The sequence below is a fragment of the Allobosea lathyri genome (genome assembly GCF_900108245.1).
GTDB classification, from domain to species: domain Bacteria; phylum Pseudomonadota; class Alphaproteobacteria; order Rhizobiales; family Beijerinckiaceae; genus Allobosea; species Allobosea lathyri.
On the sequence record NZ_FNUY01000002.1, the window covers coordinates 397,133 to 453,655 of the forward strand.

The 56,523-nt window shown below is 65.8% G+C and carries 54 protein-coding genes (2 of these 54 only partly in view); 38 read left to right on the forward strand and 16 right to left on the reverse strand.

Annotated features, from left to right (window positions below; genetic code table 11):
• Nucleotides 1-624: the 3' portion of a LysR family transcriptional regulator gene (locus tag C4S73_RS06220; RefSeq protein WP_103871601.1), read on the forward strand. The gene continues 360 nt to the left of window position 1, outside the view; the window shows 624 of its 984 coding nt (coding positions 361-984); its start codon lies beyond the left edge, outside the window; the stop codon is at nt 622-624.
• 115 nt (nt 625-739) lie between these two features.
• On the opposite strand, the gene C4S73_RS06225 is transcribed toward C4S73_RS06220, so the two are convergent.
• Nucleotides 740-1,984, reverse strand: coding sequence for a Zn-dependent hydrolase (locus C4S73_RS06225; RefSeq protein ID WP_103871602.1), 1,245 nt, complete (start codon nt 1,982-1,984; stop codon nt 740-742).
• Nucleotides 1,985-2,179: 195 nt separating this feature from the next.
• Nucleotides 2,180-3,508: an NAD(P)/FAD-dependent oxidoreductase gene (locus C4S73_RS06230; RefSeq protein ID WP_103871858.1), complete on the reverse strand. Its 1,329-nt coding sequence runs from the start codon at nt 3,506-3,508 to the stop codon at nt 2,180-2,182.
• A gap of 354 nt (nt 3,509-3,862) precedes the next feature.
• Between C4S73_RS06230 and C4S73_RS06235 the strand changes: the two genes are divergently transcribed.
• The 19 genes from C4S73_RS06235 to rimO all read left to right on the forward strand — a co-directional run bounded on the left by C4S73_RS06235 (nt 3,863) and on the right by rimO (nt 23,142).
• Nucleotides 3,863-4,714, forward strand: coding sequence for a VOC family protein (locus tag C4S73_RS06235; protein WP_103871603.1), 852 nt, complete (start codon nt 3,863-3,865; stop codon nt 4,712-4,714).
• Nucleotides 4,715-4,812: 98 nt separating this feature from the next.
• Nucleotides 4,813-6,417, forward strand: coding sequence for an ABC transporter substrate-binding protein (locus tag C4S73_RS06240; protein ID WP_103871604.1), 1,605 nt, complete (start codon nt 4,813-4,815; stop codon nt 6,415-6,417).
• Between the two features lie 152 nt (nt 6,418-6,569).
• A complete protein-coding gene (locus C4S73_RS06245) occupies nt 6,570-7,547 on the forward strand; it encodes an ABC transporter permease (RefSeq protein ID WP_103871605.1) in 978 nt (325 codons plus the stop codon).
• Between the two features lie 202 nt (nt 7,548-7,749).
• Nucleotides 7,750-8,580, forward strand: coding sequence for an ABC transporter permease (locus tag C4S73_RS06250; protein ID WP_103871606.1), 831 nt, complete (start codon nt 7,750-7,752; stop codon nt 8,578-8,580).
• A complete protein-coding gene (locus C4S73_RS06255) occupies nt 8,577-10,199 on the forward strand; it encodes an ABC transporter ATP-binding protein (protein WP_103871607.1) in 1,623 nt (540 codons plus the stop codon). Before C4S73_RS06250 ends, C4S73_RS06255 begins: the two co-directional genes overlap by 4 nt.
• Before the next feature lie 174 nt (nt 10,200-10,373).
• Entirely contained in the window at nt 10,374-11,348 is a 975-nt protein-coding gene (locus C4S73_RS06260) for a Gfo/Idh/MocA family protein (protein WP_103871859.1), read from the forward strand.
• Between the two features lie 200 nt (nt 11,349-11,548).
• Entirely contained in the window at nt 11,549-11,863 is a 315-nt protein-coding gene (locus C4S73_RS06265; protein ID WP_103871608.1) for a 2Fe-2S iron-sulfur cluster-binding protein, read from the forward strand.
• Nucleotides 11,863-12,219, forward strand: a complete 357-nt coding sequence (locus C4S73_RS06270) for a DUF2849 domain-containing protein (protein WP_103871609.1) — start codon at nt 11,863-11,865, stop codon at nt 12,217-12,219. Before C4S73_RS06265 ends, C4S73_RS06270 begins: the two co-directional genes overlap by 1 nt.
• 2 nt (nt 12,220-12,221) lie before the next feature.
• Nucleotides 12,222-13,892, forward strand: coding sequence for a nitrite/sulfite reductase (locus C4S73_RS06275; RefSeq protein WP_103871610.1), 1,671 nt, complete (start codon nt 12,222-12,224; stop codon nt 13,890-13,892).
• On the forward strand, nt 13,879-14,457 hold the full coding sequence (locus C4S73_RS06280; RefSeq protein ID WP_103871611.1) for a DUF934 domain-containing protein: 579 nt from the start codon (nt 13,879-13,881) through the stop codon (nt 14,455-14,457). Before C4S73_RS06275 ends, C4S73_RS06280 begins: the two co-directional genes overlap by 14 nt.
• A gap of 76 nt (nt 14,458-14,533) precedes the next feature.
• A complete protein-coding gene (locus tag C4S73_RS28145) occupies nt 14,534-14,701 on the forward strand; it encodes a hypothetical protein (protein ID WP_160115681.1) in 168 nt (55 codons plus the stop codon).
• Nucleotides 14,698-16,158 (forward strand): siroheme synthase CysG, encoded by a 1,461-nt coding sequence (gene cysG, locus C4S73_RS06290; protein ID WP_103871613.1) that lies wholly within the window; start codon nt 14,698-14,700, stop codon nt 16,156-16,158. Before C4S73_RS28145 ends, cysG begins: the two co-directional genes overlap by 4 nt.
• A 242-nt stretch (nt 16,159-16,400) precedes the next feature.
• Nucleotides 16,401-17,438 (forward strand): sulfate ABC transporter substrate-binding protein, encoded by a 1,038-nt coding sequence (locus tag C4S73_RS06295; protein WP_103871614.1) that lies wholly within the window; start codon nt 16,401-16,403, stop codon nt 17,436-17,438.
• Between the two features lie 4 nt (nt 17,439-17,442).
• Nucleotides 17,443-18,291 (forward strand): sulfate ABC transporter permease subunit CysT, encoded by an 849-nt coding sequence (cysT, locus tag C4S73_RS06300; RefSeq protein WP_103871615.1) that lies wholly within the window; start codon nt 17,443-17,445, stop codon nt 18,289-18,291.
• The gene (gene cysW / locus C4S73_RS06305; RefSeq protein WP_103871616.1) at nt 18,284-19,177 is read left to right on the forward strand and encodes a sulfate ABC transporter permease subunit CysW; all 894 of its coding nucleotides are present in this window, start codon (nt 18,284-18,286) and stop codon (nt 19,175-19,177) included. Before cysT ends, cysW begins: the two co-directional genes overlap by 8 nt.
• Before the next feature lie 23 nt (nt 19,178-19,200).
• A complete protein-coding gene (locus C4S73_RS06310; protein WP_103871860.1) occupies nt 19,201-20,247 on the forward strand; it encodes a sulfate/molybdate ABC transporter ATP-binding protein in 1,047 nt (348 codons plus the stop codon).
• Nucleotides 20,248-20,418: 171 nt separating this feature from the next.
• Entirely contained in the window at nt 20,419-20,856 is a 438-nt protein-coding gene (locus C4S73_RS06315; RefSeq protein WP_103871617.1) for an OsmC family protein, read from the forward strand.
• On the forward strand, nt 20,853-21,722 hold the full coding sequence (locus tag C4S73_RS06320; RefSeq protein ID WP_103871618.1) for a sulfurtransferase: 870 nt from the start codon (nt 20,853-20,855) through the stop codon (nt 21,720-21,722). The genes C4S73_RS06315 and C4S73_RS06320 overlap by 4 nt, the downstream gene beginning before the upstream one ends.
• A 100-nt stretch (nt 21,723-21,822) precedes the next feature.
• Complete coding sequence (gene rimO / locus C4S73_RS06325; protein WP_103871619.1) at nt 21,823-23,142, forward strand: 30S ribosomal protein S12 methylthiotransferase RimO; 1,320 nt, start codon at nt 21,823-21,825, stop codon at nt 23,140-23,142.
• On the opposite strand, the gene C4S73_RS06330 is transcribed toward rimO, so the two are convergent.
• The 3 genes from C4S73_RS06330 to C4S73_RS06340 form a co-directional block, all read right to left on the reverse strand.
• Nucleotides 23,143-23,505, reverse strand: coding sequence for a hypothetical protein (locus C4S73_RS06330; RefSeq protein WP_103871620.1), 363 nt, complete (start codon nt 23,503-23,505; stop codon nt 23,143-23,145).
• A gap of 93 nt (nt 23,506-23,598) precedes the next feature.
• Nucleotides 23,599-24,660: a hypothetical protein gene (locus C4S73_RS06335; RefSeq protein WP_103871621.1), complete on the reverse strand. Its 1,062-nt coding sequence runs from the start codon at nt 24,658-24,660 to the stop codon at nt 23,599-23,601.
• 130 nt (nt 24,661-24,790) lie between these two features.
• Complete coding sequence (locus C4S73_RS06340; RefSeq protein ID WP_103871622.1) at nt 24,791-25,765, reverse strand: quinone oxidoreductase family protein; 975 nt, start codon at nt 25,763-25,765, stop codon at nt 24,791-24,793.
• Nucleotides 25,766-25,948: 183 nt separating this feature from the next.
• Here C4S73_RS06340 and C4S73_RS06345 point away from each other — a divergent pair, with 183 nt between their 5' ends.
• Nucleotides 25,949-27,124: a UbiH/UbiF family hydroxylase gene (locus C4S73_RS06345; protein WP_103871623.1), complete on the forward strand. Its 1,176-nt coding sequence runs from the start codon at nt 25,949-25,951 to the stop codon at nt 27,122-27,124.
• A 12-nt stretch (nt 27,125-27,136) separates the two neighbouring features.
• On the opposite strand, the gene C4S73_RS06350 is transcribed toward C4S73_RS06345, so the two are convergent.
• Complete coding sequence (locus C4S73_RS06350) at nt 27,137-28,270, reverse strand: CaiB/BaiF CoA transferase family protein (RefSeq protein ID WP_103871624.1); 1,134 nt, start codon at nt 28,268-28,270, stop codon at nt 27,137-27,139.
• An 8-nt stretch (nt 28,271-28,278) separates the two neighbouring features.
• Entirely contained in the window at nt 28,279-29,250 is a 972-nt protein-coding gene (locus C4S73_RS06355) for an AEC family transporter (RefSeq protein ID WP_103871861.1), read from the reverse strand.
• Between the two features lie 284 nt (nt 29,251-29,534).
• Here C4S73_RS06355 and C4S73_RS06360 point away from each other — a divergent pair, with 284 nt between their 5' ends.
• Entirely contained in the window at nt 29,535-30,584 is a 1,050-nt protein-coding gene (locus C4S73_RS06360; RefSeq protein ID WP_103871862.1) for an HpcH/HpaI aldolase/citrate lyase family protein, read from the forward strand.
• A gap of 118 nt (nt 30,585-30,702) precedes the next feature.
• Nucleotides 30,703-31,032, forward strand: a complete 330-nt coding sequence (gene hspQ, locus C4S73_RS06365) for a heat shock protein HspQ (RefSeq protein WP_103871625.1) — start codon at nt 30,703-30,705, stop codon at nt 31,030-31,032.
• Between the two features lie 142 nt (nt 31,033-31,174).
• On the opposite strand, the gene C4S73_RS06370 is transcribed toward hspQ, so the two are convergent.
• The gene (locus C4S73_RS06370; protein ID WP_103871863.1) at nt 31,175-31,969 is read right to left on the reverse strand and encodes an invasion associated locus B family protein; all 795 of its coding nucleotides are present in this window, start codon (nt 31,967-31,969) and stop codon (nt 31,175-31,177) included.
• 303 nt (nt 31,970-32,272) lie between these two features.
• On the opposite strand from C4S73_RS06370, the gene C4S73_RS06375 reads away from it, so the two are divergent.
• From C4S73_RS06375 to C4S73_RS06385, 3 genes are all read left to right on the forward strand, one after another.
• A complete protein-coding gene (locus C4S73_RS06375) occupies nt 32,273-34,063 on the forward strand; it encodes an extracellular solute-binding protein (protein WP_103871626.1) in 1,791 nt (596 codons plus the stop codon).
• A 10-nt stretch (nt 34,064-34,073) separates the two neighbouring features.
• Nucleotides 34,074-35,090, forward strand: a complete 1,017-nt coding sequence (locus C4S73_RS06380) for an AMP-binding protein (protein ID WP_103871627.1) — start codon at nt 34,074-34,076, stop codon at nt 35,088-35,090.
• Nucleotides 35,091-35,190: 100 nt separating this feature from the next.
• The gene (locus tag C4S73_RS06385; protein WP_103871628.1) at nt 35,191-35,493 is read left to right on the forward strand and encodes a hypothetical protein; all 303 of its coding nucleotides are present in this window, start codon (nt 35,191-35,193) and stop codon (nt 35,491-35,493) included.
• A 21-nt stretch (nt 35,494-35,514) separates the two neighbouring features.
• On the opposite strand, the gene C4S73_RS06390 is transcribed toward C4S73_RS06385, so the two are convergent.
• Complete coding sequence (locus tag C4S73_RS06390) at nt 35,515-36,195, reverse strand: ceramidase domain-containing protein (RefSeq protein WP_103871629.1); 681 nt, start codon at nt 36,193-36,195, stop codon at nt 35,515-35,517.
• A gap of 132 nt (nt 36,196-36,327) precedes the next feature.
• On the opposite strand from C4S73_RS06390, the gene C4S73_RS06395 reads away from it, so the two are divergent.
• The 9 genes from C4S73_RS06395 (at nt 36,328) to lexA (ending at nt 44,437) form a co-directional block, all read left to right on the forward strand.
• Entirely contained in the window at nt 36,328-36,612 is a 285-nt protein-coding gene (locus tag C4S73_RS06395) for a YARHG domain-containing protein (protein WP_103871630.1), read from the forward strand.
• A gap of 118 nt (nt 36,613-36,730) precedes the next feature.
• The gene (locus tag C4S73_RS06400) at nt 36,731-38,245 is read left to right on the forward strand and encodes a helicase HerA domain-containing protein (protein ID WP_103871631.1); all 1,515 of its coding nucleotides are present in this window, start codon (nt 36,731-36,733) and stop codon (nt 38,243-38,245) included.
• A gap of 120 nt (nt 38,246-38,365) precedes the next feature.
• Nucleotides 38,366-39,400, forward strand: a complete 1,035-nt coding sequence (locus C4S73_RS06405; RefSeq protein WP_103871864.1) for an aldo/keto reductase — start codon at nt 38,366-38,368, stop codon at nt 39,398-39,400.
• Between the two features lie 78 nt (nt 39,401-39,478).
• Entirely contained in the window at nt 39,479-40,096 is a 618-nt protein-coding gene (locus tag C4S73_RS06410; RefSeq protein WP_103871632.1) for an anthranilate synthase component II, read from the forward strand.
• A gap of 29 nt (nt 40,097-40,125) precedes the next feature.
• The gene (gene trpD, locus C4S73_RS06415) at nt 40,126-41,139 is read left to right on the forward strand and encodes an anthranilate phosphoribosyltransferase (protein ID WP_103871633.1); all 1,014 of its coding nucleotides are present in this window, start codon (nt 40,126-40,128) and stop codon (nt 41,137-41,139) included.
• A 7-nt stretch (nt 41,140-41,146) separates the two neighbouring features.
• Nucleotides 41,147-41,959, forward strand: coding sequence for an indole-3-glycerol phosphate synthase TrpC (gene trpC / locus C4S73_RS06420; protein ID WP_103871634.1), 813 nt, complete (start codon nt 41,147-41,149; stop codon nt 41,957-41,959).
• On the forward strand, nt 41,956-42,447 hold the full coding sequence (gene moaC, locus C4S73_RS06425; RefSeq protein WP_103871635.1) for a cyclic pyranopterin monophosphate synthase MoaC: 492 nt from the start codon (nt 41,956-41,958) through the stop codon (nt 42,445-42,447). Before trpC ends, moaC begins: the two co-directional genes overlap by 4 nt.
• The gene (locus tag C4S73_RS06430) at nt 42,438-43,649 is read left to right on the forward strand and encodes a molybdopterin molybdotransferase MoeA (protein WP_103871636.1); all 1,212 of its coding nucleotides are present in this window, start codon (nt 42,438-42,440) and stop codon (nt 43,647-43,649) included. Before moaC ends, C4S73_RS06430 begins: the two co-directional genes overlap by 10 nt.
• A gap of 83 nt (nt 43,650-43,732) precedes the next feature.
• Nucleotides 43,733-44,437: a transcriptional repressor LexA gene (gene lexA, locus C4S73_RS06435; RefSeq protein ID WP_103871637.1), complete on the forward strand. Its 705-nt coding sequence runs from the start codon at nt 43,733-43,735 to the stop codon at nt 44,435-44,437.
• On the opposite strand, the gene C4S73_RS06440 is transcribed toward lexA, so the two are convergent.
• Nucleotides 44,431-46,704 (reverse strand): ComEC/Rec2 family competence protein, encoded by a 2,274-nt coding sequence (locus tag C4S73_RS06440; RefSeq protein WP_244595464.1) that lies wholly within the window; start codon nt 46,702-46,704, stop codon nt 44,431-44,433. The genes lexA and C4S73_RS06440 overlap by 7 nt on opposite strands.
• Nucleotides 46,705-46,858: 154 nt before the next feature.
• On the opposite strand from C4S73_RS06440, the gene gltX reads away from it, so the two are divergent.
• The 3 genes from gltX (at nt 46,859) to C4S73_RS06455 (ending at nt 50,991) form a co-directional block, all read left to right on the forward strand.
• Nucleotides 46,859-48,277 carry a glutamate--tRNA ligase gene (gene gltX, locus C4S73_RS06445; RefSeq protein ID WP_103871866.1) on the forward strand — a complete coding sequence of 473 codons (1,419 nt, stop codon included), beginning with the start codon at nt 46,859-46,861 and terminating at the stop codon, nt 48,275-48,277.
• 286 nt (nt 48,278-48,563) lie between these two features.
• Nucleotides 48,564-49,853, forward strand: coding sequence for a citrate synthase (gltA, locus tag C4S73_RS06450; RefSeq protein ID WP_103871638.1), 1,290 nt, complete (start codon nt 48,564-48,566; stop codon nt 49,851-49,853).
• Nucleotides 49,854-50,001: 148 nt separating this feature from the next.
• Nucleotides 50,002-50,991, forward strand: a complete 990-nt coding sequence (locus C4S73_RS06455; RefSeq protein ID WP_103871639.1) for a Bug family tripartite tricarboxylate transporter substrate binding protein — start codon at nt 50,002-50,004, stop codon at nt 50,989-50,991.
• 16 nt (nt 50,992-51,007) lie between these two features.
• Here the strand turns inward: C4S73_RS06455 and lpxB are convergent, their stop codons facing one another.
• The 6 genes from lpxB to bamA form a co-directional block, all read right to left on the reverse strand.
• On the reverse strand, nt 51,008-52,180 hold the full coding sequence (gene lpxB, locus C4S73_RS06460) for a lipid-A-disaccharide synthase (RefSeq protein WP_103871640.1): 1,173 nt from the start codon (nt 52,178-52,180) through the stop codon (nt 51,008-51,010).
• Nucleotides 52,177-53,010 (reverse strand): LpxI family protein, encoded by an 834-nt coding sequence (locus tag C4S73_RS06465; RefSeq protein WP_103871641.1) that lies wholly within the window; start codon nt 53,008-53,010, stop codon nt 52,177-52,179. Before C4S73_RS06465 ends, lpxB begins: the two co-directional genes overlap by 4 nt.
• 26 nt (nt 53,011-53,036) lie before the next feature.
• Nucleotides 53,037-53,846, reverse strand: a complete 810-nt coding sequence (gene lpxA, locus C4S73_RS06470) for an acyl-ACP--UDP-N-acetylglucosamine O-acyltransferase (protein WP_103871642.1) — start codon at nt 53,844-53,846, stop codon at nt 53,037-53,039.
• Between the two features lie 37 nt (nt 53,847-53,883).
• Complete coding sequence (gene fabZ, locus C4S73_RS06475; RefSeq protein ID WP_103871643.1) at nt 53,884-54,342, reverse strand: 3-hydroxyacyl-ACP dehydratase FabZ; 459 nt, start codon at nt 54,340-54,342, stop codon at nt 53,884-53,886.
• 213 nt (nt 54,343-54,555) lie between these two features.
• Nucleotides 54,556-55,617: a UDP-3-O-(3-hydroxymyristoyl)glucosamine N-acyltransferase gene (gene lpxD / locus C4S73_RS06480; RefSeq protein WP_103871644.1), complete on the reverse strand. Its 1,062-nt coding sequence runs from the start codon at nt 55,615-55,617 to the stop codon at nt 54,556-54,558.
• Between the two features lie 38 nt (nt 55,618-55,655).
• Nucleotides 55,656-56,523 carry the end of an outer membrane protein assembly factor BamA gene (gene bamA, locus C4S73_RS06485; RefSeq protein WP_103871645.1) on the reverse strand. Its footprint extends 1,622 nt past the window's final position, so the window shows 868 of its 2,490 coding nt (coding positions 1,623-2,490); its start codon lies off the right edge, out of view — the gene reads right to left on this strand; its stop codon occupies nt 55,656-55,658.

The following is a 56,523-nucleotide window of genomic DNA, read 5'->3' on the forward strand; positions in this document are numbered from 1 at the left end:
ACGCTGCTCAACCGCAAGCACCCATCTGTGACCGTGCGCATCGATGTGGCGACCAGCCAGGACATTGTCCGCGCCGTGTCGCAGAAGCTCAGCCCCTTCGGCATCTGCCTGCTGCCCAACCCGCTTGCCGGCCTGAACTGCCGGCGTCTGCTGCGCGAGGAGTTCGGCATCCTCTGCGGGCGCGACCATGCGCTTCACGGTCGCCGGGACGTGCCCCTGCAAGATCTGACCGACGAGCCGTTCATCGCACTGGCCTGCGGCCAGGACGGGGCGCTGGAGCCGATGGTTTCGCTGCGCGAAGGCGCTGGGCTGGGCAGCCGCACCGTCGGCGCGAGCCCCAATCTCGAGGAGGTCGCGCGGATGATCGCGGCGGGCATGGGCATCGGCATACTGCCGTTGGCCTCGGTGCAGGACGCCGTCGATTCCGGCGTTTTGTGGAACCTGTCCTCCGCGAGCGACGATCTCGGCGCCGATCTCTATCTGATCAGCAGCCCGGCCATGGACATGAGCGCCGCCGAAATCGCCTTCCAGGGCTTGTTGGAAGCGCAGCTGGAGGCAGAAGATCAGCAACCCCCTGCCCTTCAGAGCGGGTTCCCGGCCGAGATTCCGCATCTGCCGCTATAGCGCGCGACGCTTTTGACCGTGGCTTGGAGACCGTTTGAGAATTCGAGCCCTCATCCTGAGGAGCCGCGAAGCGGCGTCTCGAAGGATGCTCAGGATGAGGGCTGGGGACGCGCTTTTAACGGTCAGCGCGGGCCAGCACCGTCTGCAGGAGCACGTTGAGGCCGGGCTCCAGGTCCTCGCGCGTGCAGAGTTCGGCATTATTGTGGGTGATGCCGCCCTTGCAGGGTGCGAAGATCATCGTCGTCGGCGCGTGGCGGGCGACGAAATAGGCGTCGTGCCCGGCCTGGCTCAGGATGTCCTGGGTCCGATAGCCCAGCGCGAGCGAGGTCATGCGGACCTGATCGATCAGCTCCTGCGCGAAGATGCGTCCACCCCATTTCCAGACATCGAGCACCTCGGCGGTGCAATCGGTGCGCGCTGCCGCCTCCCCCACTGCGCGGCGCATGCGCTCGGCCATCACCTCGGAAGTTTCAGGGTCGGGATGGCGGACATCGCCGACGGCCTGCGCCCAGTCGGAGAGGATGCCCGGCTTGTTGGGCCAGGCGACGAGGCGCGCAGCCGTGGCCTTGCCGCCGCTGCCGGCATGATCCCAGCCGAGATCATCCACCGCCACAAGGAAGCGCGCGCCTGCCAGCAACGCATTCTTGCGCCGCTCCATCGGCCAGGGGCCGGTATGGGCGGTTTCACCGCGGAACTCGACCAGCATGCCGGTGGACGGGAAACCGCCGGTGACGACACCGACCTGCATGCCGTCCCGATCGAGGATCGGGCCCTGCTCGATGTGGAACTCGAAATAAGCGTCGAACTCATGCGGGCTCGCCTCCATCTCGCCGAGATAGCCGATGCGCGCCAGTTCCTCGCCGATCGACTTGCCGTCATCGTCGCGCCGGCCTTGTGCCCAATCAAGCGTGTAGGCGCCGGTAAAGCAACCGGAGCCGACCATGGGTGGCGAGAAGCGCGCGCCCTCCTCATTGGTCCAGTTGACGACTTCCAGCGGCCGCCGGGTACGATGGCCCAGCGCATCGAGCGTGCGGCAAACTTCCAGCCCGGCCAACACGCCCGCGATGCCGTCGAAGCGCCCGCCATTGATCTGCGTATCGAGATGGCTGCCCATCACCACGGGCGGCAGGCTGTCATCCGTTCCGGCCCGCCGGGCAAAGATATTGCCGATGCCGTCGACGCGGATGCTCAGGCCCGCCTGGCGACACCAGCCGACGAACTCGTCGCGGATCTCCTTGTCGGAATCGGACACGGCAAGCCGCGAGAGGCCGCCCGGCCGGCCGGGGCCGATTTCGGCCGAGCGCTCGATCGTGGCCCAGAAGCGTTCGATATCGACGCGGGCATTTGCAGGCAGGGGCATGGCGATCTCTTGTCTTGATGCTTGGCCCCGCACTGCCTGGGCACGAGCGGGCTCGATCAACGATCCGCTTGGACATTCACGGGAGCGCGCAGCGCTGACAAATAGATATTGGCTATGCCTGACATCCGCGCGCCGCGATGCCGCCGCCGCTGTTTCGACGGCAACAAGCACGAGCCTGCGACGGCTGCGCTTTGCTCAGATCTCGGCGGCGTCGAGCCTGCGATAGAGCGGCAGCGCGAACGGGGCGATCTTGCGGACGATGCTGCGGAAGGGCTGCGCCTTCGGCTCGGAGAGCGGCAGGCCCAGCGTCTCGATGGCAGTCCCTTGCGTCGCCTTGGCGAGCTCGCGGCCAAGCGAGATCGAGAGCGCCACCGCCCGGCCGTTGCAACCGGTCCAGCCATAGCCCTCGGGGCCGAGCCGGTGGATGCGGGGATAGCCCGGCACCTGCGGCTTCAGCAGATCGTCGGGCGTCATGCCGATATAGCCTGACCAGACATAGTCGAACGTGACCTCCCCGAGCTGCGGCCAGAGCCGCTTCAGCCGCTCGGCGATCGGAGGGCGCAGATTGGCCCCGCCCGATCCGGGGAACACGGCCGCACCGCCCGTCACCAGCCGGTCGCGCGCATCCCAGCGCGCGAAATAGAGCTCGCGATGCGTGTCCGACATCGCCTGCCTGCCGGGAATGATTGTCTTGGCGATATTGTCGCTGATCGGCGTCGTCGCCATCTGCCAGGACAGCACCGGAATGACCTCGCCCGCCACTTCGGGGGCCAGTCCGGACTCGAATTCATCGGTATAGGCATTGGTCGCCAGCACCAGCGCACGGGCCGTCACCGAGCCCTTTGCCGTGTTGACGACCCAGCGCCCGTTCTGATGCGCCATCGCGGTCGCCGGCGAGCGCGCATGGATGGTGGCGCCGAGCTTGAGCGCGACCTCCGCGAGGCCACGCGCCAGAGCGAGCGGATTGATATGTCCGCCCGTACGGTTCCAGAAGCCGCCGAACCAGGCCTCGGAACCGAGCATGGCGGTTGTCGCCGCCCGATCGAGCAGTTCGACCGGCGCGCCAATCGCCGACCATTCCTTCACCCGCTTCTCAGCAAGCTTGAAGCGGCCGGGCGAATGGACCGGCTGAACCCAGCCGGCCTGCTCGGCTTCGGCGGGAATGTCGTATTTCCGGACGAGATCGAAGAGATATTGGGCGCTGTCGCGCAGCACGGCGTTGAAGCGTTCACCGGCCTCGCCATGACGCTTCACCATCGCCGACGGGTCATGCCCGGCAAGCGTTGGAATCACCTGCCCGTTGTTGCGGCCCGAAGCGCCCCAGCCCGGCTCCGCCGCCTCCAGCACCGCCACCTCATGCCCCATCTCGCGCAGATGGATCGCGGTCGACAGGCCGGTGAAGCCCGCTCCGATCACCACCACGTCTGCCGAGATGTCGCCCTCGAGCGTGGCAAGGACCGGACCGGGCTGGGCGGTTGCCGCCCAAAGCGAAGGCGGCCAGACGAAAGAGGGGGAGGCTGTCATCGGATCGGTCTCTCGTTGCGCTGATCGACCGGGCAGTATCATGCCGGCCCACGCCTGCTGCGCGCCTTGCGGCAGCGACATGGATATCCTTGCCGCCCGACGAAGCTAATCGCAAGCAGGCTTGTTTTCGTCGGATTGTGCAACGGGGAATTATGTTCTCTTTCTCGGTCATCGCTCGATAAGGATTCACTCTTTTTCTGTCATTTCGGCCCGGCCGTTGAAAGTTTTACCTGCGAGACGCTATGTGTGCAGCGCAGCAGGGCTTGCCGGAATCGCCATGGCGGATCGGTTGCGCGGAGCTGCCCGTTCGGATGAACTCAGGCCCAATTGGGTTCTGGCTAAAAGGGGGGCGCCATGTCGCTCAAGCATATTCTCGGCCTCGATCACGTCGTCGTCACGGTGCGCGATCTCGATGCCTCCGCCCGGCACTGGGAGCGGTTGGGCTTCACCGTCTCGCCGCGCGGAACGCATTCGCCGATCCTGGGCACTGGCAACTACACGATCATGTTCGGAGAGGATTACCTGGAATTGCTGGGTATTCTGACCGAAACCGAACAGAACAAGCCGACCCGCGATTATCTCGCCAAGCGCGAAGGTCTGGAGCGCGCGGCCTTCACCACCGATGACGCCGCCGCTGGTGCGGCCGAGTTGAAGAGCCGTGGCCTGGAGGCGCTCGGGCCGGTCCATTTCGGCCGTCCCGTCGATCTGCCCAATGGCAGCACCGGCGAGGCACGGTTCAATGTTTTCCGCTGGCCACTCGATCAGAACCCCGGTGGCCTGCGCATCTTCGCCTGCCAGCATCTGACGCGCGAGACAGTCTGGATCCCGGAGCTTCAGAGCCATGCCAATGGCGCGACCCGCATCGACAGGGTCGAGGTGCTGGCCGCCGACCCCAAGGCCGCAGCCGAACATCTGAGCCGGCTGATCGACGAGCCTGCGACGGCCGTCGGCGACGCCTGGAAGGTGCCGTCCGGCGGCAAGCGCGCGGATTTCCTGTTCTATGACGCGGCGAGCTTCGCCAAGCGCTATCCGGAAGCGGTGCGGGCTGGCGCGGCCGATGGCGGCGCGACCGCCATCGTGCTGGCGACCTCCGATCTCGACCGCGCCGCCAAGGCGCTGGGCGCCCTCGCCGTCACCCATGACAAAGCCGTCAGCGCACCGGCCAACGCCGGCAGCGGTGTCATCGTCAGCTTCGTATCCCAGTAAACCGGACCGTTTCCCGCCGTTGGCGGTCCGTCATTTGACGGGCCGCCAAGACGTCCGGCATCGTTGCCAATATCGAACGCCCGACCCAGGAGATTTCCATGGACATGACCCGCCGCGCCGCGCTGCTGACCAGCGCCGCCATCGCCTCCAGCGTCATGTTTCCCATGCGCTCCTTCGCCCAGACGACGCCGCGCAAGGGCGGCGTCTTCACGGTCCATTACGGCGCCGAGCAGCGCCAGCTGAACCCGAGCCTGCAGGCCTCGACCGGTGTCTACATCATCGGGGGCAAGATCCAGGAGCAGCTGGTCGACCTCGACGCCAAGGGCGACCCCGTCGGCGTGCTCGCCGAGAGCTGGGAAGCCACGCCCGATGGCAAGACCATCACCTTCAAGCTGCGGCCCGGCGTCACCTGGCATGACGGCAAGCCCTTCACCTCGGCGGACGTGCAGTTCACCGCCATGGAGATGTGGAAGAAGATCCTGAACTACGGCACGACGCTGCAGCTCTTCCTGACGGCAGTCGACACGCCCGACCCGCTGACCGCCGTGTTCCGCTATGAGCGGCCGATGCCGCTGCAGCTGCTGCTGCGGGCGCTGCCCGATCTGGGCTACATCTCGCCGCGCCATCTCTATGAGGGCAAGGGCGACATCCGCCAGAACCCGGTCAATCTCGCGCCTGTCGGCACCGGCCCGTTCAAGTTCGTCGCTTACGAGCGCGGTCAGCACGTCATCGCCGACCGCAACCCGAACTACTGGCGTCCGAACGCGCCCTATCTCGATCGCATCGTCTGGCGCGTCGTCACCGACCGTTCCGCTGCCGCCGCCCAGATGGAAGCGGGGCAGATCCATTACAGCCCGTTCTCCGGCCTGACGATCTCGGATTCGGCCCGCCTCGCCAAGGATCCGCGCTTCATCGTTTCCACCAAGGGCAATGAGGGCAACGCCCGCACCAACACGGTGGAGTTCAATTTCCGCCGCAAGGAGCTTGCCGACATCCGCGTGCGCCGCGCCATCGCGCATGCGCTGGACATCCCCTTCTTCATCGAGAACTTCCTCGGCGACTTCGCCAAGCGCGGCACCGGCCCCGTGCCCTCGGTCTCGACCGACTTCTACCCCGCCGATAACGGCCCGCAATATCCGTTCGACAAGGCTCTCGCCGCCAAGCTGCTCGACGAGGCCGGTTTCAAGGCCGGCGCGGGCGGCACGCGCTTCTCGCTGCGGCTGCTGCCGGCGCCCTGGGGCGAGGACATCACGCTTTTTGCCACCTTCATCCAGCAGTCGCTGGCCAATGTCGGCATCAAGGTCGAGATCGTGCGCACCGATGGCGGCGGCTTCCTGAAGCAGGTCTATAACGACTGGGATTTCGATCTCGCCACCGGCTGGCACCAGTATCGCAACGACCCTGCCGTTTCGACGACGGTGTGGTACCGCTCGGGCCAGCCCAAGGGCGCGCCCTGGACCAATCAGTGGGACTGGACCGACCCGACGATCGACAAGATCATCGACGATGCTGCGACCGAGGTGGATACTGGCAAGCGCAAGGCGCTCTATGGCGATTTCGTGCGGCGCGCCAATACGGAGATTCCGATCTGGACGCCGATCGAGCAGATCTTCCTGACGGCGATCACCGCCAAGGCGCGCAACCACTCCAATACGCCGCGCTGGGGCTCCAGCTCGTGGCATGATTTGTGGTTGGCCGAGTGATGCGTTTGCTTTTCTTCTCCTTCCCCCCGCTTGCGGTGGGGAAGGTCGGGATGGGGGGCCGGAAAGCCGGAGCGCCGTCCGTCGTCGTTGCATCAAGCGGAACTGCCCCCCACCCAACCCTCCCCACCGCAAGCGGGGGGAGGGCTTAGGCCATGCGCGTTCTAGCTCTCGCGGGGCGACGTCTGGCCGCTTCGATCCCGACCCTGTTCCTGATCCTGATCGGGGTGTTCCTCCTGCTGCAATTCGCGCCGGGCGACACTGTCGATGCGATGATGGCGCAGATGGGCGGCGGCGATGCCACCACCGCAAGGCAGCTGCGCGAATTCTATGGCCTGGACCTGTCGCTTGGCGCCCAGCTCGCCAACTATCTCTGGCGGCTGGTCAGGCTCGATCTTGGATTCTCGGCGATCTACGGCAAGCCGGTGGCGACCGTCATCGCCGAGCGGCTGCCGGCGACGCTGCTGCTGATGACGGCCGCTCTGTCGCTTGCCTTCTTCTTCGGGTTGATCCTGGGCGTCGTCGCGGCGCGCGGCGTCAATAAATGGCAGGACACGCTGATCTCGACGCTCGGCCTCGTCTTCTACGCGATGCCGACCTTCTGGTTCGGTCTGATGGCGATCATCGTCTTTGCGATCTATCTGCAATGGTTGCCGGCGGGCGGTTTCGAGGACATCACGGTCGGGCTCACCGGCCTGGCCCGCACGCTCGATATCATCCGGCACCTCGTGCTGCCGACGCTGACGCTGGGCCTGTTCTACATGGCCATCTACCTGCGCATCATGCGCGGCTCGATGCTGGAGGTGCTGAACCTCGATTTCGTCCGCACCGCCCGCGCCAAGGGCATGGACGAGACGCGGGTCGTGGTGCGCCATGTCCTGCGCAACGCCTTGCTGCCGATGGTGACGCTGATCGGCCTGCAGGCCGGCACAATGCTCGGCGGTTCCGTCGTCGTTGAGAGCGTGTTCTCGCTGCCGGGCCTAGGGCGCCTCGCCTATGAATCGGTCATCCAGCGCGATCTCAACACATTGCTGGGGATCGTCTTCGTCTCGGCGTTGCTGGTGATCGCGGTGAACTTCATCGTCGATCTGCTCTATGCCCGGCTCGACCCGCGCATCACGGCGGGACGCTGAGCCATGGCGTTCAAGGGAAACACGCCGTCATTCCGGGGCTTCGCGCAGCGAAGAGCCCGGACCCCAGAACCGCTACGGATTCAGGAAAGGGTGACGGACAGACGAGCTTCTGCGAAAAGGCGCATCGATTCTGGGTTCCGGGCTCAGGCCTGCGGCCTGCCCCGGAATGACGGCCTTCGCGCAGGCAACGGGGTCTAGAGCCATGTCCCTCCTGAAACTCTATTTCCGCAGTCCCTCGGCCATTATCGGCCTGTTGCTGCTGCTGCTCGTACTGGCGATGGCGGCAACGGCCGACTGGTTCTACCCGCGCGATCCGCTGGCGCTGGCGGGGCGGCCGCTGCTTTGGCCGTTCACCAATCCGCGCTTCCTGCTCGGCACCGATAATTCCGGCCGCGACATCGCCGCACAGATCTTTCACGGCGCCCGCATCTCGCTGCTGATCGGCGTGGTCGCGACGGTGATCTCGATCATGATCGGCATCACCATCGGCGCCTTCGCGGGCTATTATGGCGGCTGGGTCGACACCGCGCTGATGCGTGTCACCGAAGCGTTCCAGACGCTGCCGAACTTCATCCTGCTGCTGGTGCTGGTCGCGGTCTTCGGCTCGACCATCACCACGGTCACCGTCGCCATAGGCATCGTCTCCTGGCCGGCCTCGGCGCGGCTGACGCGCGCCGAGTTCCTGTCGCTGCGCAGCCGTGAGTTCGTCCAGGCGGGACGCACGCTCGGCCTCAAGGATGCGAAGCTGATCTTCGGCGAGATCCTGCCCAACGCCCTGCCCCCGGTCATCGTCTATGCGAGCGTCGTGATGGCAGTCGCGATCCTGCTCGAAAGCGCGCTCGCCTTCCTGAAGCTCTCGGACCCGAACGTCGCCTCCTGGGGCAATCTTATCGGCGCCGGCCGCGACGTGTTGCGCGTGCAATGGTATGTTTCGGCTATTCCCGGCGTCGCCATCCTGATCACAGTGCTTGCCGTCTCGCTGGTCGGCCAGGGGCTCAACGATGCCCTCAACCCAAGGCTGAAGGGCCGATGACACCGATCCTCGTCCTCGACACCGTCAGCGTAAAGCTGCCTGAAGGCGCCGACCGCTCGCACGCCATGAGCGATGTGACGCTCTCGGTCGCCGCCAATGAGATTCTCTGCGTCGTCGGCGAATCCGGTTCCGGCAAGTCGATGACCGCCAATGCGATCATGCGGCTGCTGCCGGGCGGCGTCGCGATCGATGGCGGGCGCATCCTGTTCGAGGGGCGCGACCTCGCCGGGGTCAGCGAAGCCGAGATGCGCAAGGTGCGCGGCGCCGGCATCGCGATGATCTTCCAGGAGCCGATGACGGCGCTGAACCCGCTGCGCACCATCGGCGACCAGATCGCCGAGATGTTCGAGATTCACACCGATCTGTCGAAGCGCGAGATCGCGACCCGCGTGCTTGCTCTGCTCGAAGAGGTCCGCATTCCCGATCCGGCGCTCGCGATCAAGGCCTATCCGCACGAACTCTCCGGCGGCCAGCGCCAGCGCGCCATGATCGCCATGGCGCTCGCGCTCGACCCCAGGGTTCTGATCGCCGACGAGCCGACGACGGCGCTCGATGTGACGACGCAGGCGCAGATTCTCGAACTCATCCGCGACCTGCAGAAGCGCAAGGGCACGGCGGTCCTGTTCATCACCCATGATTTCGGCGTGGTCGCCGAGATCGCCGACCGGGTCGCGGTGATGAGCCAGGGCCGCGTCGTCGAGCAGGGCGTCGCCAGTGCCGTGCTGGAAAACCCGCAGCATGCCTATACGCGCCAGTTGATCGCAGCCGTGCCGCCACTGAAGGCGCCGCCGCCACGCCCGCTCGGCACCGAGCCTATCCTGACCATCGACCATGTCTCGAAGACCTATCGCACCGGCGGCTTTCTGGGACGCGGGCAGCGCGTCACCCATGCGGTCAAGGATGTGTCGCTTGTCCTGCCCAAGGGCGGCACGCTCGGCATCGTCGGTGAGTCCGGCTCCGGCAAGTCGACGCTGGCGCGCTGCCTCGTGCGTCTGATCGACCCGGAAAGTGGCGAGATCCGGCTGAACGGTCGCGATCTGGCCTGCCTGACCCGGGAGGAAATGCGCGCGGAGACGCGTCATATCCAGATGGTGTTCCAGGACCCCTTCGCCTCGCTCAATCCGCGCCGCAAGGCCGGGGAACTGGTGGCACAGGGGCTGATCGTGCACGGCACTGCGCGCAGCGAGGCACTTGCACGCGCCAAGGAGCTGTTTGCGCTGGTTGGGCTCGATCCGGCGGCGACCGACCGCTACCCGCATGAATTCTCCGGCGGGCAGCGCCAGCGCATCGGCCTTGCCCGGGCGCTGGCGCTCGAGCCCGATGTGCTGGTAGCCGATGAACCGGTCTCGGCTCTCGACGTCTCCGTCCAGGCGCAGGTTTTGAAGCTGCTGGCCGAACTGCGCCAGCGCCTTGGCCTGTCGATCGTCTTCATCACCCATGATCTGCGCGTCGCCGCTCAGGTCTGCGACCTGGTCGCGGTGATGAAGAGCGGCGAGATGGTGGAAGCAGGCCCGATCGGAGAGGTTTTCGGCAATCCGCAGCACGCCTATACCCAGGCGCTTCTCGCCTCCATTCCCGGCCGCGATTTCGGCTTGAGGCGCCAGGCGGAAGTGGCGTGAGGCGCAGATAGCGGCGCGGGTCATTTCAGCTCGCGGCGCGCTGTTCATTGAAGCTCGCGGCGCGATTCATTGCAGCTCGCGGCGCGTGCTCCTGTTCTTGAAGCCAGCAGGCTAGCGGTCTACTGCTTCGCGGTCGTCTTCCTCTCCCCATAGACAATGAATGGTTTTGCCGTGATGCCGGACAGCAGGATATCGATCGGAATCATCGGGGCGGGAATCATGGGAGAGCGGCTTCTGCGCGCTATCCTCGAGCAAGCGCCCGACAGCCTGCGAGTCAGCGGCATCTGGGACCCGGCTCCGGCAGCCATGGACCGCATGGCTGCAACCTTCCCTGATATTCCGCGCCTGAACGACGCGGCCGCGATCATCGCGGCGAGCGACTGCGTCTACATCGCCTCCCCGCCCGCATCGCATCTCGACCACGCCCGCGCTGCCTTGGCGGCGGGCAAGACCTTCTTTGGCGAGAAGCCGCTAGCGGTCGACGTCGCTGATGCACGGGCCTTCGTCGCCGGCGCAGGCGACCAGGGCGCCGTCAATTTCCCCTTCGCATCCTCGCTTGCAGTCGCTTCCCTGAAGGACTGGATCGCGCAAGGCGAGATCGGCACCGTCTCGCGCGTCGCGATCGAAGTGGCCTTTGCGACATGGCCGCGTGGCTGGCAGGCCGACGCCGCGACCTGGCTGGACAAGCCGGCGCAGGGTGGCTTCACCCGCGAGGTCGTGTCGCATTTCCTGTTTCTCAGCTGCAGGCTTGTCGGCCCGCTGCATGGACTTGAGGCCAGCGTCGAATTCCCCGAGACCGACAAGGCCGAGCGGCGGATCGAGGCCCGTCTTTTCGCCGGCGACGTGCCCGTGGAGCTCAAGGGCAGCGTCGGCACCACCGTGAAGGACGACCACAACATCTGGATGCTGGAAGGCGACAAGGGCGCAATTCGGCTCTGTGACTGGTCGATCGCCGAGCGCCGCCTGGCCGACGGCACCTGGCAGCCGGCAGCCGGCGCGATGCCCAACGAACAGGCTCGCCCGATTTCTCTCAAGCGGCAGCTCGAAGGCGTCGTGCGCCTCGCCCGGGGCGAGCCTCACCATCTGGCGACGCTCAGCGAGGCCCTGAACGTCCAGGAGATCGTCGAAGCCATTCTCGCGAGCCGCTGACAACGTCGGGGCAGCTCCCGCGTCGCGCTTCCCGCAACAGCATGAGTTTTCCTTCCGGGAGCCCTCTGGCGGACCGTCAAAGACAAATCTCCTCTTTTCAGTCGGCAATAAGAAAAAACACGCTACCTGATGTGAATTGAACCGATCGCCGCGCTGGCTTAATTGAAACGTTCGGAAGAACGAACGTTGCGAGCGCTATCGTGGCCATCCTGAACGTCATCGACCGGCAAGGTCGCGCCCATGAACTCGAAGCCGTCGAAGGCTGGCGGGTCATGGAAATCCTGCGCGATTACAAGGTCGGCATCGAAGGCGTCTGCGGCGGTTCCTGCGATTGCGGAACCTGCCATGTCGTCGTCTCCAAGGACTGGGCGGCGCGTCTGCCCGAGCCGCGCGATGAAGAAGTCGATGCGCTGGACGAACTTCCGCTGATCGAACCGACATCGCGCCTGTCCTGCCAGATCATCTGGTCGGACGAGCTCGACGGGCTGACCCTCACTCTGGCGGAGGCTGCGTGATGGCTGTCGCTCCCAAACGCGTTCCGCTGCCCGCCATCCTGCTCGCCAACGACCTGCTCGACGGCGATGTCGTCTTCGCGTCGGAGCAATCACAGGGCGCGCTCGCCTGGACGCGCGATCCGGGCCTTGCCCTGGTGGCCAATGACGACACGGCGGCCGAGCAGCTGGAGGCTTTCGCCGTGACGGAATTCAAGGCGCAGCATGTGGTCGACGCCTATCTCGTCGATGTCTCCATCGAAAACGGTGTTGCCGTGCCGCGCCATTACCGTGAACGCATGAAGACGCTCGGACCGAGCAACCGCCCCGATCTCGGCAAACAGGCCGGCGACGGAATCCAGGCCGAGCGGAGAGGCTGACGATGTATCGCTATGATGAATTCGACGAGCGCTTCGTGCGCGAGCGCGTCGCTCAATTCTCGGACCAGGTCTCGCGACGTCTCGACGGTTCGTTGACCGAGGACGAGTTCAAGCCGCTCCGGCTGAAGAATGGCGTCTATCTGCAATTGCACGCCTATATGCTGCGCATCGCGGTGCCCTACGGCACCTTGAACGGCAGGCAGCTGCGCCAGCTCGCGCTGATCGGCGAGCGCTTCGACCGCGGCTACGGCCATTTCACCACGCGCCAGAACCTGCAGTTCAACTGGCCGAAGCTGCGCGATGTCCCGGAAATCCTCGGCCTGCTCGCCGATGTCGAGATGCACTGCATCCAGACCTCGGGAAACTGCATCCGCAACGTCACGGCCGATCATTTCGCCGGCGTGGCGCAGGACGAGATCGAGGATCCGCGCCCGACCGCCGAATTGATCCGGCAATGGTCGTCGCTGCACCCGGAATTCAGCTACCTGCCGCGCAAGTTCAAGATCGCGGTGACGGGAGCCGAGGCCGACCGCGCCGTCACGAAGGCACATGACATCGGCCTGCGTCTGCGCCGTCATCCCCATACTCATGAGGTCTGCTACGAGGTCAGCGTCGGCGGCGGTCTCGGCCGCACGCCGATGATCGGCAAGGTCGTGCGCGACTACCTGCCCAAGGCCGATCTGCTCGCCTTCCTCGAAGCGATCATGCGGGTCTACAATCTCGAAGGCCGTCGCGACAACAAGTACAAGGCGCGGGTCAAGATCCTCGTTCACGAGACCGGCACGGAGGAGTTCATCCGCCGCGTCGAAGAGGAATTCGCGCAGCTCGACGGCCCCTCGATCAATGCCGATCCAGAAGAGGTCGCGCGGATCGCCGCCTATTTCGCGCCGCCGACCTATGAGGCGCTGCCGGCCGTGAGCCGCACGCTGGACGCGATGAAGGCGGCCAATCCTGCCTTTGCGCGCTGGGTCGAGGTCAACACGACACCGCATAAGGCACCCGGCTACACGGCTCTGACGATCTCCCTGAAGCCCGTCGGCGAGGCGCCCGGCGACGCGACGTCGGAGCAGATGCGGATCGTCGCCGATCTCGCCGAGCAGTTTTCGCATGACGAGCTTCGCGTCACCCATGCGCAGAACCTCGTGCTGCCGCATGTGCGCCAGCGCGATCTCTTCACGATCTGGCAGAGGCTCGGCGAGGCCAAGCTGGCGAGCGCCAATATCGGGCTGATCACCGACATCATCTCCTGCCCCGGCCTGGACTACTGCGCTCTGGCGACGGCGCGCTCGATCCCGATCGCGCAGGCGATCCAGCATCGCTTCGCCAGTGACACGCGCCAGCGCGACATCGGCGAGCTCAACATCAAGATCTCCGGCTGCATCAATGCCTGCGGCCACCACCATGTCGGCCATATCGGTATTCTCGGGCTCGAGAAGCGCGGCATCGAATCCTACCAGATCACGCTTGGCGGCGACGCCTCGGAGAACGCCGCGATCGGCGAGATCCTGGGGCCGGGCCTTGCCGCCGAGGACGTGCCCGATGCCATCGAGCGGATCGTGAACGTCTATCTCGCCGAGCGGAATGAGGGCGAGAGCTTCCTCGCGAATGTCCGGCGGATCGGGCTTTCGCCTTTCAAGGCCGCCTTCCAGGAGGTCGTCCATGCCGCTGCTTGATCGGAACGGCGCCAAGGACGACATCTGGGCGCGCAGCGAGGGTGCGGCCATCGGCAATATTTCCGCGCCGATCGTTCCCTGGGACGCTCTCCCCGATGCGCTGAACCAAAGGGCGCCCGATCAGCCACTCGGCGTGCTGATTCCCAACAACATCTCCGTCGAGGCGTTGAAGGAGGTCCTCCCTCACCTCGCACTCGTCGCAATCTCGTTTCCGGCCTATTCGGATGGCCGTGGCTTCAGCCTCGCCCGGCAACTGCGCCGGCATGGCTTCACCGGAACGCTGCGCGCCAGCGGCCCGCTGATCGCCGACCAGTTCGCCTATGCGCTGTCCAGCGGCTTCGACGAAGTCGAACTGCCCGAGGCCAGCGCCGGGCGCCAGCCGGTCGCGCAATGGCTCCGGGCGCTCGAGCAGATCAGCCATACCTATCAGCGCGGCTATGGTGATGGCGGCAGCAATATTCTGGATCAGCGCCGCGCTGCCCGCGCTGCGGCGCAAGTTCATTCTCAAGCTCCTGCCCAAGTTCCTGCCCAAGTTCCTGCCCAACTCCAGGCCGAAGCGTCGTAACGCCATGGCGAACGCCGCATCAACGCAGACGGATGGCACGAGGCGGGCAACCGCTGATGACCTCGCGGAGGACAGCATGAACAGCGATGTCGAAAAACTGCTTCCGCCGGCCCGCCATGAGCGCTGGTTCGGTCTTTGCTTTCGCCTTATCATCCTGGCGCTTGCCGCCTTCTGGCTGTTTGCGCCGCCAGCCGGTGGTGCAGAGCCTCTGGCGACTGTGAAGGCTGCAGCGACGACACGATGACCGAAAGACACCCCGAAACGACCAGCGCCCGCCGCATCGAGCGACTGGCGACATTGCCGCTCTTCCACAATCTCGAAGGGCGCAGGGTCGTGCTCGCGGGCAACAGCGAGGCCGCGCTCTGGAAGGCCGAACTGCTGGCTGCGACCGGGGCCGATCTGCATATCTTCGCCCGCGACGACGCCCAAATGTTCTCCGGCCTTGCCGGCGATATTCCGGGCGGAAGCGTGAGTGTTCACGCGCGGGGCTGGCAGCCTGCCGATTTGTCCGACTCCGCCATCGCCGTCGGCGATATCGAGGACGAGGATGAGATTCGCGCCTTCGTCGCCGCGGCGCGTCAGGCGGGCGTGCCCATCAACATCGTCGACAAGCCCGATCATTGCGACTTCGCCTTCGGCGCGCTGGTCAACCGTTCTCCCCTCATCGTCGCGATCTCGACCGATGGCGCGGCACCGGTCTTCGGACAGGCGATCCGCACCAAGATCGAGGCCATGCTGCCCGCCGGGCTGAAGGCGTGGGCCCAGGCTGCAACGGATTGGCGGCCTGCGGTCCAGGCGCGCGACCTGCCCTTTTCCCTGCGCCGGGCTTTCTGGGAGCGCTTCGCCGGACGCGCCATGGCGGAGCCTGAACGTGCGCCTGACAGCGACGACAGGGCCGAGCTTTTCAAAGCACTCGACCGGCTCGAAAGCGCCCATGACGGCACCGGCCGCGTGACTCTGGTCGGCGCCGGCCCCGGTGATCCGGAATTGCTGACGCTGAAGGCGATCCGCGCGCTGCAAAGCGCCGACATCATCCTCTATGACGACCTCGTCTCGCCCGGTGTGCTCGAATTCGCCCGCCGCGAGGCCAAGCGCATGCTGGTCGGCAAGACCGGTTACGGCCCCTCGGTCAAGCAAAGCGACATCAATGCCCTGATCGTCTCGCTGGCGAGCCAGGGCAAACATGTCGTGCGTCTCAAGGGCGGCGATCCCGGCATCTTCGGCCGCGCCGGCGAGGAGATCGACGCCTGCGCAGCCGCCAATATTCCGGTTGCGATCGTGCCCGGAATATCAGCAGCACAAGGGGCTGCAGCGTCGCTTGGCTTGTCTTTGACCCATCGCGACCATGCACGCCGCCTGCAATTCGTCACCGGGCACGCCCGCAGCGGCGACCTGCCCGATGATCTCGACTGGCAGGCGATGGCCGATCCGCATGCGACGACCGTGATCTACATGGCACGCGCAACACTTGCAGGCTTCCGCGACCGCGCCGTGGCCGCGGGGCTCGACCCGCAGACGCCGGCCATCGCCGTGTTGGCGGCAACGCGGCCAGACGAGGCCAGGGTTGCCGCGACGATCGCGACGCTGCCGGAGCGGCTGGGCGAACTCCCCGCCTCGGGGCCAGTGCTCGTCATGGTCGGACATGCGCTGGGAAGCGCTCTTTCCGAGATCGCCTCGGTCCCTGACCAGCGGCGAGCCTGATTCCGGCCGAGTGTCGGCGACGCCTTTTGCGCGATCGGCGGGGAATTGCTATCACCGTCTCGTGGCCGGGGAACGCTTGATCAAGAGACGCGTTTTCTCCCGAGGCGCTGAAGTTTGGAACGGGCGTGCTACGGCATGCCGTTGAGACAAGGCCGAAAATTCAGTACGTTTCGTTTGTTATTCAGAACAGAGCTGGGGTTTCAGTGCTGATTCCCCCGGTTTGATCGCAACGGAGCCCTGAGATGACGCACCCGCTGTTTCGCCGCCTGCTTCGTGCCGGCCTCGTCCTCGGAGCCTTCTCGCTGTGCTTTGGCGTGGTCGCCGGCGCCCGCGCGCAGACCGAACTGTTGAACGTTTCTTATGATCCGACCCGCGAGCTCTATCGCGATATCAATGCCGCCTTCATCGCGGAATGGAACGCGAAGAACGCGAAGAAGATCACCACGATCCGGCAGTCGCATGGCGGCTCGGGCGCTCAGGCCCGCACCGTCATCGATGGGCTGAATGCGGATGTGCTGACGCTGGCACTGGCCGGAGACATCGATGCGGTCGCGGAGCGTTCGAAGAAGCTGCCGCTCGACTGGCAGAAGCGCCTCCCGAACAACTCCTCGCCCTATACCTCGACCATCGTGTTCCTCGTGCGCAAGGGCAATCCGAAGGCGATCAAGGACTGGGGCGATCTGGTGAAGCCCGGCGTCCAGATCATCACGCCCAACCCGAAGACCTCGGGCGGAGCCCGCTGGAACTACCTCGCCGCCTGGGCCTATGCCGAAAAGGCCTTCAACAAGGACGACGCCAAGATCCGCGACTATATCGGCAAGCTGCTCGCCAATGTCCCGGTGCTCGACACCGGCGCGCGCGGCGCGACGACCACCTTCACCCAGCGCGGCATCGGCGACGTGTTCCTGTCCTGGGAGAACGAGGCCTTCCTTGCGCTGAAGGAGTTCGGCGCCGACAAGTTCGACATCGTCGTTCCCAGCCTGTCGATCCTGGCCGAGCCGCCGGTTGCGGTCGTCGACGGCAATGTCGACGCCAAGGGCACCCGCGCCGAGGCGCAGGCTTATCTCGACTTCCTCTACACGCCGAAGGCGCAGGCCATCATCGCCAAGAACTTCTATCGCCCGCGGCACCCTGAGAATGCCGACCCGAAGGACATCGCCAACTTCCCCAAGGTCGAGCTCGTCACGATCGATGGCGCGTTTGGCGGCTGGGCCAAGGCGCAGCCGACCCATTTCGGCGATGGCGGCACCTTCGACCAACTCTACAAGCCGGCGCGCTAAGGCCATGGCAGCGACAGCGCCCTTCCGCTGGCGAGAACCGAGCGTGCTGCCCGGCTTCGGGCTGGCGCTCGGCCTGACCCTGACGGCGCTGTCGCTGGTCGTGCTGATCCCGCTCGCGGCGCTCTTCCTGAAGGCCGCCAGCGCCGGCCCGGCCGACATCTGGGCGATCATGACCTCGCCGCGCACATTGGCGGCGCTGCGGCTGTCCTTCCTCGGAGCGCTCTTTGCCGCATCGATCAACGCGATCTTCGGGCTGATCCTGGCCTGGGTGCTGGTGCGCTACGAATTCCCAGGCCGGCGCCTGATCGATGCGGCGGTCGACCTGCCCTTCGCCCTGCCCACGGCCGTCGCCGGCATCGCTTTGGCGGCAATCTACGCGCCCAATGGCTGGGTCGGCAGTCTCCTCGCGCCTTTCGACATCAGAATCGCCTACACGCCGCTTGGCGTCATGGTCGCGCTGATCTTCATCGGCCTTCCCTTCGTGGTGCGCACCGTCCAGCCCGTGCTGGAGGAACTGCAGGATGATGTCGAGGAGGCTGCCGCGCTGCTCGGCGCGAGCCGGTTGCGCACGATCTTCACGGTCATCCTGCCACCGGTACTGCCGGCGCTGCTGACGGGGTTCGTGCTCGCCTTCGCGCGCGCAGTCGGAGAGTACGGCTCGGTCATCTTCATTGCCGGCAATGTGCCGATGGTGTCCGAGATCGCGCCGCTGCTGATCGTGATCAAGCTGGAGCAGTTCGATTATGCGGGTGCCGCCGTCGTCGCGACGCTGATGCTGCTGATCTCGTTTGCGCTGATCCTGTCGGTCAACCTGATCCAGGCCCGCGCTCGGCGGAGGTTCGGCGATGTCTGACGCCGCGCTCCCGCTCAAGACCAACGACCTGGCCACCCGCCGCGACGATCGTCGCGTTCGCGGCGAGAGCGTCGCCGTGCAGATCCTCCTGATCGGCCTGTCGCTGGCCTTCCTGCTGCTGTTCCTGCTGCTGCCGCTGATCACCGTCTTCGTCGAGGCCGGCGCGCGCGGCTGGGAGGCCTACAAGGCAGCGATCTTCGAGCCCGATGCCGTGGCGGCCATCCGCCTGACGCTGCTCGTGGCGGCTGTCGCAGTGCCGTTCAATATCGTGGTCGGCATCGCCGCTGCCTGGGCCATCGCCAAATTCGAATTCCGGGGCAAGAACCTGCTGATCAGCCTGATCGACCTGCCCTTCTCGGTCTCGCCCGTGATTTCGGGCCTCGTCTTCGTGCTGCTCTTCGGTGCGCAGGGCTATTTCGGCGCCTGGCTGAAGGCGCATGACGTCCAGATCATCTTCGCCCTGCCCGGCCTGATCCTGGCGACGGTCTTCGTCACCTTCCCCTTCGTGGCCCGCGAGTTGATCCCGCATATGCAATCGCTCGGCTCGGCCGATGAGGAGGCCGCGCTGACTCTCGGCGCCTCGCCCTGGCGCACCTTCTTCTCGATCACGCTGCCCAATGTGAAATGGAGCCTGTTCTATGGCGTCCTGCTCTGCAACGCCCGCGCCATGGGCGAATTCGGCGCGGTCGCTGTCGTCTCCGGCAAGATCCGCGGCTTGACCAACACCATGCCGCTGCATGTCGAGATCCTGTACAATGAATATATGGGCGCCGCCGCCTTTGCCGTCGCCTCGTTGCTGGCGGGCCTCGCACTGGTCACGCTTGCGCTGAAAACCCTGCTGGAATGGCGTTTCGGCGACGCCATCGCCGCGAGCCGCCGCCACTGAACATCGATGAGGGGTTGCTGCCCATGACGGTCGCCGTCACGATTGAATCCATTGAGAAGCGCTTCGACGCATTCCCTGCATTGCGTGGCGTCTCGCTCGATATCCAGCCGGGTGAGCTCGTTGCGCTGCTAGGCCCGTCAGGCTCCGGTAAAACCACTCTGCTGCGGCTGATCGCCGGGCTGGAGCAGGCTGATCACGGTCGCGTGCTGTTTGGCGATACCGACATGCGCGACCTGTCGCTACGCGACCGGCGCATCGGCTTCGTCTTCCAGCAATACGCCTTGTTCAAGACCATGAACGTGGCGCAGAACATCGGCTTCGGCTTGAAGTCGCGGCCTCGCAACGAGCGGCCCGACAACGCCGAAATCCGCAAGCGCGTCGGCGAATTGCTCGAGCTCGTCCAGCTTCCCGGCCTTGAGAAGCGCTATCCGAGCCAGCTCTCGGGCGGCCAGCGCCAACGCGTCGCCCTGGCGCGCGCATTGGCGATCGAGCCGCGCGTGCTGCTGCTCGACGAGCCTTTCGGCGCGCTCGACGCTAAGGTTCGCAAGGACCTGCGGGCCTGGCTGCGCGATCTCCATGGCCGCACCGGGCATACCACCGTCTTCGTCACCCATGACCAGGAAGAGGCGCTGGAACTGGCCGACCGCGTCGCCATCCTGAATGACGGCCGGATCGAGCAGGTCGGCTCGGCCGATGATGTCTACGACCATCCGGCAACCCCCTTCGTCTGCGAGTTCCTGGGCGAGGTGAACAAGCTGCCGGTCAAGGTGGTGGGCAGCCAGGCCTTCTTCGGTGACAGGCCGGTGCTCGGCGGCCTTTCGCAGAACCAGGGCGGGCAGGCCGCGCTCTATGTCCGGCCGCAGCATCTGCGCATCGTCGACGATCTGCCAATGGCCTTGCCGGGGGTGGTCGAGCATCTGCGCCGGAATGGGCCGTTGCGGCGCGCGGAAGTCGCCGTACAGGGTCTGCCGAAGCGGCTCGATGTCGATCTGGCAAGCCAGGTCGCTCCCGCGATCGGCGAGCGCATCCGCCTGCGCATCACCCATGGCAGCCTGTTCGCGGCCGCCTGAATCTCCTGCACCGGACGTAATACGATATTCGTCCCGCTACTGCAGGTCTTTGATTTGGCATCGGCTTCTTCCGAATACCGCATTCCACTTTTCGGGCCGATGCCCTAGCCTCGCATCGGACGCAGAGAGCCCTTATCCCTATCGGCTTCGAGATTCGGACAGGAGGCGGGCATGAAAGCACGCGCGAGATGGGTCGAGGGCATGGCCTTCATGGGCGAGGCCGGTAGCGGCCATGCCGTGATGATGGACGGCGCACCTGAATATGGCGGCCGCAATATCGGCATCAGGCCGATGGAGATGCTGCTGATCGGCCTCGCCGGCTGCACCGGCTTCGATGTCGTGCAGATCCTGAAGAAGGGGCGCGAGAACGTCACCGGCTGCGATGTCGAGGTCGAGGCCGAACGTGCCACGGAAGACCCGAAGGTCTTCACGAAGATCCATCTCTCCTACAAGATCAGCGGACGCGGCCTTTCGCAGGCGAAGGCGGAACGGGCCGTGACGTTGTCGAAGGAAAAATACTGTTCGGCTTCGATCATGCTCGGAGCGACGGCTGAGATGAGCTACTCGCTCGACGTGATCGACGAGACACAGAAGGTAGCGGCGGAATGAGCGGAACCGAATTCGCAGGATTGATCACGCCCGAAGCGCTCAATGCGCAACTGGGCAGCAGCAACCTCGTCGTCATCGACATCCGCTCCCCCGTGGATGGCGGCGGCAAGGCTGCCTACGAAGCCGGGCATATCCCCGGCGCCGTGCACAGCGACTATGCCGCCGATGGCTGGCGGGCCAAGGTCGGCAATGCGCCGGGCATGCTGCCGCCGCTGGATCATCTGGCGGCGCTGGCAGGCCGGCTCGGCGTCAAGCCGCATGACAATGTCGTCATCGTCCCGGCCGGCGTCAGCGCCACCGATTTTGCCGCGGCCGCCCGCGTCTACTGGACGCTGAAGCTGATCGGCCATGGTCAACAGGCCATTCTCGATGGCGGCTTCAAGGCTTGGAGGGCCGACCCCAAGCGCCCGGTCGAGACCGGTCCCTCCACGCCCAAGAGCGCCGGCCCCTATCCGGTCGTCATGCAGCAGCGCCTGCGCAGCAATACCGATGCGACGCTGGTCGCTTCGCGCAGCAAGCTCGCCACCCTGGTCGATGCTCGCGCGGCGAGCTATTTCGAGGGTCGCGAAAAATCGGCGGAAGCGGCGCGTGCTGGCCATATCCCCGGTGCCGTCTCACGCGATTATACGGACGCCTTCGACCCGGCGAACGGCGCGCTGAAGCCCGTTGGCGACCTGCAAAAGCTGTTCGGCAACGTGCCGCAGGGACCGGCGATTTCCTACTGCAACACCGGTCACACGGCGGCGTTGAACTGGTTCGTTCTGTCCGAGGTTCTCGGGCGCGACGAGGTCGCGCTCTATGATGGCTCGATGACCGACTGGACCCAGGATCCGGAGCGACCGGTCGCGACCGCGGCGACGGCGTAGCAACCGCCGATTTGCAAAACAGGCTGAAACCGTTCAAAGGAGGCGGCGCGCGCCAGCCATGCCGCGCCGCCTCCTTTCAGAATTGTCGAAAAGTCAGCCGATGAACGCCGTCGCGCCGAAAATCTCCTTCGTATCCCTCGGCTGCCCGAAAGCCCTGGTCGATTCCGAACGGATCATCACCTCCCTGCGCTCGGAGGGCTATGAGCTCAGCAAGAGCCATGCGGGTGCCGATCTCGTCATCGTCAACACCTGCGGCTTCCTCGACAGCGCCAAGGCGGAATCGCTCGAGGCGATCGGCTCGGCTATGGCGGAGAACGGCAAGGTCATCGTCACCGGCTGCATGGGCGCCGAGCCCGAGCAGATCCGCGACGCCTTCCCGAATGTGCTCGCGATCACCGGCCCCCAGGCTTACGAAAGCGTCGTCTCGGCCGTGCATCAGGCGGTGCCCCCGCGGCACGACCCCTTCGTCGATCTGGTGCCGGACCATGGCATCAAGCTGACGCCGCGCCACTACGCTTACTTGAAGATTTCAGAGGGCTGCAACAATCGCTGCACCTTCTGCATCATCCCCAAACTGCGCGGCGATCTGGTCTCGCGGCCGATCGGCGACGTGCTGCGCGAGGCCGAGAAGCTGGTGAAGGCCGGCGTCAAGGAATTGCTGGTGATCTCGCAGGACACCAGCGCTTATGGGCTCGACATCAAATACGCCCCCTCGATGTGGCAGAACCGCGAGGTCCGCACGCGCTTCTTCGAGCTCGCGCGCGAGCTCGGGCAGATGGGGATCTGGGTGCGGATGCACTATGTCTACCCCTACCCGCATGTCGACGAGGTCATTCCGCTGATGCAGGAAGGGCTGATCCTGCCCTATCTCGACATCCCCTTCCAGCACGCATCTCCCAGCGTTCTCAAGGCTATGCGCCGACCGGCTCATCAGGACCGCACGCTGGACCGCATCCGGAAATGGCGCGATATCTGCCCCGATCTCGCGATCCGCTCGACCTTCATCGTCGGCTTCCCCGGCGAGACCGAAGAGGATGTGCAGTTCCTGCTCGACTGGCTCAAGGAAGCGAAGCTCGAACGCGTCGGCTGCTTCAAATACGAGCCGGTCAAGGGCGCGACCGCCAATGATCTCGGCCTTCCCCTGATCCCGGAGGACGAGAAAGAAGCGCGCTGGCACCGCTTCATGAAGGCGCAAGCCGAGATCAGCACGCGCATCGTCAAGAACCGCGTCGGCAAGCGCATCCAGGTCATCATCGACGAGGCCGGGCCGACCGTCGCCAAGGGGCGCTCCAAATGGGATGCGCCCGAGGTCGACGGCAATGTCTATGTCGCAAGCCGCAGGCCGCTACGGCCGGGCGACATCGTCAGCGTGAAGATCGAGCGCGCGGACGCCTATGATCTTCACGGCGTCGCCGTCTGATCAATTGAATTCGCAGACACGGCGGATGATGCGACCGCTGCGGTCGCGCGCGATCCAGTAGTCCCCACCGCCGCAGCTGTCGATCAACTGGACCGCGATGCGGGCCGGAGGGCGCTGCATCGGCGGTTCGTTGCAGGCATGGGTGAGGCAGTTGGAGCCGGCGCGCCGCGGTTCGACGGCGCGCGACAGGCGAGCCCGTTCATGATCCTGAAGCCGCAGGGCGATGATGGAGTTGTCGCCACCTCCGCCCGCTGCTCCGCCCTGACCACCTCCGCCTCCGCCTCCGCCCTGTTGGGCCAGCGCAACGGTCGAGACTGTGAGCGAAGCCAGAAGCAGTCCGGCGATGCGAAGCTTGTTTTTCATGACCCGTCTCCCAAAAGAGCATCAGCAGGCGCTGACATCGATTGGTCGCACCGCCATGACTTTGGGTTCACGGGATCGCGAAAAAATCCGCGCTCAGGCCATCTGGGCGCGGCGCGGAGCGATCCGCCGTCCTAGCCACGCGCCAAAGCGCTGCGCCAGCATGGCCAATGCCAGCGCATAGCCGATGAGGGCAAACAGCCAGCTGACGGCGCTAAGGCTCAGCGCCCCCAGCACCAGCGCGCCTCGGCCCAGCACCTTCAGGATCGCACGCGTGCTCACGCCCTTTGCGGCGCCGAGCCTTGCGGCCTTGCCGATATCGCCGGCCTCATCGGCAAGGCTCAGAACCTGCCGGAGACCGCGCTGGCCGGTGCGGGCATAGACTGCGCCGGCATCCTGGCCGATCGCGGCCAGGCGCGTCATTGCGGCCGGCTTGACGATCCCGCCTGCTGCGAGACGCGTGGCAGCAAAGTCGAATTTGGCGGCGGCTGCGAGGCTGGCATTCAATGCCGGACGATCGATCGCACCCGCCGCGACGCGGGCGACGTTTGCGGTCAAGGCCGGGGAGAGCACCTTGGCCTTGCTGGCTGCCTTGACGGCGCTGAGCCCGTTGCGAGCCGGCAAGGCGCCACCGAAACTGGCCCAGGTCGCGGCGCTGATGGCGAGGCCGGCGGCGGCTATCGCGAGAACGGTCTGGTCTGCCGTCTCGCCGCCCAGCCACTTCCGGCCCTCGACCGCAAGATCGCGCAGATCGCCGAAGCCGGTGATGTCTCCGACCAACGCTCCCGTGAAGGCGGCGCCGCTGTCGCGGTCGCCGGCAACGAAGCCATGGCCGAAATCCTCGACGGCACGGAGAGCGGCGCCGTCATTCAGCGCCTGCAGCCGCTGCCGCTGGGCGGGCGTGACGGCCAGACCGCGCTCGGCGGCCAGAGCCATGAAACTTTCCGCGAGCTCGGGATCTCGCGCAGCAATGGCGCTATCGACCTCTGATTCGAGGCGCGTAGCCGTGAAGGCGTCGTCCAGCCGCAACTGCGACAGCGCGACCGGGTCATTTGCGGCCGCGATCAGCTGCCAATGCCGCCATGCCGGGGGAACGACCAGCGTCCCGGCGCCCGCCAATGCGAGCGCGAGCCCGACGGTCAGCGAAATCCTCTTCATGCCGACTGGACGCTCCGGAGCCAGAACCTCGCCCAATCACAACCGGGCAAGGTCTGTCCTTAAGCGATGATTTTGGCAGGATTAGCGCGGGCAGGATTGGCGCGGGTATGAAAAACCCTCGCTACCCGCGTCAGGGAATCAGCACGGTCGAGCCGGTGGTGCCGCGCCCTTCCAGCGCGCGATGGGCATTGGCCGCATCCGCCAGGGCGAAGGTGGCGTTGACGGGCACCTTGACCTTGCCCGAGGCGACCGTGTCGAACAGGTTTTTGGCCATCTCGACCATGGTCGCGCGGCTGGCGATATGGGTGAACAGCGTCGGCCGGGTGACATAGAGCGAGCCCTTGGGCCCGAGCAGGCCGAGATTGAAGGGCTCGACCGGGCCCGACGCATTGCCGAAGCTCGCCAGCACGCCGAAGGGCCTCAGACAATCGAGCGAGGGCAGGAAGGTGTCCTTGCCGACGCCGTCATAGACGACGCCGCAGAGCTTTCCGCCCGTGAGCTCCTTCACGCGAGCCGGGAAATTCTCCTCGCGATAGAGGATGGTGTGATCGGCGCCGTGTGCCCTGGCGAGGTCCGCCTTCTCCTGCGAGCCCACCGTGCCGATCACGGTGGCGCCGAGGGCCTTGCCCCATTGGCACAGGATCAGGCCGGTACCTCCGGCTGCCGCATGAACGAGGATCGTGTCGCCCGATTTCACCTTATAGGTCCGGTGGAGCAGATATTCGGCCGTGAGCCCCTTCAGCATCATGCTGGCTGCCGCCTCGAAGGATACGGCGTCGGGCAGGGCCACGACCGAGGCAGCCGCGACGACACGCTCCTGCGCATAGGAGCCGAGCGTCGCGACATAGGCGACGCGGTCGCCGGGCTTGAACTCGGTGACATTGGGGCCGACGGCCAGGACTTCGCCTGCGCCTTCGTTTCCGGGCACGAAAGGCATTTGCGGCACCGGATACAGCCCGGAACGGAAATAGGTATCGATGAAGTTCAGGCCGATGGCGCGGTTTTTCACCAGCAATTCGCCCGGCCCCGGCGCGGGCAGCGTGATGTCCTCGAATTGCAGGACCTCGGGGCCGCCGATCTTGTGAATGCGAATGGCTTTGACCATGAATCGAACTCCCAGAAATGAAGGCAGGACCATAAGGACTTGTCCGCGCATGGCGCAACGGCGCGCCTGCAACGGGGATCGGCGCCCAGCGCCGAGGTCACCACTGTGACATCGCCACAGATCCCTTGAGCTGCGACGCGCCGGCCGATGGTCAAGCGGCTCGTCTTCGGATAGCCAGACGGCATGAGCCGCAAACACGACAATCAGGTCGATATCGCGATCGTCGGAACCGGAGCCGTCGGCCTCGCCGCCGCGCTGGCGTTGAGCGGCGACGGCAGGCGCGTTGCCGTGCTCGGCCCCCTGGCCGCCCCACGCGATGGACGCACGGTCGCCTTGCTCGATGGTTCCTGGCGGGTACTGGCCGAGCTTGGCCTGATGGAGGCTCTCTCCGACAAGGCCGCACCGCTCGCCGTCATGCGCCTCGTCGACGATACCGGCAGCCTGTTTCGCCAGCCGCCGGTCGAATTCCGCGCCTCCGAGGTTGGACTCACCGCCTTCGGCTGGAATGTGGGGAATGCCGAGCTGACCGAGGCGCTTGCAGCGAAGGCGCAAGCGAGCGACAGGCTCAGCCTGATTCCGGGCCTGGTCTCCAGCATCGAAAGCGATGCCGCGGGCGTTACATTGGGCGGCGATGGCTTTGCGCCCTTGCACGCCCGTCTCGTCGTCGGCGCGGACGGGCGGCAATCGCGGGTCCGCACTGCCGCCGGCATTGCGGCGCGTGACTGGCGTTATCCGCAGGTGGCGCTGACGGCAATCCTCAGCCATCGCCGCGATCACAATGAGACCTCGACAGAGTTCCACACGCGCACCGGCCCTTGCACGCTCGTCCCCCTGCCCGGCCGCCGCTCCTCTCTGGTCTGGCTGCTCGATCCCGAGGAAGCCGACCGCGTTGCAGCGCTCGATGATGCCGCCTTCGCCCGCCGTGTCGAGGCCCAGACCCATTCGCTGCTCGGCGCGATGAATGTGGTCGGCCCGCGCGGTCGCGTGCCGATGGGCGGGCTCTCGGTCGAAAGCTTCGGCGCGAACCGCATGGCGCTGATCGGCGAAGCCGCGCATGTCTTTCCGCCGATCGGCGCGCAGGGGCTCAATCTCGGGCTTCGCGATGTAGCGGCCTTGCGAGACGCAGTCGGCGATGCCTCCGATCCCGGCGCTGATAGCGTGATCGCAGCCTATGACCGCTCCCGACAGACCGATGTGCGCCTGCGCACGGGGGCTGTCGATGCGCTGAACCGCACGCTGCTCACGGATATGATGCCGGCCGATCTGCTGCGCGGCGCGGGGCTTCTGGCGTTGTCGCGGATCGGCCCCTTGCGCCGGCTGGTGATGCGGCAGGGATTGGCCGGCGGGACGTCCCGGTAAATCATCCGCCGGTCAGCTGCGGACCTTGGCTCCGCCGAGCAGGCTTTCCGTATCCTCGCCGCTGGCTGCGACCTTGCGGAGGGCTTGCGCCTTCTCGCGGAAAACCGGCGCGAGCGGCAGCGGCGTCGAGACCAGACGGCGGCCGCCCGGTTCCTGCGCTTGCATGTCGAGTTGACCGCGCAGGGTGAGATGCGGGTCGGCCAGCGCCTCCTCCAGCGTTCTCACCACCGTGCAGCAGCAATCGCAGGGCTCGAGATAGTCGCGCCAATGCGCGGCGGGCTCCGAGGCGATAATGGCTGCGATGCCGGCACGTGTCGCCTCCGGATCGTGACGATCGTCCCGCAATGTCGGATCGAGCGCGATCGCCTCGCAAAACGCAGCCCAGAACTTGGGCTCCAGAGCTCCGACGGCAAGGAACCAGCCATCGGCCGTGGCATAGAGGCCGTAGCGGGGGCTGGCGCCGGTCAGCAGCCCCTCGGCGCCATCGGGGAAGCTTCCCGTCACTTGTCCTTGCGCCAGCCCGTACCAGGCGAAAGTCGGCATGGCGTCGGCCATGGCGATGTCGAGATGGCAGCCCCTGCCTGCGCGCTCACGCTGGCGCAGCGCCAGCAGGATATTGAGCACGGCCGGCATCGTGCCACCCGCGATATCGGCGACGAGCGGCGGCGGCAGCGGCGGCGGCGCAGCGCGCTTGAGGGATTGGCCGAGCAGCCCGCCGATCGCCTGATAATTGATGTCGTGCCCCGCCTCCTGCGCGCGTGGCCCGGACTGGCCATAGCCGCTGATAGAGCAATAGATCAGGCGCGGGTTGATCCGCGCCAACGCCGCGAAGCCGAAGCCGAGCCGCTCCATCACGCCGGGCCGGAACTGCTCGATCAGGATATCGGCCTTTGCGATCAGTGGCGTAAGGCGCGCGAGCGCATCTTCAGCCTTCAGGTCGATCTCGACGCTCGCCTTGCCGCGATTGAGCGCGGCGAAGGGGGCCGATGTCTCGCCGAAACGCGGCGGAAAACCGCGCATGTCCTCCCCGCCGGGCCTTTCGACCTTGATCACCCGCGCGCCGGCTTCGGCCAGGAACAGGCTCGCCAGCGGTCCAGGCAGCAAGGTCGAGAAATCCAGAACCAGCAGATCGTCCAGCGGCAGCATGAGCTCTCTCAGGGGAACAGGTCGGCCACCATCCTGCCTGTCTTCACCAGCCACAGGAAGCCCGTCAGCGTGCCCATCGAGACGATCGTGCCGACGAGGATGCAGGCCGAGGCGCGCTCGATGCCGACGCGGTACTGTGTCGAGATGACGAAGATGTTCAGCGCCGGCGGCAGCGCCGCCATGATCACGGCGGCGAAAATCCAGTTGTCGGGCACGCCGCCGACGATCGAGAGGAAGACCCAGACCAGCAGCGGATGCAGCAGCAGCTTGATCGCCACGAGCGCCGGCACCTCGCCCGGCATCGCTTTCATCGGACGAAGCGCCACCGTGACGCCAAGCAGGAACAGCGCGCAGGGAGCGGCGGCCTGGGATAGCCACAGCGTCATCTTGTCGATCGCGGTCGGCAGTTCGAGCCGCGTATAGCTTGCGAACACGCCGGCCATGGTCGCGAGGTTGAACGGATGCGTGAGCACGCCCCAGACGACCTCGCGCGCGGTGGCGAAGATGCTCTTCTTCTCGACGCCGGCCAGCGCCATCAACAGGGGGACCAGCGAGAACAGCAGGACGCTGTCGAAGACGAAGATCAGCACGACAGGCGCGCTCGCCGCCGGCCCGAGCGCCGCCAGGATCAGCGGCGGGCCCATATAGCCGATGTTGGAATAGGAGCCGGCGACGCCCTGCATCACCGATTGGGGCATGTCGCCCTTCGTGTACCTCATCCCCACCGCGAAGGAGAGGCAGAAGGCGCAGAATGTCGCCAGCGTCGTGCCCGCGATAAATCCCCAATTGGCGAGTTCGCTGAGTGGCTTATCGGCGATCAGCCGGTAGAACAGCGGCGGCAGTGCCACATAGATCAGGAAGAACTGCAGCCAGGAGAGCCCGCTTTCCGGCAGCTTCTTGTAACGCCCGATGGCGAAGCCGAGCAGGATCAAGCCGAAGAACGGCGCGACGAGATTGAAGATGCTGGCAAGGTCGGCCATCGGCGGATCTACCTGGAGCGGGGCCATCGGCCGCGCTTGGCCGGATCGGATTGCAATCTGAGCCATCTAGCCTCTCTGCGTCGCGAGGCAAGGCCGTTGGCGCCATGGCGTCCATCTCGCAATGCCGAACAAAGGACTTGATACCTAGGAATTTTAGCCCCTCATGCGATCAGGTAATTAATCCTAGGTATGATCTCCTTTTTGCTAGCTATCTACTGCCAAAAGGCAATGGACGCCGCTGCAATGCTCCGGCACATTCGTTGCGTTGCAGCATGGAGCTCCCCATGACGACCAGGACGCCGCGTCAGTTCTTCCGACCGCTCGCCATAGGCGCGCCGGAGCCCTGGCGCGAGCTGCCGCTCAGGCTGGAGCGCATGATCCATTTCGTGCCGCCGCATCTCGAAAAGCTGCGTGCCAAGGTCGGCGAACTCGCCGGCCAGGTCGATATCGTGCTGGGCAATCTCGAGGATGCGATCCCGGTCGACGCCAAGCAGGCGGCGCGCGACGGCTTCATCGCGATGGGCAAGGCCGTGGATTTCGGCAAGACGGGGCTGTGGACGCGTGTCAATGCGCTGAACTCGCCCTGGTTTCTCGACGACATCACCGCGATCATGACCGAGATCGGCGGCAAGCTCGATGTCGTGATGGTGCCCAAGGTCGAGGGTCCCTGGGACATCCACTATGTCGACCAGCTGCTGGCGCAGTTCGAGGCCAGGCACGCCCTGCCCAAGCCGATCCTGATCCACGCCATCCTGGAGACGGCCGAAGGGGTGAAGAATGTCGACGCGATCGCGACGGCCTCGCCGCGCATGCATGGGATGAGTCTGGGCCCGGCCGATCTCGCCGCTTCGCGCGCGATGAAGACGACGCGGGTCGGCGGCGGGCATCCCGAATACAAGGTCCTTGCCGACCCCTCCCCCGACGGCGGCGCTCGCGCTGTGGCCCAGCAGGATCTCTGGCACTATACGCTGGCGAAGATGGTCGATGCCTGCGCCTCGGCCGGAATCAAGCCGTTTTACGGGCCGTTCGGCGACTTCTCGGATACGGCCGCCTGCGAGGCACAGTTCCGCAACGCCTTCCTGCTGGGCTGCGCCGGGGCCTGGACCTTGCATCCCTCGCAGATCGACATCGCCAAGCGTGTCTTCAGCCCCGATCCGGCCGAAGTCGGTTTCGCGAAGCGGATTCTGGAGGCGATGCCGGATGGTTCGGGCGCGGTGATGATCGACGGCAAGATGCAGGACGACGCCACCTGGAAGCAGGCAAAGGTCATCGTCGATCTGGCGCGACAGGTCGCCGCGCGCGATCCGGCCCTGGCCGAACACTATGGAATGTGATGGTGGACGGAGCTTAAAACGATTGATTTCGACGTATTTGCGACGCATTCCTCACGCAAGGGCGACAATAACCTAGCCGGCGGCACGATTGCCGGCACCAGCATGGACCAAGCCTGTCATGGAAGCACGTTCGGCCAAGTTCAGGATCGGACAGGTGGTCAAGCACCGCGTCTACCCGTTCCGGGGCGTCATTTTCGACGTTGATCCGGTATTCGCCAACACCGAGGAATGGTGGCAGGCGATCCCGGAAGAGCTGCGCCCGTCAAAGGACCAGCCTTTCTACCACCTCTTCGCCGAGAACGAGGAGGCGGAGTATGTCGCCTATGTCTCGGAGCAGAACCTCGTGGTCGACGAGTCGGGCCGGCCGATCCGCCATCCGCAGGCCAAGGAATTCTTCCGGCGCGACCGCAAGGGCCGCTACACCATCGACCGTGCCGGCCTGAACTGAGCCCGGCTGCCGTCGCTCAATCGGCAGATCGCATGAAAAAGCCGGCCCCTTTCGGGGCCGGCTTTTTCCTTTGGCGACAGGCGCTCACCGCGAGTTGCGATCAGCGCCCTGCAATCAGGGCTTGCAAATCAAGGCTTGCAAATCAGGGCTTGGGAGCAGCGCCCGGCACAGGCAGCGCGCCCGGAGCGGGAGCCGCGCCAGGGACGCCCGGCACAGCAGGAGCCGCAGCGCCGCCGGCGCCGAGACGCTGGCGCAATTCTTCCTGGCGCTTGGCCAGCTCGTCCTGCAGCTGCTTCTGCTGATCTTCGAGAACCTTGGGGTCGATCGGGGCGCCGTCGAAGCTCTTGGCGAAATCGGCCAGCGGAATGGCGAAGGAGACTTCGCGGGCGCCCTGGTTCTGGACGCTGACGCTGAGCGTGGTGCCCTTCTTCATCGCGTTGATGAAATCGTCCTTGACCTGCGCTTCGGCGAAGCAGCCGTTCGGGAAACAGATCGCGAAGCGACCCGGCGTCGGCTGGGCGGTGTCGACACCGAAGCGGATGCCCGGCTGCAGCAGCAGGCCAAGCGGCATCAGGAAGCGCACGATGCGGTTGGCATCGCCCTTGACGTCGTAGATCGCGACGGCGAGCACAGGCTGGCCCTGATCGGAAACGAAGTCGCGGGTGGTGTAGCAGATTTCCTTGTTGGCAGCCTGGTCCTTGCCACAGACCTTGGTCCAGCTCGTCTGCGAAGGCTCGGGCTTGACCTGGACAACGGTCGGGCCTGTCGCGGCCTGGCCGCCCTGGGGCGCGGGCTGGGCGGGCTGCTGGGCCGGAGCGGCGGGGCGCGGCGCCGCAGGGCGCTGGGCCTGAGCGTAGGACGCGACGGGGGCAAAGCCGAGGGCGGCGCTGAGCGCGATGCCCAGAGCGCGCGATGACAGGCGGAACGAAGCGGACATTTGTCTTTCCTTATCAGGCGAATTCGGGATCACGACTTCGCAAGCCGCGCGCGTCACCACCGACAGCCCAATCGCATATGAGCGCTGGCCATCGCAAGCCGTGCACATCAGGGGCGAATGAGGCGTTTGAATGACACCCTGCCTCGCCTTTAGCGAGTTCCGTAACGGGATTCCAGCCCGAATAGCTGCGTGACCGCAGCTTACGCGTGTTATCCTATCAGGCAAGAATCAGGTCGAACGATGGTTTTGCTTCGCAGGGTCAGGGCGATATTGCACGCCGGGGCCAAAACAATATTCGCTTCCATGACGCTCATCGCCGCGATGGGCGGGCTTTCGCATGCCGAATCGACAGGCCCCGACCATGCCATCGCCATGCATGGCGAACCGGCACTGCCGCGCGGATTCAACCACCTGCCCTATGCCGACCCAGCGGCGCCCAAGGGCGGGCGCATCATCTTCGGGCAGCAGGGCACCTTCGACAGCCTCAATCCGCTGGTCGTGCTCGGCGTCGCGCCCGATGCCGTGCCGCGCTATGTCCAGCAAAGCCTCCTGTTCCGCTCGGCCGACGAGCCGTTCACCGCCTACGGGCTGCTGGCGTCCCATGTCGAGCTCGATGACGCCCGCACGCGCCTCGCCTTCGACATCGACGAGCGCGCCACTTTTTCCGACGGCAAGCCGGTCACGGCGGAGGACGTCCTCTTCACCTTCGAGCTGCTGAAGACCAAGGGCAAGCCGTTCCATCGCTCCAGTCTCGGCCGTGTGACGAAGGCGGAAGCGCCGTCGCTGCGCCGGGTCGTTTTCGAGCTGGGCGACGGCTCCAATCGCGAACTGCCGCTCGTCATCGGCGCGATGCCGATTTTCGCCAAACACGCGACCAATGCCGAGACCTTCGGCGAGACCAGCTTCAAGCCAGCGCTCGGCTCCGGCCCCTATCTCGTCAGCGAGGTCAGGCCGGGCGCGATGCTGACGCTGAAGCGTCGCAAGGATTTCTGGGCTGAGGATCATCCCCTGACACGCGGGTTCTTCAACGCCGACGAGATCCGCTACGATTTCTATCGCGATTCCAATGCCCTGTTCGAAGCCTTCAAGGCCGGGCTCTACGATGTCCGACTCGAATCGGACCCGACGCGCTGGATGACGGGTTATGACGTGCCGGCCGTCCGCGATGGCCGGATCCTGCGCCAGACCCTGCATTTCGACACGCCGAAGGGCATGACCGGCCTCGTCTTCAATACACGCCGGCCGATCTTCGCCGATGTCCGGGTGCGTGAGGCGCTGGGCATGCTGTTCGATTTCGAATGGGTCAATCGTAACCTGTTTCATGGCGTCTATCGTCGCGCCGGCAGTTTCTTCTCCGATTCGGAGCTGTCGGCGCTCGGCGTCCCGGCCGATGCGCGCGAGAAGGCCATGCTGTCGGGCTTCCCCGGCAGCGTGCGTGACGACATCCTGGCGGGACGCTGGACGCCATCCGCTACAGACGGCTCGGGCCGCGACCGCGAGCAGGCACGCCGCGCCCTCGACCTGCTCAACAAGGCCGGATTCGGCATGGTGGATGGCGTGCTCAGAAACATGAAGGGCGGCGATCCGCTGGCCTTCGAGATCACCGTCACCAACCGCCCGCAGGAACGGCTGGCGCTGAATTATGCCCAGTCGCTCGGCCGGCTCGGCATCGAGGTCACCGTCAGGCTGATCGACGACGTGCAATATTGGCGGCGCCTCTCGGCCTTCGACTTCGACATGATCCAGTGGACCTGGCCGGCCTCGGCCTCACCCGGAAACGAGCAGATCGGGCGTTGGGGTTCGGCCAATGCCGATCGCAAGGGCGCGCTGAACTATGCCGGCGTAAAGTCGCCCGCCATCGACGCCACGCTGCAAAAGCTGCTGGGTGCGCGGCAGCGCGAGGATTTCGTTGCCACGGTGCGGACGCTCGACCGGCTGCTGCTCTCGGGTTTCTATGTGGTGCCACTCTATTACCTGCCCGATACCTGGCTGGCGCATTCGCGCGACGTGATCCTGCCGGAACGGCGCCCGGCCTTTTTCTTGTCCAACGAAGCTCTGGCGCGCCTTCCGGCTTCGCCTGCGCCTGCGAATTAAGGGGCATTCGATGCGGGCAGAACCGGACGAAGCCGCCGCGCTGCTCGACGGGCTCAATCTCGACACGCTGCTCAAAGCCCTCGCCCGCGGCCGCGGCTATGAGGCCGCCTTGCGGGACCCGCCCGGACGGCGCGGCTGGAGCGATGTCAGCCCCTCATCGATCAATTTCATCCAGCTCGAAGAGCGAATCGACCAGCTCGCGCGGCTGCTGACGATCAACCGGGCCCAGCCTGGCGCCAGCGTCGCTATCCTTGCCCCGCTTGGGCCGGAAGCGATCATCTCCATCCTCGCCAGCCTGCGTGCCGGGCTCTCGCCGCTGATGCTGCCGCTGCACGGCAATGAGAGCCAATTGCTCGCGCTTATCGAGAGTTCCGGCGCGGTGATGGCGCTCGGCGTTGGCCGGATCGGCCCGATGCGCCCCCTGCTGATGCTGCGCGAGCTTGCGGTGCGGTCCTTCGGCACGCGCTTCGTCGGCGGTTTCGGCGCGGACATCCCCGACGGGGTCGCGCCGCTCGATTCGCTGATGGCGACCGCGATGCTTCACCCGCTGCCCGAGGTGGCCGACCGCCCTTCGCTACAGGTGGCCAATGCCCTGACCCTGGCGGGGCGAGCTGTGATCTCCGAGCGCGATGTGCTCAGCAAGGCGCTGGACATCTCGCGCCTGCTGAAGCCGCTCTCATCCTCGCGGATCGTGACGACGCTGGTGGGCGGCGACCTCGCGGCTCTCGCCAGCGGGCCAGGCATGGCAATGCTGACCGGGGTCGAGCTGTTGCCGCTCGGGCTGTTCAATCTCGGGGATCTTCAGGCCTGCATCGAGGGCGGGCGCAATGTTCACCTCGTCCTGCCCGGAGCGATGGAACCGGCACTGGCGCATTCGCGCCTCGCAAGCCATCCCGCGCTGTCGAGCCTCGTGCTCGTGCAGCGCCCGGACGAGCATCGCGCCATGCCTGCAATAGACCGGCCGGACCTCGCCATCGTCGATATCGACGTGCGCTCGGCAGGCGACATCACAGTCATGAAGCGCTGAGCAGCCACTTCCCGGAAGCGCTTGTGCAACGGGTCGGATCGGCGGAACATAGCATTGCGCGACACGTTTTGCGTGTGGGCGACCTTACGGAGGTTCCGCCATGATCATTGCCGGTCTTGTTGCCCTGACCCTGTCCTCGGGCCTTCTCGTGCCGATCGCCGACGGTCCACCCCGCTTCGATATCGAGCAGACCTGTCGAAATGCGGGGGAACCTGCTGTCGCCGGGCGCCCGCCCAATCAGGCTTGCCGTGACGACGAGCGCAAGGCGGAGACCACCTTGCAGCAGCGCTGGTCGCAATACCCGGCTGCAAGCCGCGTGACCTGCGTCGAAAGCACCGGCCTCGGCGGCCCGCCAAGCTATGTCCAGGTGCTGACCTGCCTGGAGATGGCGGCATCCAAGTAAACACCGCCCTCGCAATATCGATCACGCGGCCGGTGATGTCGCGTTGCTGCCGGTGCGCGGCCCGCATCTGATCGCCGCCCTGAGCAGGAGATAAAGCACGGCAGCGTTCAGCAGATGCCAGAGCCAGTGCGTGCCCAACGGCACGGCTGGACAAATCGCGCCGTCGATCGAGCGAAACGCCAGCGACAACGCGAAGATGAATGCCGCCAGACCAAGAATTCGCGCCGTTTCCGTCGCGCCAGACCGCCGCCACAACGCCAAGGCCATGCCAATCAGTCCGAACAGGAAGGCGGCGTAGCCGGCTGACCCGCGCATCGAGGCCGGGAGCAAGGGGGCGATCCCCCATGACAGCGACAGCGCGAAAACCAGAAAAGCGAGCGTACCAAGCCCTGCCAGCATCGGGCGCAGGCCGAGGAACCGGCCCAGCGCCAGCGCGAAATAGGAGAAGGCAAACATCTGGATCGGCACGACATCGGCGGCGAGCGTCCAGCGACCCGGCATAGTGTGAAACAGGAAGGAGCCGATGCCGATGGCGAAGACCAGTGCGATAAGTGCGAGAGCCCGACCATCGCGTCCGCCGGCCCGCCTCCACAGCAACAGGGCCATCACCGCAGCCAGCAGAAAGGCGCCGTTGGTCAGCGCGTTCCAGGGTTCCGCCCAGAGATCGTCACCGATCCGCTCGCAATAGCCATAGCGTGGCATCCATGTACCTCCCCGACTGCACTCTGCCAGAGCAGCACGACGCAGATGCTACGTTTTTCGAGTAGATTCGAGGCTTGTCCGGTTCGCCGGCTTCACGCAGATTGACGTTTTCTCGAACGGCGGACCATCGGCATGCGGCTCAAAACCTCTCTCTTTCTAGCCTTGCTATGCTTCGGCGCCGGTCTTGCGGCCCTGCCGGTGACCGCGCGAGCCGAGACCTGCGATGATCTCTGGTACGCCCGCAACGAGATCTACAAGGCGCAGGGCTATTGCTTCCGCACGCAACGTGGCATCGCGGCCTTCGGCAATGCCGGCTGCCAATACGATAATGCCGAGGACCTGCCGCTGTCGAACAGCCAGCGCCGGACCATCGCCGACATCCAGCGCGAGGAGCGCGGTCGCCGCTGCCCGCGCTGAGAGCCCACCGATTGCTGTGGACGCATGTGCCGGGCACAGCCACGCGACCGTTTTCACGTGCTAGAAGCGCCGGCCGCGAGTTCTCGCGGGGATGCGGACGAAACGGCGCGATCACGGTATGACGACGGCCATCGATATGGGAGCGGTGCAAGGCGGCGGACCGGCCCTGCTCGATCTCGCCGAATTGCTGGCGACGCGACTTCTGGTCCAGGGCAATTCCGGCTCGGGCAAGTCGCATCTCCTGCGCCGCCTGCTCGAACAGAGCGCGCCGCTGGTCCAGCAGGCCGTGATCGATCCCGAAGGCGATTTCGTCTCGCTCGCCGACCAGTTCGGTCATGTCGTGGTCGATGCGCAATGCGGCGAGGCCGAGCTTCAGCGAGTTGCCTTGCGGGTGCGCCAGCACCGCGTCTCGGTGGTCCTCAATCTCGAAAACCTCGAAGCCGACGAGCAGCTGCGCGCGGTCGCGGCCTTTCTCGGCGGATTGTTCGATGTCGATCGCAGCCTGTGGTTTCCAATGCTGATCGTCGTCGACGAAGCCCAGCTCTTCGCGCCGGTCATGGCGGGCGAGGCCTCCGACGAGGCGCGCCGGCTCTCGCTGGGCGCCATGACCAACCTGATGTGCCGTGGCCGCAAGCGCGGCCTGGCCGGCGTCATCGCAACGCAGCGTCTCGCCAAACTCGCCAAGAACGTCGCGGCTGAAGCCTCGAACTTCCTGATGGGCCGCACCTTCCTCGACATCGACATGGCGCGCGCCGCCGACCTGCTCGGCATGGACCGCAAGCAGGCGGAGATGTTCCGCGATCTCGAACGCGGCCAGTTCGTCGCGCTAGGACCGGCCCTGTCGAAACGCCCGATGCCCTTGCGGATCGGCCCGGCGACCTCGGCCGATCGCGGCAGCGCTCCGGGCCTGATGCCCATGCCCGAGCAGGTGCCCGAAGAGGCCGGCAAGCTGATCTTCACCGCCGGCGCCGACGAGCCGCCGCCGCTGCTGAGCCGTCCGATCCGCCCCGCACCGCGTCCGCGGCCGCCCGCCAACGACGTGATGCGCCAGATCGAAAGCTATCGCCCGGCAGCCTCGCCCGAGCCCGAGCCGGAAATTCCGATGGAGCCGGCCGAGCGTGAGGCGATCATGACCGAGATCCTGCGCGAGCTGATGGCGGACCCCGAGGCGCGCTCGCGGCAGGTCGCGGTGCTCTATCAGGATTTTACCGTGCGCTGCCGCATGCGCCGGCTCGGACGCACCAATCCCAGCCTCGACGAGTTCCGCCGGCGGGTCGCCGTGGCGCGGGCGGGTGCGAGCGAGGAGCTCTCCGGCACCGACACATGGCAGGCCGCAATCGAGGCGTCATCAACCCTGCCCGACGATCTTCAGGGCCTGTTCCTGTACATCGCGCGGGCAGCGATCGAGCGGGCGCCCTGCCCGAGCGATGCGGAGCTGGCGAGCGTCTACGGCAGCCATTCGCCAGGCCGGGCACGCCGCCTGATCGGCTATATCGAGGAGCGCGGACTGCTCGTCTGCCATGTCGATTTCCGGGGCCAGCGGACGCTCGCCTTGCCGACGCTCGGCCTCGAGACCGCGCCCGGGCTGGCGCAGATCCGCACCGCGGGCCTGCCGCGAGGCGCGCGCGGCTAGGCGCTCCGGCATCGGGCGATGCCGGGCTTGTGAATTCAACTCACGGATGATGTTCCCGGTCTCGGTCTAATCTCTTGCATGGGCCTGCTCCATCTTGGCCGCACGACAGGAGAAGAGACCATGGATTACAGGCGTTTGGGCGCATCCGGCCTCAAGGTGCCGGTACTGAGCTTTGGAGCCGGCACTTTTGGCGGCCAGGGCCCTCTGTTTGGTGCCTGGGGCACGACCGACGCCAAGGAAGCGCGTCGCCTCGTCGATATCTGCCTCGAAGCGGGGCTGAACCTCTTCGATACCGCCGATGTCTATTCCAACGGCGCCTCGGAGGAGGTGCTGGGCGAGGCGATCAAGGGCCGGCGCGACAAGCTGCTGATCTCGACCAAGACGTCCCTGCCGATGGGCGATGGCCCCAATGATGCCGGCTCCTCGCGCAGCCGGCTGATCAAGGCCTGCGAGGACGCGCTGCGGCGGCTCGGCACCGATTATATCGACCTGCTCCAGCTGCACGCCTTCGACGCGGGAACGCCGATCGAGGAGGTGCTGGCAACGCTCGACATGCTCGTTAGGGCCGGAAAGCTGCGCTATGTCGGGGTCTCCAATTTCTCCGGCTGGCAGTTGATGAAATCGCTGGCGACAGCCGAGCGGCACGACCATCCGCGCTACGTCGCCCATCAGGTCTACTATTCGCTGCTCGGCCGCGATTACGAATGGGAGCTGATGCCGCTGGGAATCGATCAGGGCGTCGGCGCGCTGGTCTGGAGTCCGCTCGGCTGGGGCCGACTCACCGGCAAGATCAGGCGCGGCCAGCCCGCTCCCGCCTCGAGCCGGCTGCATGCGACGGCGGAGTTCGGCCCGCCTGTCGAGGACGAGCATCTCTACGGGATCGTCGAGGCGCTCGACATTGTCGCGGAGGAGACAGGTAAGACCGTGCCCCAGATCGCGATCAACTGGCTGCTGCAGCGCCCGACGGTCTCGTCCGTCATCATCGGCGCACGCAACGAGGCACAGCTGCGCGACAATCTCGGCGCAGTCGGCTGGAGCCTCACGCCCGAGCAGATCGCGCGATTGGATGCGGCCAGCCAGCGCACAGCCCCCTATCCGTATTTCCCCTATCACCGGCAGGAGGGTTTTGCGCGGCTCAACCCGCCTGTCGTCTGACGCGTCGGTCCCCGCGCCGAACTTGACCACCCTGCCCCGGAACGTGCATGACCGGAGCCCAAATTAACGGTCCGGCTCATGCGCATCCTGCTGATCGACAATTACGACAGCTTCACCTGGAACCTCGTTCACCTGATCGGGGGGCTCGGCGCCAGCGTCGACGTCCGCCGCAACGACGCCCTGACGGTCGCCGACGCCCTCGGTGACGAGCATGACGCGATCGTGCTGTCGCCCGGCCCCTGCACACCCAACGAGGCCGGCATCTGCCTCGACCTGGTTCGCGAGGGCGCCGGCGTCAAGCCGATCTTCGGCGTCTGCCTTGGCCTGCAAGCCATCGGCCAGGCCTTTGGCGGCGAGGTCGTGCGCGCGCCGCTGCCGATGCATGGCAAGGTCTCGACCATCCAGCACAAGGCGCGCGGCCTGTTTCGCGGCATCAACGGGCCGCTCCAGGCGACGCGCTATCATTCTCTCGTGGTCGACCGGGACAGCTGTCCCGCCACCTTCGATATCGAGGCTGCAACCGACGACGGGCTGATCATGGCGCTGTCGCATCGCGACCTGCCCGTGCATGGCGTCCAATTCCATCCCGAGAGCATCGCCTCGGAACATGGCGCAACCATCCTGCGGAATTTTCTCGATCTCGCCGAGCGATGGTCGCGCGAACGCGAGACTGCCGCATTGCCCCATTCAGCCTGATCCCAAGAAGCCTGCTTCACAGAGTTCCCATGGACGATTTCAAGCCCTTCATCGCCAAGGTCGCGACCGGCGCCACGCTGTCGCGGGACGAGGCGCGCGATGCCTTCGACACTATCCTCTCCGGCGAGGTGACCAACGCGCAGGCTGCGGCCTTCCTGATGGCGCTGCGCGTACGTGGCGAGACCACCGAGGAGATCGCCGGCGCCGTCGGCGCCATGCGCGGCAAGATGCTGCCGGTCAAGGCACCTACCGACGCGATCGATATCGTCGGAACCGGCGGCGATGCGTCGGGCTCCTATAATGTCTCGACGCTGGCCGCGATCATCACCGCGGCCTGCGGCGTGCCCGTCGCCAAGCATGGCAACCGCGCGGCATCCTCGCGTTCCGGGGCTGCCGACGTTCTGACCGCGCTTGGGGTCAAGGTCGGGCTCGATCCCGCCGGGACCGAGCGCTGTATCGCCAAGGCCGGCGTCGGCTTCATGTTCGCGCCGACCCATCACGCCTCGATGCGCCATGTCGCGCCGGTGCGCACCGAGCTCGGCACGCGCACGATCTTCAATCTGCTGGGGCCGCTTTCCAACCCGGCCGGCGTCAAGAAGCAGCTCATCGGTGCATTCTCCGAGACATGGCTGGACCCGATGGTACGCGTGCTGGCCTCGCTGGGCTCGACACGGATCTGGGCCGTGCACGGCTCCGACGGGCTGGACGAGATCACCACGACCGGACCGACGCGCGTCGTCTCGCTCGAAGGCGGAAAGGTCGAGAGCTTCTCGATCAGCCCCGACGATGTCGGGCTCGGCCGGGCAAAGCCGGAGGATCTGCGCGGGGGAGCCCCCGAGCAGAACGCGGCCGCGCTACGCGCCGTTCTCGATGGCGAGAAGACTGCATTCCGCGATATCGCAGCCTTCAATGCGGCGGCCGCCCTCGTCGTGGCCGGTCAGGCCGGCGATCTGCGTGACGGCATGGTCCGCGCGACCGATGCGATCGATTCCGGCAAGGCCAAGGCGACGCTCGCGGCGCTGATCGCAAGCTCGAACGCGTGAGGCGGCGATGACCGACATCCTTGCGAAGATCGAAGCCTACAAGCGCCAGGAGATCGCCGCCGCCAAGGCCGCTGTCCCCGAAGGCGACATGAAGGCGCGCGCCCTCATGGCCGGCCCTACCCGCGGCTTCGCCGATGCTCTCGCGGCCAAGCTCGCGACCGGCAGCCCCGGCCTGATCGCCGAGATCAAGAAGGCGAGCCCGTCCAAGGGGCTGATCCGGGCCGATTTCGACCCGCCATCCCTGGCCCGCGCCTATGCAAGCGGCGGCGCGGCCTGCCTCTCCGTCCTGACCGATGGTCCCTCCTTCCAGGGACGGCCGGAGTTCCTGCCCGATGCGCGCGAGGCCAGCGGCCTGCCGGCGCTCCGCAAGGATTTCCTCTACGAGCCCTATCAGGTGTTCGAGGCCCGCGCCTGGGGGGCGGATTGCATCCTGATCATCATGGCCGGCGTCGACGACGCAACCGCACATGCGCTAAACGCGACGGCGCGGGAACTAGGCATGGATGTCCTGGTCGAGGTCCATAACGAGGCTGAACTCGATCGCGCTTTGGCGCTCGACAGCCGGCTGCTCGGCATCAACAACCGCGACCTGCGCAGCTTCGAGGTCGATCTCGCCGTGACCGAGCGGCTGGTGTCGCGCGTCCCGCCCGATCGCATCGTCATCAGCGAGAGCGGCATCTTTGACCATGCCGATGTCGCGCGGCTCAATCGCGTCGGCGTCAATGCCTTCCTGGTCGGGGAAAGCCTGATGCGGCAGGCCGATGTCGCGGCCGCGACGCAGATGCTGCTCACCGGCACCGCCCGCGAGCCGGTGGCGTGAGCCGGCTCAGCCATCTCGATGCGCAAGGCCAGGCGCATATGGTCGATGTCAGCGACAAGGCCGAGACCTCGCGGGTCGCCATCGCCGAAGGCTGCGTCGTGATGCAGGCCGAGACGCTGGCGATCGTGCGCAGCGGCGACGCCAAGAAAGGCGACGTGCTGGGAACAGCGCGCCTCGCCGGCATCATGGCCGCCAAGCGGACACATGAGCTGATCCCGCTCTGCCATCCCCTGCTGATCAGCAAGATCGCGGTCGACCTCACCCTCGACGAGGCGCTGCCGGGGGTGCGCGTTCGCGCCGAGGTGAAGATGAAGGGACAGACCGGCGTCGAGATGGAGGCTCTGACCGCCGTCAGCGTCGCCTGCCTGACCGTCTACGACATGGTCAAGGCGGTCGATCGCGCGATGCGGATCGAGGGTATACGGCTCCTGCACAAATCCGGCGGCAAGTCCGGCGCGTTCGAGGCGGAAGCACCCGCATGGCCCTGACGCCGGTTCCGGTTGCGCTCAGAGCCCTGCTCGGCAGCGTTCCGGCGCCGACTGCCCCAGAGACCTTGCCGCTTGCCCAATGCGCCGGACGAGTGCTCGCAGAAGATGTCATGGCGCTGCGGACGCAGCCGCCTTTCGCCAATTCGGCCATGGATGGCTATGCCGTCCGCGCCGATGATTTGTTGCCGGCAAATGAATTGCTAGTGATTGGCGAATCGGCCGCCGGCCGCGCCTTTGCCGGCCGGCTGGAGCCAGGTCAGGCCGTACGGATCTTTACCGGCGCGCCAATGCCCGACGGCGCCGACACCATCCTGATCCAGGAGAACGCCGACGGGGTCGGCAGCACGACGATCCGTGTCCGGGAGAGCGCTCCCAAGGGCAAATTCGTCCGCCCGGCCGGGCTCGACTTTCGCAAGGGCGACGTCTTGCTTGGCGCCGGGCGCAGGCTCGACAGCGCCGCACTCGGCCTCGCGGCTGCGATGGGCCATCCGACACTCCACGTGCGGCGCAAGCCGCTCGTCGCCATCCTTGCGACCGGCGACGAACTCGTGCTGCCCGGCGAACCTGTCGGCCCCGACCAGATCGTCGCCTCCAACAGCTTTTCGCTGGCCGCGCTGGTCGAACAGGCCGGTGCGACGGCGCTCGATCTGGGTATCGCGCGCGACAATTATCCTGATCTGGCGACGAAGATAGAGCGGGCCCGCACTGCAGGCGCCGATGTCCTGATCACGCTCGGCGGCGCTTCTGTCGGCGAGCACGACCTTGTCCAGGAGGCTTTGAAGCGCCAGGGCATGGAACTCGGCTTCTGGAAGATCGCGATGCGCCCGGGCAAACCGATGATGACAGGCCTGCTCGGCCCGATGGTCGTCGTGGGTCTGCCCGGCAATCCGGTGTCCTCGATCGTCTGCGGCCATCTCTTCGTGCTGCCGCTGATCGAGGCTCTGCAGGGAATGCCCTCGGCTGATCGCGACCGCAGCGAGCCGGCGATCCTGGGGTGTGATATGCCGGCTAATGATGAGCGCGAGGATTATCTGCGCGCCGAACTCGTTCTGACCGAAGCAGGATGGCAGGTAACACCCTTCGAGAAGCAGGATTCGTCGATGCTGGGAACGCTAGCCCGCGCCGACGCCCTGGCTATAAGGCCGGCCTTCGCCGAGCCGGCTAAAAAACACGCGCCGTGCCGGATCATCAGGCTGCGATAGAGCCGCTTGCGGAACACAACACGAACAGGTATGGTGTTCGTGATTTGTTTCGAATCTGCGCCGTTGGGCGCCCGGCGGGGACCATGCTGACACGCAAACAGTTCGAACTGCTTCGCTTCATTCAGGAACGTCTGCGTGAAAGCGGCGTGCCCCCCTCCTTCGACGAGATGAAGGATGCGCTCGATCTGCGTTCCAAATCGGGCATCCATCGGCTGATCATCGCGCTGGAAGAGCGCGGCTTCATTCGCCGCCTGCCCAACCGCGCCCGCGCGCTGGAGGTCATCAAGCTGCCCGACGGCGTCGGTGGCCCGCAGGCCGCGCGCAGCCGCTTCAACCCGTTGATCGTTCAGGGCGGTCTCGGCAAGGTCAAGCCTGTCGGCAATCCCGCCGAGGAAGAGACCCGCGCCACGATCGCCATTCCGGTGATGGGCCGAATCGCGGCAGGCACGCCGATCTCGGCCATCCAGAGCCGCAGCCACAACGTCGCGATGCCGGCCGACATGCTCGGTGCCGGCGAGCATTTCGCCCTGGAGGTGCGCGGCGATTCGATGGTCGAAGCCGGTATTCTCGACGGCGACACGGTCGTGATCCGCAAGCAGGATACAGCCAATACCGGCGATATCATCGTGGCCCTGATCGACGATGAGGAGGCGACACTGAAGCGGCTGCGCAAGCGCGGCTCCTCGATCGCCCTCGAAGCGGCCAATCCGGCCTATGAGACCCGCGTGCTCGGCCCCGACCGCGTCAAGATCCAGGGACGTCTCGTCAATCTCCTGCGGCGTTATTGAAGCGATTCGACGGCAGCGTCGGTAGCGTCATCGGGCAAGGACTGTGGTGCGGGCCTTGGGGGCAATGGAGCGACCTCCGGCCGACGCCGGTTCCAGGGCCGTTCCGTTGCGGACAGGTCGGCGGATTGGCTGCGCCAACCACCTCGCTGGCCGAACAATGAGGTTGCACCGTCGCGGATCAGCGCCGTGCGTTCGATGAGCCTCGCATTGCACCCGGCCGTCCAGGGGATCGGCGTGATCACGATGTCTGCTCGCCGGCAATCCTCGATGATCGCCAGCCTGTCGCGGGCATAGGCAACGCTGCGGCCGTCCTTGGTGCGGATGACACAGCCAAGCTGATCGCAGATCACGCCCTGCCGTAAGGTCGCATCATCAGGAGAGCGGCCGTCGCCATCGGCGATCAGCCATTGTTGCAGGACGAAACGGCTCGGCCGCCCCGCCACGAGCAACCGCTCGTCAGCGCCGCGCACCGCGATGCCGGAGCCATCGCGCTCGATCAGGATATCGGGCCGCTCGGGCTTGGCTGCCACGGCGACGCCGGTCGCAAGTGGCAGGATCGCGAGCCAGCGCAGCTTGGTCGTCCAGAGCGTGATCCAGAGCAGCGACGCCGCGAAGCAGCCCAGCGCGGCCGGCCCGAAGGCGACGACCACCAGCGTGGAATGGTCGATGGTCGCGACCCAGTGCGCAAGGCGCAGCACCATGTCGGACGCAAAGCCCATCAGCCACCATGCCGGCCAGTCGAGCCCGAATGGATAGGCCAACACGCCAAAGACGGCCGCGGGCATCACGAAGAGCGAGACGAAGGGCAAAGCCAGCGCATTGCCGAGCAGCCCGAACAGGTTGAAGGTCTGGAAATGATAGGCGCCAAAGGGCGCCGTCGCCGCCGTCGCCAGCAAGGTGGTGATGACGATGCCGCTCGCTGCGATCCAGATCGGCCGGATCGGCCAGGGCAGCGGCGTCGGTGGTGCTGGCCGGTCTCGGTTCTCCCAGCGCTCGGCGAAGGCGATCAGCGCGGCCACCGCCCCAAACGACATCTGGAAGCTCGGGCCAAGCAGCGCGTCAGGCTCGCGCAGCAGCACGATCATGGCTGCAAGCGCGAGGTTGCGCATACTCAATGCGCTGCGGTCGACGAGGATCGCGCCCAGCATCATCAGCGTCATGATGAGCGAGCGGACGGTCGCGACATCGCTGCCCGAGAAGATGCAATAGCCGGTGGCGCCGGCCATGGCGGCCAGGGCTGCGAGTTTCTTGATCGGCCAATGCGAAGCGAGTGTCAGCGAAAGCGCCAGTAAGGCGCGCACGATCCAGAAAATCGTCCCCGCGGCCAGCACCATGTGAAGTCCGGAGATCGAGACGATGTGGTAGATGCCCGCCGCGCGCAGGTCGGTGTTGGTGGTTTCCGTGATCAGGCCGCGCTTGCCGGTTACGAGCGCAGCGGCCATCGCGCCGGCCTGCCCGCCTCCGATGCTGGCGATGCGCTGGGTCAAGGCGTTGCGGGCGCGGTCGATCATCACTGCAATCGCCAGCGTGAATGGCGGCGGATGCGGCGGCGGCGTCAGGGAAATCTTGCCGGGGATATTGCCGACCGCGCCGATGCCGCGAAAGAACGCGTCGCGACCAAAGTCATAACCGCCCGGCCGCGCCGGCCCGGGCGGCGGCAACAGGCGCGCGACGGCCGAGATGTGGTCTCCTGGCGAGATCGACCCGGCGCGGATGTTGACGCGGACGCGCCTGGGCTGCCGTTCGGCCTCAACGCCTGCGATACCGGTCACCAGCACTACGAGGCGTGCACCCGCATCCCGTGCCTCGACCGACTCGACGAAGCCGCTGAGCTGGCCGACGCGCGGCCGCTCGAGCATGGGCGCGGCGATCGTCGTAGTGCGCCAGCTCGCCGCCGCGAATCCCGCGAAGACGGCTGCGATGCCGAGGCAGATGGCCGGCGCGAGGCGGCGATTTCGCAGCAGCAGCGCGAAGCCGCCTGCCAGCGTCAGTCCCGTCAGCGGCGCCCACAGCGCAGGCTCGCGATCAGCGGTGAAGTAGAGCAGGATGCCGACGCCCATGAGCACGGGCAGCCAGAGGAACAAGCGCCGGCGCTCGGCTTCCAGCGCCATCGCACGCAGCAGGCGCCTGCGCCCCTCCGCCAGCAGGAGGCCCAGCCGCACGCCATGCAGATCGGCGCCATGCAGATCGACGCCAAGCAGGCGTGACGGCAGGACGCCGGCCCGCGAGCCGCGCGATTTCCACAAGCCTGGCGGCGCTGATTGCACCGTCTGCTCCCCCCGTCCCCACCGTATGCGATCTTACGCTTAACGCAGGCGGCGCAGCCATGTTACAGGGGCCGCGTCGGATGTCATGTCGTGTCCGGCTACCTTTGTGTTTTTGGGCCGGGCCTTTATGGCCGCCCGGCCGGAGCTGCCTTTCATGAGCGATGCCGTCGTTACGCGCTTTGCGCCCTCGCCTACCGGTTTCCTGCATATTGGCGGAGCGCGTACTGCGCTGTTCAACTGGCTTTATGCGCGCCGGCACGGCGGCAAGATGTTGCTGCGCATCGAGGACACCGACCGCGAACGCTCGACTGAGCCCGCAATCGCGGCGATCCTCGACGGCCTGAAATGGCTCGGCCTCGATTGGGATGGCGACACAGTCTACCAGTTCCAGCGTGCCGAGAGGCACCGCGAGGTCGCCCACCAGATGCTGGCCTCGGGCAATGCCTATCATTGCTACGCCACGCCGGCCGAACTCGACGAGATGCGCGAGAAGGCCAAGGCTGAAGGCCGGCCAATGCGCTATGACGGGCGCTGGCGCGACCGCGACCCGGCAACCGCGCCGGCCGGCGTCAAGCCGGTGATAAGGCTGCGCGCGCCACAGACCGGCGAGACCGTGGTCGAGGACGAGGTTCAGGGCCGCGTCGTCTGGCAAAACGAGAATCTCGACGATCTCGTGCTGCTGCGGTCGGACGGCAATCCGACCTATATGCTCGCCGTCGTGGTCGACGACCATGACATGGGCATCACCCATGTCATTCGTGGCGACGACCACCTGACCAATGCCGCACGCCAGACCCAGATCTATCAGGCGATGGGTTGGCGCGTGCCCAGCATGTCGCACATCCCGTTGATCCACGGTGCCGACGGCGCCAAGCTCTCGAAACGCCATGGCGCGCTCGGCGTCGATGCCTACCGCTCGATGGGCTATCTGCCAGTGGCGCTGCGCAACTACCTGCTGCGACTCGGCTGGAGCCATGGCGACCAGGAGATCTTCTCGACGCAGGAGATGATCGCGCTGTTCAACCTCGATTCGATCGGCCGTTCGCCTGCCCGCTTCGATTACGCCAAGCTGGAGAGCCTCAACGGGCTCTATATGCGCCAGTCCGACGATCACGATCTGCTGAAGGCACTCAAGGTCATCCTGCCCGAGATCGGGCCGGCGCGGGGCCTGCCGGGCGAGCTCTCGCCCGAGCTGGAGGCAAAATTCCTGGCCGCGATGCCGGGGTTGAAGGAGCGCGCCAAGACCTTGATCGAACTGCTCGACAGCGCGTTCTATCTCTATGCCAAACGTCCGCTGCAGCTCGATCCCAAGGCGGTGGCCCTGCTCGACGATGCCGCGCGCCAGCGCCTGCCGGGGCTTTCGACCAAGCTTGCGGCGGTCAACGACTGGACGCCGCCGCCCTTGGAGGCCGCCGTCCGGGCCTATGCGGAGGAGGAAGGGCTGAAGCTCGGCCAGGCCGCGCAACCCCTGCGGGCCGCGTTGACCGGCCGCGCGATGTCGCCTGGCCTGTTCGACGTGATGGCGGTCCTGGGGCGGGACGAGACGCTTGCGCGCCTCGCCGACCAGGCATGACGCAGAGAGGGTTCAGACCGACCTTCGGCTTGGTTGAACCCCTCATGCAAATGGTCTAGTGACGCCGCGTGTGACCGGCTTCGCCGCGTGGCGGGCCGGGCATCAATATTGCTTGAATACCCAATCGGAAGAACCGCCTTCCCGCCCGTAGTCGCATGTGCCGTTTCGTCATGGGCCCGACATTTACAGGCCCCCCAATGACAAAGATGTCTCGCGCGCCACAGTTCGGTGCTGGTCCAAGCGGAACGAAGATTGGCTAGCAGCGAGCCTGAAAGGATCGGTATCGATGAGCGGAAGCACCAGCCAGCTCCAGGTCGACGGGAAAACCGTGGACATGGCGATCAAGACGGGTTCGATCGGACCGTCTGTCATCGACATCGCCAAGCTCTACGCCCAAACCGGGATGTTCACCTATGACCCCGGTTTCACCTCGACGGCGAGCTGCGAGTCGCAGATTACCTATATCGACGGCGATGAGGGCATCCTTCTCTATCGTGGCTATCCCATCGAGCAGCTCGCCGAACATGGCGACTTCCTCGAGACCTGCTATCTGCTGCTCGAAGGCGAATTGCCGACAGCCGCGCAGAAGGCTGATTTCGACTATCGCGTGACGCGCCACACCATGGTGCACGAACAGATGGCCCGCTTCTTCCAGGGCTTCCGCCGCGACGCTCACCCGATGGCGGTCATGGTCGGCTCGATCGGCGCGATGTCGGCGTTCTACCACGACTCGACCGACATCTCGGATCCGCATCAGCGCATGGTCGCCTCGATGCGCATGATCGCCAAGATGCCGACGCTGGCCGCGATGGCCTTCAAATACACGATCGGCCAGCCCTTCGTGTATCCGCTGAACTCGCTCGATTACACCTCGAACTTCCTGCGCATGTGCTTTGCCGTGCCGGCCGAGGAGTACAAGGTCAACCCCGTGCTCTCGCGCGCGCTCGACCGGATCTTCATCCTGCATGCCGACCACGAACAGAACGCCTCGACCTCGACCGTGCGTCTGGCCGGCTCGTCGGGCGCCAACCCGTTCGCCTGCATCGCGGCCGGCGCGGCCTGCCTCTGGGGGCCCGCCCATGGCGGCGCCAACGAGGCTGCCTTGAAGATGCTCGAGGAGATCGGCTCCGTCGAGAACATCCCGAAATACATCGCCAAGGCGAAGGACAAGAACGATCCCTTCCGCCTGATGGGCTTTGGCCATCGCGTCTACAAGAACTACGATCCGCGCGCCAAGATCATGCAGAAGACCACGCATGAGGTGTTGAACGAGCTCGGCATCAAGGACGATCCGCTGCTCGATGTGGCGATCGAACTCGAGCGCATCGCGCTCAGCGACAGCTACTTCATCGAGAAGAAGCTGTACCCCAACATCGATTTCTATTCGGGCATCACGCTGAAGGCGATGGGCTTCCCGACCTCGATGTTCACCGCGCTGTTCGCGCTTGCGCGCACTGTCGGCTGGATCGCGCAGTGGAAGGAAATGATCGAGGATCCGTCCCAGCGCATCGGCCGCCCGCGTCAGCTTTATACCGGCGCTCCGCAGCGCGAATATACGCCGATCGGCCGCCGCTGAGCCGGTAGCTGCTCCCACGGTCCCAAATAAGGGGCGCGACGGTCATCCGTCGCGCCCTTATTATTTCAGCCGATTGATGTTCTCCACGGCAATAGCGAAGGGCGGGATTTCGATACACACTGCCGCCTTTCCCAGAGGATGGAACTGCATGTCGAAATCCCAAGATCTGACCCGTCGCGGCTTTGTGGCCGGGGCATCCGCACTTGGCCTCGCGGGCGGCCAGGCACAGGCGCAGGCAGCGTTTCCGAGCCGGCCGATCACGCTGATCGTGCCCTTCGCTGCAGGCGGCTCGACCGATATCGTCGCGCGCCTTGTCGGCCAGAAGATGGGTGAATTGCTCGGCCAGTCGATCGTGATCGACAACCGCGCCGGCGCCGGCGGCAATATCGGCTCGACAGCGGTCGCCCGCGCTGCGCCCGACGGCTACACGATCCTCATGGGTACGATCTCGACCCATGCGCTGAACCCGGCAATCCTCAAGACGGTCACCTTCGATCCGGTCAAGGATTTTACCCCGATCTCACTGCTGGCCATCGTGCCCAATGTGATGGTCGTGCATCCGAGCTTCCCGGCCAAGACGGTTCAGGAGGTTCTCAAGGTGCTCAAGGACAACCCGGGCAAATACTCCTACGCCTCGTCCGGCGTCGGCACGCCGCTTCATTTGTCCGGCGAGCTGTTCAAATCGATCGGTGGCGTCAGCATGAACCATGTGCCCTATCGCGGCGCCGGGCCGGCCCTGAACGACGTCGTCTCAGGCGCCGTGCCGATCATGTTCGACAACTTGCCCTCCTCCGCCCAGTTCATCCGGGGCGGCCAGCTCCGGGCGATCGGCGTGACCACGAAGGAGCGCGTCTCGTCGTTTCCGGACCTGCCGACGATCGCCGAGGGTGGCCTGGTCGGCTACGAGACCTACACCTGGAACGCACTGTTTGGCCCTGCGAACATGCCGCGCGCGGTGGTCGACCGTCTCAATGCCGAGGCGAACAAGGCCTTGACCGATCCCCATGTGAAGCAGCGCCTCAACGATGTCAGCGCAGAGATCGTCGGCTCGACCCCCGAAGCGCTCGGCGAGCATGTGAAGATCGAAGTCGCGAAATGGTTTCCGATCGCAAAGGCTTCCGGCGCCGCGATCGAGTGAGACTGGTTCGGGGCCGCTAAGCCGGCTTCGTCTCCAACAGGGCCAGCGCGGCCTCGACGGCATTCGCCGCCGGGCTCGCGCCGGCCGAGCGCATGATCGTCTCGACCTCGTCGAAGCCCGCCAGCTGCTCCTGGCGCGCCGGGCCGTCCGCGAGCGCCGCCAACAGGCTTTCGCTCAAGGCTTGCGCAGTGGCGGTCTGCTGGATGAATTCTGGCACGACGCTGCGGCCCAGAATCAGGTTGGGCAGGATGACGCTCGGCAGTTTGATCAGGCGCCGCGCGATCGCGGCTTCCCAACCGGCCCCGCGATAGGCCGCAACCGTCGGCACCTGGGAGAGCGCAAGTTCGAGCGTCACCGTACCAGACGCCGCCAAGGCCGCGCGCGCGTTGCGGAAAGCGTCGAGCTTGGCCGCTTCGCCTTCGACGATTTCGGGCTGCGTCTGCCACCCGGAGGTGGCCTCCGCGATGAGGCCACGAAGATGCGGGACTGCCGGCAACACGAAGCGCGCGCCCGGCACGGCAGCTGAGACCCGCGCGATCGCCTCTCCGAAAACCGGCATCAGATGGTTGATCTCGGAGCGTCGGCTGCCGGGTAGGACGAGCACGACGGGGTTGGCGACATCGCCGCGGATCGAGGCCTCAGCGGTGTCGGGGCGCAAATCGGACAGGCGCTCGATCAGCGGATGACCGACATAGACGGTCTTGGGACCATGCAGGCGCTCGAGCGCCGCCGGTTCGAAGGGCAAAAGGGCCAGAATTCTGTCGATATGCGGCACCATTTGCCGCGCCCTGCCGGGACGCCAGGCCCAGACGCTCGGGCAGACCCAATGCACGATCGGAATGGAGGGCGCCCGCGCCCGCACCTTCCTGGCCACGCGCAGGCAAAAGTCGGGGCTGTCTATCGTCAGCAGCAGATCGGGCTGGAACGCCGCCACGCCCTTCGCGGCATCTTCCATGCGGCGCAGCAGCAGCGGCAAACGCGCAATCACCGGGCCGAAGCCCATCACGGCAATGTCCGCCTGGGCAAATAGAGGCGTCATGCCGGCATCGATCAGACCCTGACCACCGACGCCTGTCAGAGCAATCTCGCGACTGCCGAACCGGCTGCGGAGACTGGCAAGGAAGCGGAGCGCCAGCGCATCGCCCGAAGCCTCGCCGGCAATGATGGCGAGGCGGAATGGCCGGCTCACGCGACACCTTCGATGAAAAGACCGCGTTGATCGGCCTGGCTGCCAAGATTCCCGCCGCCGCCGACCAGAACCTGGCCAGCTTTCAGCCCAATTCCTGAAAGACCGGCATCGGCGATGTTGCGCAGGGTTTCCGGGCCGATCGCGGGCATGTCGACCCGCAGATCCTGGCCCGCCTTGGGCGCCTTGACCAAAACGCCGTCGCCTTTGGCAATCTTGAGACGGCCATTCGCAACGAGATCAGCCACGCGCCGGATCATGGCGTCCGTGCCTTCGGCTGCCTCGATCGCGATGACACGGTGGTCGGCAAGGATCGCGGCCTGGCCGACATCGAAGGGAGAGAGCGCGGCCAGCAGCGAAAAGCCTCGTACCAACAGTTCTTTCTGGGCGGGGGAAGCGGAGTTTCGCCCCAACGGACCGACCGGAGCCGTCAGTTCGGGAGCGATATCGGCCGGGCCAAGTACGCGGAAACCCTGCTCCTCGAAGAAGCGCACCACGCCACGCAGCAGATGATCATCGCCGCCCTTAAAGGCCCGTGCGAAATGAGGCAGGTATTTCAGCGTGGACGCTTCGGGGCGCAGAGCGCCAAAACTTGGCCGCGGCAGCGCACCGATCATGACGATGTCCGTGATCTCGCGGCGACGCAGTTCTTCCAACAAGCGCCCGAGCTGTCCCAGACGGTAGCTCTTGAGATCCGCCTGGCCGAAAGCCAGTGGATCGGCCGCGCCTTCGAGCGCAGCGACGAACAGCGCGCCGCTCTGGCCCGCTGCGATACGGGCGAGATGAGGCGGAAAATCGCCCCCGCCTGCGATGATCGCGAGAGACGGCCGCATCGCCTTCGTACCTGAATGAGCGGCGCTCACCGATCCGGCGCGTTGACGTCGCGCGGGACGCAGATCGCCCGCTCGTTGCCGTTGCGAATGAAATCAAGGATCTCGTGGATCAGCGGATGGGCCGCAAATTCGCTGGCGACATCCTCGACGCGCTCCGACAAGGTGCCTTCGTCAGCGAAGAGGAGCCTGTAGGCGCGGCGCAACTCATGGATCTGCTCGCGCGAGAAGCCACGCCGCTTGAGTCCGACGAGGTTGAGGCCGGCAAGATGGGCCGGGTTGTCGCGCACCAGGCCGAAGGGAATCACATCGTTCAACACCCCGGCGCCACCGCCGATGAAGGCGTGATCGCCGACACGGATGAACTGCTGCAAGCCTGTGCCGCCGCCGACGATGACGAAATTGCCGACCGTGACGTGGCCTGCGCACATGACGTTGTTCGAGAAGATGACGTTGTTGCCGATATGGCTGTCATGCCCGACATGCGAGTTGGCGAGGAAGAAACAGCGGTCGCCGACCGTCGTCTTCATGCCGCCGCCCTCGGTGCCCGGGTTGATGGTCACCCCTTCGCGGATCATGCAGTCGGCGCCGATCTCGAGCGTCGAAAGCTCGCCGCGGTATTTCACGTCCTGGGGAGGATGGCCGATCGAGGCGAACGGGTAGATCTTGGTCCTCGCACCGATCGTGGTGCGGCCGGCGACCACGACATGGCTGAGAAGTTCGACGCCGTCGGCCAGGACCACGTCGGGGCCCACTGTGCAGAAGGGGCCGATGCTGACCCCCTCCCCGATGCGCGCATTGGAGTCGATGACCGACATGGGATGGATGGAAGCGCTCATGTGTAGGCTGTCCTGATCCTGCAGATCGCTATCGGGCTCAAACGACCATCGCTGACAGATCGGCCTCAGCCACCAGCACACCATCGACCCTGGCTTCGCCCCGGTAGAAGTAGAGATTGCGCTTGCGCGTCACCTTTGTGAGGTGGAAACGCAGGGTATCGCCCGGGACGACCGGCTTGCGGAACTTGGCCTTGTCGATGGTCGTGAACAACACGCTGCTGACGGCGGGATCGTCGCTGCCGCGTGCATTGACGACGAGTACGCCAGCCGTCTGGGCCATCGCCTCGATCATCAGCACGCCGGGGAAAACCGGCCTGCCCGGGAAATGCCCGGTGAATTGCGGTTCGTTGACGGTCACATTCTTGATGCCGATGCCCGATTCGTCGCCATTGATCTCGACGACGCGGTCGACCAGCAGGAAGGGATAGCGGTGCGGAATGCAGGCCATGATCCTCTGGATGTCAGCCACACCCAGCACAGTCGTCGCCTCGGTCATCGTTTCTTCTCTCCCGTGCGCGCCATCTCAACAGGCGTCGCAGCCCATCCGTTCTTCATATCCGATTGAGAGGCCAACATCCCTCGATCGGCAACCATTCCAACGCCCGCCCGTTTGCCGGAATTCCGGCGCTGCAGGCAAGATAATTCGTCGTGCTTTTGCCCGCAGGAACAAAACCCAGCCGGGCAGAGGCGCAGCAGCTGCCCCGACAGATCAACTCTCGGAGCGGCCTATGCTTTTGGCGCGCTTCGCCACCAGCGACTTCAGCAGCGCGCTTTCGCGAGCCCAGTTCAACGCCGGCTGGGCGGGGGAGCCGCCATAGCGGGCACCGCGCGGGACATCGCCCGTGACGCCGCTTTGGGCTGCCACCTGCGCGCCCATGCCAACCGTCAAATGGCCGGCGAGGCCGACCTGACCGCCGAGGACGACAAAATCCTCAAGCGTCGTCGAGCCCGCGATCCCAACCTGCGAGACGATGACACAATGCCGCCCGATGACGACGTTGTGGCCGATCTGCACGAGATTATCGATCTTGGTGCCTTCGCCAATCACCGTGTCGCGGCTCGCGCCCCTGTCGATGCAGGTGTTCGCGCCGATCTCGACATCATCCTGGATGATGACGCGGCCGATCTGCGGCACCTTCATATGCCCCTTGGGGCTCATGGCGAAGCCGAAACCATCCTGGCCGATGCGCACGCCCGGGTGAATGATCACGCGGTTGCCGATCAGCGTCGACTGCAATGTGCAGCCAGCCCCGATCGCGCAATTGCGGCCGATGCGGACCTGAGGCCCGATGACCGCATGCGATCCGACCACCGTGCCTGAACCAACCTCGGCGCCGGGGCCGATCACGGCTCCGGGGTCGACCGTCACGCCGGCTTCGAGAACAGCCGTCGCGTGGACGAATGCGCCCGGCGCCACGCCCTGCGAACCGAAGACCGATGCGGGCTTGAGCGCATCGGGGAAGAAGCGCGACAGCACCCTGGCGAAGGCATGATAGGGCGCGGGCGAGATCAGAGCCGTAGTGCCGTCGGGAACCCGCTCGGCAAAACGCGGCGACACCAGGCAAAGACCTGCCTTCGTCGAAGCCAGCGCATCGGTATATTTCGGATTGTCCATATAAGCGACGTCGGATGGGCCGGCCGTCTCGAGCGCGGCTGCACCGGTGACCGGGCGGGACGCATCGACGCCTTCAGGCAACGCCGTGCCCGAAATGACAGCGACCTCGCCGAAGTCGAGCGAGGTCGCAACTGGAAAGAACTGTGGCTCTGCCATGAAGAATATCCGGAGCGGGGCGCGAACGCCCCGCCGCGTCAGAAACGCGTGCCGCCCGAGAAGCGGAACGCCTGGGTGCGGTCGCCACCATATTTGATGCCGGTCGTCGGATCGCGCTGGCCTTCATCCTTCGACAGCGCATAGGCGTAATCGAAGCGGATCGGGCCGAGCGGCGACTGCCAGAGCAAGCTCACGCCAACCGACGAACGGATGGTGTTCTTGTCACGCACGCAGGCAACGTTGGTCTGGTAGATCGAGGTCGTAGCAACATTGAACTGGCGCGGTTCAGCACCGGCCGGGCAACCGGCGAAGGCCGGGTTGGTGATCGACTTCGAACCGCCATCATAGTTGAACAGCGTTCCCGCGTCGGCGAAGAGCGCGCCGCGCAGACCCAGATCACGCGGAAGACCGAAGATCGGGAACTGAACTTCGAGCGAGCCGCCGAAATAGGTGGTGCCGCCGAGTGCGTTCGCGGTCGGATCGTTCAGCACGTCGCGCGGGCCGATGCCGGAGGGTGCGAAACCACGCACCAGCGTCGGTCCGAGGAAGTAGTGATCGATCATGCGCAGATCGCCGCTGGTGGCTTGAACGTGACCACCCTGCAAGCGGGCGAAACCGACAACGTCGTCGAAGATCTCACGATAATAGCGAGCATCCGCTGCGACGCGCAGGAACTTGGAGTCGCCACCGACGCCGGCAAATTCCGGCTTCAGTTCGGCCACGAAGCCGTTACGCGGGTTCTGGACGTTGTCGAGCGAGTTGTAGTTGAAGTTCAAGCCGACAAGCGACGTCAGGGTCGTGCCCGCTGCTTCCTTCACCGCGATCGTGGCTTCACCGTTGCTCAAGCAGTTGAACACCGAATTGCCGGGGATCGGCGTGATGCCCAAAAGCGGAGCCGTACAATCG

Excerpts from the sequence above, each read along its gene's own strand:
- C4S73_RS06330 (WP_103871620.1), bottom strand. The coding sequence starts at position 23,505 with ATGAAAAACAAGCTTCGCATCGCCGGACTGCTTCTGGCTTCGCTCACA.
- C4S73_RS06335 (WP_103871621.1), bottom strand. The coding sequence starts at position 24,660 with ATGAAGAGGATTTCGCTGACCGTCGGGCTCGCGCTCGCATTGGCGGGC.
- C4S73_RS06465 (WP_103871641.1), bottom strand. The coding sequence starts at position 53,010 with ATGCGGCCGTCTCTCGCGATCATCGCAGGCGGGGGCGATTTTCCGCCT.
- gltA (WP_103871638.1), top strand. The coding sequence starts at position 48,564 with ATGAGCGGAAGCACCAGCCAGCTCCAGGTCGACGGGAAAACCGTGGAC.
- fabZ (WP_103871643.1), bottom strand. The coding sequence starts at position 54,342 with ATGACCGAGGCGACGACTGTGCTGGGTGTGGCTGACATCCAGAGGATC.
- C4S73_RS06410 (WP_103871632.1), top strand. The coding sequence starts at position 39,479 with ATGCGCATCCTGCTGATCGACAATTACGACAGCTTCACCTGGAACCTC.
- lpxA (WP_103871642.1), bottom strand. The coding sequence starts at position 53,846 with ATGAGCGCTTCCATCCATCCCATGTCGGTCATCGACTCCAATGCGCGC.
- trpD (WP_103871633.1), top strand. The coding sequence starts at position 40,126 with ATGGACGATTTCAAGCCCTTCATCGCCAAGGTCGCGACCGGCGCCACG.
- C4S73_RS06350 (WP_103871624.1), bottom strand. The coding sequence starts at position 28,270 with ATGCTGCCGCTGGACGATCTGCTGGTTCTGGATTTCTCGACCTTGCTG.
- C4S73_RS06295 (WP_103871614.1), top strand. The coding sequence starts at position 16,401 with ATGACGCACCCGCTGTTTCGCCGCCTGCTTCGTGCCGGCCTCGTCCTC.
- lpxD (WP_103871644.1), bottom strand. The coding sequence starts at position 55,617 with ATGGCAGAGCCACAGTTCTTTCCAGTTGCGACCTCGCTCGACTTCGGC.
- C4S73_RS06235 (WP_103871603.1), top strand. The coding sequence starts at position 3,863 with ATGTCGCTCAAGCATATTCTCGGCCTCGATCACGTCGTCGTCACGGTG.
- gltX (WP_103871866.1), top strand. The coding sequence starts at position 46,859 with ATGAGCGATGCCGTCGTTACGCGCTTTGCGCCCTCGCCTACCGGTTTC.
- C4S73_RS06390 (WP_103871629.1), bottom strand. The coding sequence starts at position 36,195 with ATGCCACGCTATGGCTATTGCGAGCGGATCGGTGACGATCTCTGGGCG.
- lexA (WP_103871637.1), top strand. The coding sequence starts at position 43,733 with ATGCTGACACGCAAACAGTTCGAACTGCTTCGCTTCATTCAGGAACGT.
- rimO (WP_103871619.1), top strand. The coding sequence starts at position 21,823 with ATGAACGCCGTCGCGCCGAAAATCTCCTTCGTATCCCTCGGCTGCCCG.
- C4S73_RS06340 (WP_103871622.1), bottom strand. The coding sequence starts at position 25,765 with ATGGTCAAAGCCATTCGCATTCACAAGATCGGCGGCCCCGAGGTCCTG.
- C4S73_RS06455 (WP_103871639.1), top strand. The coding sequence starts at position 50,002 with ATGTCGAAATCCCAAGATCTGACCCGTCGCGGCTTTGTGGCCGGGGCA.
- C4S73_RS06320 (WP_103871618.1), top strand. The coding sequence starts at position 20,853 with ATGAGCGGAACCGAATTCGCAGGATTGATCACGCCCGAAGCGCTCAAT.
- C4S73_RS06225 (WP_103871602.1), bottom strand. The coding sequence starts at position 1,984 with ATGCCCCTGCCTGCAAATGCCCGCGTCGATATCGAACGCTTCTGGGCC.
- C4S73_RS06245 (WP_103871605.1), top strand. The coding sequence starts at position 6,570 with ATGCGCGTTCTAGCTCTCGCGGGGCGACGTCTGGCCGCTTCGATCCCG.
- C4S73_RS06385 (WP_103871628.1), top strand. The coding sequence starts at position 35,191 with ATGATCATTGCCGGTCTTGTTGCCCTGACCCTGTCCTCGGGCCTTCTC.
- cysW (WP_103871616.1), top strand. The coding sequence starts at position 18,284 with ATGTCTGACGCCGCGCTCCCGCTCAAGACCAACGACCTGGCCACCCGC.
- C4S73_RS06355 (WP_103871861.1), bottom strand. The coding sequence starts at position 29,250 with ATGGCCGACCTTGCCAGCATCTTCAATCTCGTCGCGCCGTTCTTCGGC.
- C4S73_RS06430 (WP_103871636.1), top strand. The coding sequence starts at position 42,438 with ATGGCCCTGACGCCGGTTCCGGTTGCGCTCAGAGCCCTGCTCGGCAGC.
- C4S73_RS06280 (WP_103871611.1), top strand. The coding sequence starts at position 13,879 with ATGCCGCTGCTTGATCGGAACGGCGCCAAGGACGACATCTGGGCGCGC.
- C4S73_RS06345 (WP_103871623.1), top strand. The coding sequence starts at position 25,949 with ATGAGCCGCAAACACGACAATCAGGTCGATATCGCGATCGTCGGAACC.
- C4S73_RS06230 (WP_103871858.1), bottom strand. The coding sequence starts at position 3,508 with ATGACAGCCTCCCCCTCTTTCGTCTGGCCGCCTTCGCTTTGGGCGGCA.
- C4S73_RS06375 (WP_103871626.1), top strand. The coding sequence starts at position 32,273 with ATGACGCTCATCGCCGCGATGGGCGGGCTTTCGCATGCCGAATCGACA.
- C4S73_RS06380 (WP_103871627.1), top strand. The coding sequence starts at position 34,074 with ATGCGGGCAGAACCGGACGAAGCCGCCGCGCTGCTCGACGGGCTCAAT.
- hspQ (WP_103871625.1), top strand. The coding sequence starts at position 30,703 with ATGGAAGCACGTTCGGCCAAGTTCAGGATCGGACAGGTGGTCAAGCAC.
- C4S73_RS06310 (WP_103871860.1), top strand. The coding sequence starts at position 19,201 with ATGACGGTCGCCGTCACGATTGAATCCATTGAGAAGCGCTTCGACGCA.
- C4S73_RS06275 (WP_103871610.1), top strand. The coding sequence starts at position 12,222 with ATGTATCGCTATGATGAATTCGACGAGCGCTTCGTGCGCGAGCGCGTC.
- C4S73_RS06360 (WP_103871862.1), top strand. The coding sequence starts at position 29,535 with ATGACGACCAGGACGCCGCGTCAGTTCTTCCGACCGCTCGCCATAGGC.
- C4S73_RS06270 (WP_103871609.1), top strand. The coding sequence starts at position 11,863 with ATGGCTGTCGCTCCCAAACGCGTTCCGCTGCCCGCCATCCTGCTCGCC.
- C4S73_RS06405 (WP_103871864.1), top strand. The coding sequence starts at position 38,366 with ATGGATTACAGGCGTTTGGGCGCATCCGGCCTCAAGGTGCCGGTACTG.
- trpC (WP_103871634.1), top strand. The coding sequence starts at position 41,147 with ATGACCGACATCCTTGCGAAGATCGAAGCCTACAAGCGCCAGGAGATC.
- C4S73_RS06370 (WP_103871863.1), bottom strand. The coding sequence starts at position 31,969 with ATGTCCGCTTCGTTCCGCCTGTCATCGCGCGCTCTGGGCATCGCGCTC.
- C4S73_RS06260 (WP_103871859.1), top strand. The coding sequence starts at position 10,374 with ATGCCGGACAGCAGGATATCGATCGGAATCATCGGGGCGGGAATCATG.
- C4S73_RS06250 (WP_103871606.1), top strand. The coding sequence starts at position 7,750 with ATGTCCCTCCTGAAACTCTATTTCCGCAGTCCCTCGGCCATTATCGGC.
- C4S73_RS06315 (WP_103871617.1), top strand. The coding sequence starts at position 20,419 with ATGAAAGCACGCGCGAGATGGGTCGAGGGCATGGCCTTCATGGGCGAG.
- cysT (WP_103871615.1), top strand. The coding sequence starts at position 17,443 with ATGGCAGCGACAGCGCCCTTCCGCTGGCGAGAACCGAGCGTGCTGCCC.
- C4S73_RS06395 (WP_103871630.1), top strand. The coding sequence starts at position 36,328 with ATGCGGCTCAAAACCTCTCTCTTTCTAGCCTTGCTATGCTTCGGCGCC.
- C4S73_RS06255 (WP_103871607.1), top strand. The coding sequence starts at position 8,577 with ATGACACCGATCCTCGTCCTCGACACCGTCAGCGTAAAGCTGCCTGAA.
- C4S73_RS06400 (WP_103871631.1), top strand. The coding sequence starts at position 36,731 with ATGACGACGGCCATCGATATGGGAGCGGTGCAAGGCGGCGGACCGGCC.
- C4S73_RS28145 (WP_160115681.1), top strand. The coding sequence starts at position 14,534 with ATGAACAGCGATGTCGAAAAACTGCTTCCGCCGGCCCGCCATGAGCGC.
- cysG (WP_103871613.1), top strand. The coding sequence starts at position 14,698 with ATGACCGAAAGACACCCCGAAACGACCAGCGCCCGCCGCATCGAGCGA.
- C4S73_RS06240 (WP_103871604.1), top strand. The coding sequence starts at position 4,813 with ATGGACATGACCCGCCGCGCCGCGCTGCTGACCAGCGCCGCCATCGCC.